Origin of the sequence: Pandoraea cepalis (genome assembly GCF_902459665.1) — a bacterium.
Lineage (GTDB): Bacteria > Pseudomonadota > Gammaproteobacteria > Burkholderiales > Burkholderiaceae > Pandoraea > Pandoraea cepalis.
The window spans coordinates 1-56,434 of sequence record NZ_CABPSL010000026.1 but is presented as its reverse complement, the minus strand read 5'-3'; the positions used below and the strand labels follow the sequence as shown (position 1 = coordinate 56,434).

General features: G+C 62.4%; 54 protein-coding genes. 36 read left to right on the top strand and 18 right to left on the bottom strand.

Annotated elements, in window-relative coordinates:
• The first annotated feature begins 300 nt into the window (after positions 1-300).
• The 6 genes from PCE31106_RS22325 to PCE31106_RS22300 all read left to right on the top strand — a co-directional run bounded on the left by PCE31106_RS22325 (position 301) and on the right by PCE31106_RS22300 (position 6,489).
• Positions 301-810, top strand: a complete 510-nt coding sequence (locus PCE31106_RS22325; protein ID WP_150564712.1) for a hypothetical protein — start codon at positions 301-303, stop codon at positions 808-810.
• A gap of 86 nt (positions 811-896) precedes the next feature.
• Positions 897-1,604 (top strand): ABC transporter ATP-binding protein, encoded by a 708-nt coding sequence (locus PCE31106_RS22320; protein WP_150564711.1) that lies wholly within the window; start codon positions 897-899, stop codon positions 1,602-1,604.
• Entirely contained in the window at positions 1,601-2,686 is a 1,086-nt protein-coding gene (locus tag PCE31106_RS22315) for an HlyD family secretion protein (RefSeq protein ID WP_150564710.1), read from the top strand. The genes PCE31106_RS22320 and PCE31106_RS22315 overlap by 4 nt, the downstream gene beginning before the upstream one ends.
• 31 nt (positions 2,687-2,717) lie before the next feature.
• Positions 2,718-3,860 carry an ABC transporter permease gene (locus PCE31106_RS22310; RefSeq protein WP_150564709.1) on the top strand — a complete coding sequence of 381 codons (1,143 nt, stop codon included), beginning with the start codon at positions 2,718-2,720 and terminating at the stop codon, positions 3,858-3,860.
• Between the two features lie 203 nt (positions 3,861-4,063).
• Positions 4,064-5,101, top strand: coding sequence for an Acg family FMN-binding oxidoreductase (locus PCE31106_RS22305; RefSeq protein WP_150564708.1), 1,038 nt, complete (start codon positions 4,064-4,066; stop codon positions 5,099-5,101).
• Between the two features lie 74 nt (positions 5,102-5,175).
• The gene (locus PCE31106_RS22300; RefSeq protein ID WP_437343843.1) at positions 5,176-6,489 is read left to right on the top strand and encodes an NRAMP family divalent metal transporter; all 1,314 of its coding nucleotides are present in this window, start codon (positions 5,176-5,178) and stop codon (positions 6,487-6,489) included.
• A 62-nt stretch (positions 6,490-6,551) separates the two neighbouring features.
• On the opposite strand, the gene PCE31106_RS22295 is transcribed toward PCE31106_RS22300, so the two are convergent.
• Positions 6,552-7,379: a universal stress protein gene (locus PCE31106_RS22295; RefSeq protein ID WP_150564707.1), complete on the bottom strand. Its 828-nt coding sequence runs from the start codon at positions 7,377-7,379 to the stop codon at positions 6,552-6,554.
• A gap of 314 nt (positions 7,380-7,693) precedes the next feature.
• Between PCE31106_RS22295 and PCE31106_RS22290 the strand changes: the two genes are divergently transcribed.
• The 3 genes from PCE31106_RS22290 to PCE31106_RS22280 all read left to right on the top strand — a co-directional run bounded on the left by PCE31106_RS22290 (position 7,694) and on the right by PCE31106_RS22280 (position 9,404).
• Positions 7,694-8,347, top strand: a complete 654-nt coding sequence (locus tag PCE31106_RS22290) for a BON domain-containing protein (RefSeq protein WP_174975381.1) — start codon at positions 7,694-7,696, stop codon at positions 8,345-8,347.
• Positions 8,348-8,413: 66 nt separating this feature from the next.
• Positions 8,414-8,887 (top strand): pyridoxamine 5'-phosphate oxidase family protein, encoded by a 474-nt coding sequence (locus tag PCE31106_RS22285; RefSeq protein ID WP_017234449.1) that lies wholly within the window; start codon positions 8,414-8,416, stop codon positions 8,885-8,887.
• 55 nt (positions 8,888-8,942) lie between these two features.
• The gene (locus PCE31106_RS22280; protein WP_150564704.1) at positions 8,943-9,404 is read left to right on the top strand and encodes a universal stress protein; all 462 of its coding nucleotides are present in this window, start codon (positions 8,943-8,945) and stop codon (positions 9,402-9,404) included.
• Positions 9,405-9,469: 65 nt separating this feature from the next.
• On the opposite strand, the gene PCE31106_RS22275 is transcribed toward PCE31106_RS22280, so the two are convergent.
• Positions 9,470-10,429 carry a universal stress protein gene (locus tag PCE31106_RS22275; protein WP_150564703.1) on the bottom strand — a complete coding sequence of 320 codons (960 nt, stop codon included), beginning with the start codon at positions 10,427-10,429 and terminating at the stop codon, positions 9,470-9,472.
• Positions 10,430-10,596: 167 nt separating this feature from the next.
• Here PCE31106_RS22275 and PCE31106_RS22270 point away from each other — a divergent pair, with 167 nt between their 5' ends.
• Positions 10,597-11,847 (top strand): MgtC/SapB family protein, encoded by a 1,251-nt coding sequence (locus PCE31106_RS22270; protein WP_174975379.1) that lies wholly within the window; start codon positions 10,597-10,599, stop codon positions 11,845-11,847.
• A 125-nt stretch (positions 11,848-11,972) separates the two neighbouring features.
• Positions 11,973-12,401: an Hsp20/alpha crystallin family protein gene (locus tag PCE31106_RS22265; RefSeq protein ID WP_150549867.1), complete on the top strand. Its 429-nt coding sequence runs from the start codon at positions 11,973-11,975 to the stop codon at positions 12,399-12,401.
• A gap of 51 nt (positions 12,402-12,452) precedes the next feature.
• On the opposite strand, the gene PCE31106_RS22260 is transcribed toward PCE31106_RS22265, so the two are convergent.
• The gene (locus PCE31106_RS22260) at positions 12,453-12,797 is read right to left on the bottom strand and encodes a hypothetical protein (protein WP_174975377.1); all 345 of its coding nucleotides are present in this window, start codon (positions 12,795-12,797) and stop codon (positions 12,453-12,455) included.
• Positions 12,798-13,416: 619 nt separating this feature from the next.
• Between PCE31106_RS22260 and PCE31106_RS22255 the strand changes: the two genes are divergently transcribed.
• Positions 13,417-14,064: a response regulator gene (locus PCE31106_RS22255; protein WP_150549865.1), complete on the top strand. Its 648-nt coding sequence runs from the start codon at positions 13,417-13,419 to the stop codon at positions 14,062-14,064.
• 65 nt (positions 14,065-14,129) lie between these two features.
• Here the strand turns inward: PCE31106_RS22255 and PCE31106_RS22250 are convergent, their stop codons facing one another.
• Positions 14,130-14,915, bottom strand: a complete 786-nt coding sequence (locus PCE31106_RS22250) for a helix-turn-helix domain-containing protein (RefSeq protein WP_150564720.1) — start codon at positions 14,913-14,915, stop codon at positions 14,130-14,132.
• A 366-nt stretch (positions 14,916-15,281) separates the two neighbouring features.
• Here PCE31106_RS22250 and PCE31106_RS22245 point away from each other — a divergent pair, with 366 nt between their 5' ends.
• The 10 genes from PCE31106_RS22245 (at position 15,282) to PCE31106_RS22200 (ending at position 24,513) form a co-directional block, all read left to right on the top strand.
• Positions 15,282-15,908, top strand: a complete 627-nt coding sequence (locus PCE31106_RS22245) for a phosphoribosyltransferase (protein WP_150564700.1) — start codon at positions 15,282-15,284, stop codon at positions 15,906-15,908.
• Between the two features lie 70 nt (positions 15,909-15,978).
• Positions 15,979-17,769 carry a DNA polymerase/3'-5' exonuclease PolX gene (polX, locus tag PCE31106_RS22240; protein WP_254441265.1) on the top strand — a complete coding sequence of 597 codons (1,791 nt, stop codon included), beginning with the start codon at positions 15,979-15,981 and terminating at the stop codon, positions 17,767-17,769.
• A 173-nt stretch (positions 17,770-17,942) separates the two neighbouring features.
• On the top strand, positions 17,943-18,293 hold the full coding sequence (locus PCE31106_RS22235; protein ID WP_254441264.1) for an ElaB/YgaM/YqjD family protein: 351 nt from the start codon (positions 17,943-17,945) through the stop codon (positions 18,291-18,293).
• 13 nt (positions 18,294-18,306) lie between these two features.
• Positions 18,307-18,684 (top strand): TraR/DksA family transcriptional regulator, encoded by a 378-nt coding sequence (locus PCE31106_RS22230; protein ID WP_150549863.1) that lies wholly within the window; start codon positions 18,307-18,309, stop codon positions 18,682-18,684.
• Complete coding sequence (locus PCE31106_RS22225; RefSeq protein WP_150564698.1) at positions 18,681-19,490, top strand: polysaccharide deacetylase family protein; 810 nt, start codon at positions 18,681-18,683, stop codon at positions 19,488-19,490. Before PCE31106_RS22230 ends, PCE31106_RS22225 begins: the two co-directional genes overlap by 4 nt.
• Complete coding sequence (locus PCE31106_RS22220) at positions 19,483-20,751, top strand: putative glycoside hydrolase (protein WP_174975375.1); 1,269 nt, start codon at positions 19,483-19,485, stop codon at positions 20,749-20,751. Before PCE31106_RS22225 ends, PCE31106_RS22220 begins: the two co-directional genes overlap by 8 nt.
• A gap of 255 nt (positions 20,752-21,006) precedes the next feature.
• Positions 21,007-21,510: a BCAM0308 family protein gene (locus tag PCE31106_RS22215; RefSeq protein WP_174975373.1), complete on the top strand. Its 504-nt coding sequence runs from the start codon at positions 21,007-21,009 to the stop codon at positions 21,508-21,510.
• 15 nt (positions 21,511-21,525) lie between these two features.
• Positions 21,526-23,331 carry an adenosylcobalamin-dependent ribonucleoside-diphosphate reductase gene (locus PCE31106_RS22210; RefSeq protein WP_150564696.1) on the top strand — a complete coding sequence of 602 codons (1,806 nt, stop codon included), beginning with the start codon at positions 21,526-21,528 and terminating at the stop codon, positions 23,329-23,331.
• Between the two features lie 155 nt (positions 23,332-23,486).
• Positions 23,487-24,140, top strand: a complete 654-nt coding sequence (locus tag PCE31106_RS22205; RefSeq protein WP_150564695.1) for a nitroreductase family protein — start codon at positions 23,487-23,489, stop codon at positions 24,138-24,140.
• A 166-nt stretch (positions 24,141-24,306) separates the two neighbouring features.
• Entirely contained in the window at positions 24,307-24,513 is a 207-nt protein-coding gene (locus PCE31106_RS22200; protein WP_150564694.1) for a dodecin family protein, read from the top strand.
• Between the two features lie 34 nt (positions 24,514-24,547).
• Here the strand turns inward: PCE31106_RS22200 and PCE31106_RS22195 are convergent, their stop codons facing one another.
• The 3 genes from PCE31106_RS22195 to ftsH all read right to left on the bottom strand — a co-directional run bounded on the left by PCE31106_RS22195 (position 24,548) and on the right by ftsH (position 29,193).
• On the bottom strand, positions 24,548-26,164 hold the full coding sequence (locus tag PCE31106_RS22195; protein ID WP_150564718.1) for a methyl-accepting chemotaxis protein: 1,617 nt from the start codon (positions 26,162-26,164) through the stop codon (positions 24,548-24,550).
• 304 nt (positions 26,165-26,468) lie between these two features.
• A complete protein-coding gene (gene ppk2 / locus PCE31106_RS22190) occupies positions 26,469-27,275 on the bottom strand; it encodes a polyphosphate kinase 2 (RefSeq protein WP_150564693.1) in 807 nt (268 codons plus the stop codon).
• A complete protein-coding gene (ftsH, locus tag PCE31106_RS22185; protein ID WP_150564692.1) occupies positions 27,247-29,193 on the bottom strand; it encodes an ATP-dependent zinc metalloprotease FtsH in 1,947 nt (648 codons plus the stop codon). Before ftsH ends, ppk2 begins: the two co-directional genes overlap by 29 nt.
• Positions 29,194-29,416: 223 nt before the next feature.
• Here ftsH and PCE31106_RS22180 point away from each other — a divergent pair, with 223 nt between their 5' ends.
• Both PCE31106_RS22180 and PCE31106_RS22175 read left to right on the top strand, forming a co-directional pair.
• Positions 29,417-30,262, top strand: coding sequence for a TPM domain-containing protein (locus tag PCE31106_RS22180; protein WP_150564691.1), 846 nt, complete (start codon positions 29,417-29,419; stop codon positions 30,260-30,262).
• Positions 30,256-30,762, top strand: a complete 507-nt coding sequence (locus tag PCE31106_RS22175; RefSeq protein ID WP_217425923.1) for a TPM domain-containing protein — start codon at positions 30,256-30,258, stop codon at positions 30,760-30,762. Before PCE31106_RS22180 ends, PCE31106_RS22175 begins: the two co-directional genes overlap by 7 nt.
• A gap of 18 nt (positions 30,763-30,780) precedes the next feature.
• Here the strand turns inward: PCE31106_RS22175 and PCE31106_RS22170 are convergent, their stop codons facing one another.
• The 8 genes from PCE31106_RS22170 to PCE31106_RS22135 all read right to left on the bottom strand — a co-directional run bounded on the left by PCE31106_RS22170 (position 30,781) and on the right by PCE31106_RS22135 (position 39,960).
• The gene (locus PCE31106_RS22170) at positions 30,781-32,175 is read right to left on the bottom strand and encodes a heavy metal sensor histidine kinase (protein ID WP_150564716.1); all 1,395 of its coding nucleotides are present in this window, start codon (positions 32,173-32,175) and stop codon (positions 30,781-30,783) included.
• A gap of 2 nt (positions 32,176-32,177) precedes the next feature.
• Positions 32,178-32,849, bottom strand: a complete 672-nt coding sequence (locus tag PCE31106_RS22165; RefSeq protein WP_150549854.1) for a heavy metal response regulator transcription factor — start codon at positions 32,847-32,849, stop codon at positions 32,178-32,180.
• 122 nt (positions 32,850-32,971) lie between these two features.
• Complete coding sequence (copD, locus tag PCE31106_RS22160) at positions 32,972-33,895, bottom strand: copper homeostasis membrane protein CopD (protein ID WP_150564690.1); 924 nt, start codon at positions 33,893-33,895, stop codon at positions 32,972-32,974.
• A 5-nt stretch (positions 33,896-33,900) separates the two neighbouring features.
• Complete coding sequence (gene copC / locus PCE31106_RS22155) at positions 33,901-34,287, bottom strand: copper homeostasis periplasmic binding protein CopC (RefSeq protein WP_150564689.1); 387 nt, start codon at positions 34,285-34,287, stop codon at positions 33,901-33,903.
• A gap of 73 nt (positions 34,288-34,360) precedes the next feature.
• The gene (locus tag PCE31106_RS22150) at positions 34,361-35,251 is read right to left on the bottom strand and encodes a copper resistance protein B (protein WP_254441261.1); all 891 of its coding nucleotides are present in this window, start codon (positions 35,249-35,251) and stop codon (positions 34,361-34,363) included.
• 17 nt (positions 35,252-35,268) lie between these two features.
• Positions 35,269-37,194 (bottom strand): copper resistance system multicopper oxidase, encoded by a 1,926-nt coding sequence (locus tag PCE31106_RS22145; protein ID WP_150564687.1) that lies wholly within the window; start codon positions 37,192-37,194, stop codon positions 35,269-35,271.
• Positions 37,195-37,439: 245 nt separating this feature from the next.
• Entirely contained in the window at positions 37,440-38,810 is a 1,371-nt protein-coding gene (locus PCE31106_RS22140) for an APC family permease (RefSeq protein ID WP_150564686.1), read from the bottom strand.
• Between the two features lie 229 nt (positions 38,811-39,039).
• On the bottom strand, positions 39,040-39,960 hold the full coding sequence (locus PCE31106_RS22135; protein ID WP_150564685.1) for a LysR substrate-binding domain-containing protein: 921 nt from the start codon (positions 39,958-39,960) through the stop codon (positions 39,040-39,042).
• Positions 39,961-40,152: 192 nt separating this feature from the next.
• Between PCE31106_RS22135 and PCE31106_RS22130 the strand changes: the two genes are divergently transcribed.
• From PCE31106_RS22130 to PCE31106_RS22100, 7 genes are all read left to right on the top strand, one after another.
• On the top strand, positions 40,153-41,613 hold the full coding sequence (locus PCE31106_RS22130) for an aldehyde dehydrogenase family protein (RefSeq protein ID WP_174975372.1): 1,461 nt from the start codon (positions 40,153-40,155) through the stop codon (positions 41,611-41,613).
• Positions 41,614-41,733: 120 nt separating this feature from the next.
• Positions 41,734-43,062 carry an NAD(P)/FAD-dependent oxidoreductase gene (locus tag PCE31106_RS22125; RefSeq protein ID WP_150564684.1) on the top strand — a complete coding sequence of 443 codons (1,329 nt, stop codon included), beginning with the start codon at positions 41,734-41,736 and terminating at the stop codon, positions 43,060-43,062.
• A gap of 176 nt (positions 43,063-43,238) precedes the next feature.
• On the top strand, positions 43,239-44,192 hold the full coding sequence (locus PCE31106_RS22120) for a LysR family transcriptional regulator (protein ID WP_150564683.1): 954 nt from the start codon (positions 43,239-43,241) through the stop codon (positions 44,190-44,192).
• Between the two features lie 63 nt (positions 44,193-44,255).
• Entirely contained in the window at positions 44,256-45,665 is a 1,410-nt protein-coding gene (gene tcuA / locus PCE31106_RS22115) for an FAD-dependent tricarballylate dehydrogenase TcuA (RefSeq protein ID WP_150564682.1), read from the top strand.
• Positions 45,652-46,875, top strand: coding sequence for a tricarballylate utilization 4Fe-4S protein TcuB (gene tcuB / locus PCE31106_RS22110; protein ID WP_150564681.1), 1,224 nt, complete (start codon positions 45,652-45,654; stop codon positions 46,873-46,875). Before tcuA ends, tcuB begins: the two co-directional genes overlap by 14 nt.
• 58 nt (positions 46,876-46,933) lie before the next feature.
• Positions 46,934-48,247: an MFS transporter gene (locus tag PCE31106_RS22105; RefSeq protein WP_150564680.1), complete on the top strand. Its 1,314-nt coding sequence runs from the start codon at positions 46,934-46,936 to the stop codon at positions 48,245-48,247.
• Positions 48,248-48,495: 248 nt separating this feature from the next.
• Positions 48,496-49,215 (top strand): SDR family oxidoreductase, encoded by a 720-nt coding sequence (locus PCE31106_RS22100; protein WP_150564679.1) that lies wholly within the window; start codon positions 48,496-48,498, stop codon positions 49,213-49,215.
• 31 nt (positions 49,216-49,246) lie between these two features.
• Here the strand turns inward: PCE31106_RS22100 and PCE31106_RS22095 are convergent, their stop codons facing one another.
• A complete protein-coding gene (locus tag PCE31106_RS22095) occupies positions 49,247-49,849 on the bottom strand; it encodes a TetR/AcrR family transcriptional regulator (RefSeq protein WP_150564678.1) in 603 nt (200 codons plus the stop codon).
• A gap of 269 nt (positions 49,850-50,118) precedes the next feature.
• Here PCE31106_RS22095 and PCE31106_RS22090 point away from each other — a divergent pair, with 269 nt between their 5' ends.
• From PCE31106_RS22090 to PCE31106_RS22075, 4 genes are all read left to right on the top strand, one after another.
• Positions 50,119-51,681 (top strand): DHA2 family efflux MFS transporter permease subunit, encoded by a 1,563-nt coding sequence (locus PCE31106_RS22090; RefSeq protein ID WP_150564677.1) that lies wholly within the window; start codon positions 50,119-50,121, stop codon positions 51,679-51,681.
• Positions 51,682-51,760: 79 nt separating this feature from the next.
• Positions 51,761-52,201: a MarR family winged helix-turn-helix transcriptional regulator gene (locus tag PCE31106_RS22085; RefSeq protein ID WP_150564676.1), complete on the top strand. Its 441-nt coding sequence runs from the start codon at positions 51,761-51,763 to the stop codon at positions 52,199-52,201.
• A gap of 53 nt (positions 52,202-52,254) precedes the next feature.
• Positions 52,255-53,745, top strand: coding sequence for an efflux transporter outer membrane subunit (locus tag PCE31106_RS22080; RefSeq protein WP_150564675.1), 1,491 nt, complete (start codon positions 52,255-52,257; stop codon positions 53,743-53,745).
• Positions 53,746-53,783: 38 nt separating this feature from the next.
• Entirely contained in the window at positions 53,784-55,046 is a 1,263-nt protein-coding gene (locus PCE31106_RS22075; protein ID WP_150564674.1) for an HlyD family secretion protein, read from the top strand.
• A gap of 96 nt (positions 55,047-55,142) precedes the next feature.
• Here PCE31106_RS22075 and PCE31106_RS24110 read toward each other — a convergent pair whose 3' ends face one another.
• Positions 55,143-55,292, bottom strand: coding sequence for a hypothetical protein (locus tag PCE31106_RS24110; RefSeq protein ID WP_174975370.1), 150 nt, complete (start codon positions 55,290-55,292; stop codon positions 55,143-55,145).
• Positions 55,293-55,436: 144 nt separating this feature from the next.
• On the opposite strand from PCE31106_RS24110, the gene PCE31106_RS22070 reads away from it, so the two are divergent.
• The gene (locus tag PCE31106_RS22070; RefSeq protein WP_150564673.1) at positions 55,437-55,853 is read left to right on the top strand and encodes a universal stress protein; all 417 of its coding nucleotides are present in this window, start codon (positions 55,437-55,439) and stop codon (positions 55,851-55,853) included.
• A 217-nt stretch (positions 55,854-56,070) separates the two neighbouring features.
• On the opposite strand, the gene PCE31106_RS22065 is transcribed toward PCE31106_RS22070, so the two are convergent.
• The coding region (locus PCE31106_RS22065; RefSeq protein WP_254441260.1) for an integrase core domain-containing protein at positions 56,071-56,434 on the bottom strand (364 nt) is incomplete at its 5' end.

The window sequence follows — 56,434 nt, the reverse complement described above, 5'->3', positions numbered from 1 at the left end:
TGAGACGTTGACGTGCATCAAATGGTGCATCTCCGCGTGTTTCTTGTGAACACCGCATCGGCCGACGTTGAGATATGTCAAGGCCTGGGCCGCTGCAACGGACTATCGTGGAGACATCGCCGGTTCCGACACAACCGACGCAAGCGACACCCGATCTTGCCGGACCTCCGGCACTTGCGTTCGGATACGGCCCCGTTCCGAACGCAGGCAAGTTGGGTTTCTGCCCGCTTCGGCGGGCGATTTTTTTTCGCGCGTTGCGGTCGCGTTGTGTGACCCGCAATCCATTCGGGAGACGCTACGATGTCCAAGGCACCGATTCCCCCCTTGAGTCTGTGCAAGGCGCAAGTGTTCGCGGCGCTCGATGCTCACAGGAATTGGGTCGAGAACGTGCAGTGTCTGCGGCAGATGCAGCTAAAGGCCGACGAAGGTCTGATCGAGGCCGACAATGCGTTCGCCAGTGCACTGGAAAGTGCGTCGGATTTCAGTGCGCTCTTCAATAGCCAGCTCGCCTTCATGAACCGTCAGTTGGCGATGCAGAACCTGATCTGGCAAGGGTTGGTGAAAATGAGTGCCCGAGGGCCGACGGTGTGGGCCGAACAGTACTCTGCCGCGCAGAAGGCATGGCAACAGGTGTTCTCCGAGACGGCGGGCGAAGCGATAGATACGCAAAGCCCCGCCAATTGGTGGACGGCGTGGGGTGAACTGACCAAAACGGCGATGAGCACGTTCGGCTCACTCTCGGATCCGGTCGATCAGAGCGCGCCGAGGGCAAGGCCGGCGGCGTCGGCGCATAACGCCGCGCGCGGCTGATCGGCGGCGGAGCGTCGTCGTTGATCGCGCGAGTCCCCCTGGCGTCCTGACGCTACGCTCGCTCGTCACCGTGGAAGCTCATCCATATGCCCGGCGCACCTGCCACCGAAGCCATCGTCGCCACCGGACTTACCAAAGGGTTCGGGGAAGGGGCGGCCCGCACGACGGCCGTCAATGCCGTCGACTTGGTCGCCCATTTTGGCGAGATGCTCTTCATCGTCGGACCGTCGGGAAGCGGGAAAACCACGCTTCTTAGCCTGCTCTCCGGCATCCTGCGTCCCGACGCCGGCCACGTGTGGGTGGGCGGCAGCGATATCTGGACGTTGTCGAAAGACGATCTGGCGGATTTTCGGCTGAACACGATCGGATTCGTGTTCCAGGACTATCACCTGTTCCCGAGGCTGACGAGCGCGGAAAATGTGGCGATACCGCTCATTCTCAAGCACAAGAACTGGAACGATGCGCTCGAGGCGGCCCGCCAGAGTCTTGCGATCGTCGGACTGAAAGACCGTACCGAGGTGGTGCCCGTCAAGCTCTCGGGCGGCGAGCAGCAACGCGTGGCGATTGCCCGGGCGATCATCGGCGCCCCTCAGATACTGGTGCTCGATGAGCCGACGGCGTCGCTGGACGGCGATACGGGCCGGATGATCATCGCTTTCGTCAAGCAGAAGATCCTGGACCGGAACCGATGCATCGTCATCGTGACGCACGACGCCCGCATCAACGAATACGCGGACCGGATCATTCATATGGAGGACGGACGCATCGTCTCGGCGACTGGGGGGCCTTCGTGAAAAACCCATGGCTCTTCATTGTCTCCGGCGCGGGCATTCTTGCCGCCGTGCTGGGCGCTTACGTTTTCTCGATCGAGCGTAAGCCGGAAGCGCCCGTCTTCACGCCGGTGAGCAATCCGTATCCGGCCGCGATCTACGCGACCGGTATTGTGGAAAGCGAGCAGGGCGGGGGCGCCAATATCAACCTGTACCCGGAGGTCTCGGGCGTCATCACGCAGGTGCTCGTGCACGAAGGCGACACGGTGCGCGCTGGCGCGACGTTGTTGCGGATCGACGATGCGGTTCAGCGAGCGACGACGGAGCAGTTGCACGCTCAAATGCTCGCGGCAGGTGTCGTACTCGACCAACTGAAGGCTGAGCCAAGGAAGGAAACCCTGGCCGTTGCCAAGGCGCAAGTCGACCAGGCGCGCGCGAATCTGACGGCAGCGCAGGATCAGTACGACAAGCGGCGAGCCTCTTATGAGATGGACAACCGGTCGATCAGCAAGGACGTGCTCGACACGGCCCGCGATGCGGTCGGTCAGGCGAGAGCAGCACTGGAAGTCGCACAAAGCCAATATGCGCTGACTCGCGCAGGCGCGTGGCGCTACGACGTGGACAATCAGGCGCACCAGTACGACGCGCTGTCCCAAGCCTATAGCGCGGCCAACGCCCTATTGCAGAAATATGCGATCACGGCCAAAGCGGACGGCGTGGTGCTGGCACTGAACGCCACCGTGGGCAGCTATGTCTCCTCGCAGGGCGTCTACGATACGTACACGGCCGGGTTCGATCCCCTGATTGTCATGGGCGGGCCCCAAGACTATCTGGCGGTACGTTGTTACATCGATGAAATCCTGGTGTCGCGGCTCCCGGCTGCCGGCCATATGCGTGCGCAACTCTCCGTGCGAGGCACCGATCTCAAGGTGCCGCTGGAGTTCGTTCGGGTACAGCCGCTCATATCGCCCAAAATCGAGTTGGCCAACCAGCGCCGGGAAAAGGTCGATCTGCGTGTCCTGCCCGTCATTTTCAGGTTCAAGACGGCAGACTTGCCGAGGATTTATCCGGGACTTCTCGTTGACGTCTTCATTGGGCAGCAATGATGGACGCCTCCGATACCCGGGGAGGGTGAACATGCAATCCACCGGCATTATGCGCATCGGCTTCCGGTTGCTCGTCAACGATAAGGCCAAGTTCTCGGCCTTGCTGGTCGGCATCGTGTTCGCGGTCTTCCTGATGACACAGATGACGGCGATGTTTGCGGGCATCCTGAACCGCGCCCATTCGATCATCACGAATATCGGCGCCGAGATGTGGGTCATCGATCCCGCGGTCAATACACCGAACGCCGCCTTTCCGCTGCCCAATTTCCTGCTGGACGCGGTACTGAGCATGGACGGTGTCCAGTATGCCGCGCCGTTGTATGTCGGCGGCGCGCAGGTCAGGCTGGCCAGCGGCGTCTACCAATCGGTGAGCGTGGTCGGCCTCGACGATGCGAGTCTGTTTGGCCGCCCGCATATGGAAAAGGGGGACATCCTCGACATCTATGCCGACAACGCGTTTCTGGTCGTCGACGATCCCGAAATCGCCAAGCTGGAGCATCCCACGATCGGAACCACGTTCGAAATCAACGACTTTCGCGGCGTTGTCGTGGGCTTGGCGAATGTGTCCGCGAACGGGTTAAACGGCGTGCCAACGCTCTATACCACCTACAGCAGGGCCGTCGAGTACATTCCGGGGACACGGTTCACCCTCTCTTACATTCTGGTGCGGCCGAAGTCGCCGGCGGCGATTCCGGCCATCAAGCGACAGGTGGCGCAGCTCGGTTACATCGCGCTCACCAAGAATGAGTTCAATCAGCGCGTTGCGAATTTCTATACCTACCAGACGGGCATCGGCACCAATATTCTGCTCATGACCATCATCAGTTTCATCGTTGGGGTCTCCATTTCGGGCCAGACGTTCTATTCGTTCGTGCTCGAAAACCTGGACAAATTCGGCGCGCTGAAAGCGATCGGCGCAAAAGGCAGCGAACTGGTGAAGATGATTCTGTTCATGGCCGCATTTACCGCGTTGACGGGTTATGGCATCGGCGTGGGCCTGGTCACGCTGGTGATTACCCTTGCCAAGCGCACGTTGCCAAACTACGCCGCCATCACCACGTTCTGGAATCTCGCGTTCTCCTTCACGATGGTGTTGCTGATCGCGGCGATTTCCAGCTATATCGGCATTCGCAAAGTATTGCGGATCGAACCGTTCGACATTTTCCGCGGATAAGCCCGCGGCCCCTCGCGGGCGGCGCAGCTGTCCATTGACGTTCGTCAATGCGCAAGCGCGCCCGTTGCATCAGACTTCAGGCAATACGATCAATACGCTTGAAACGCTCGACAAGCGCAATAATCTCGCTCACCAAGCGCCTGCCAGGCCGATGTCACGTCGCGGTACCCGTGTTGTCGCGCCCTAGACCGAAGGAGGTTTTCGTGCCCCGATCCAAGGACAACTTACTCCAGGCGTGGACCGTCGACGATCAGGCGTTCGCCAGGACTGCGACGGCCGCCGAGCGGCTGAGATTCTGCCTGCAATACGCCATCCTCGCGCCCTCCACGCATAACACGCAGCCGTGGCGCTTCGTGATCAGCGACGACACGGTCCTGTTGTGTGCCGACCGCACCCGGGCGTTGCCGGTCAGCGACACCTATGACCGCGAGTTGGCTATCAGTTGCGGGGCGGCCTTGTTCAATCTGCGCGTCGCCCTCAGCCACTTCCGCTGCCCGTATGTGATCCGCATCATGCCGTCGAGCGCCGAGCCGGACGTACTCGCCAGCGTGCAAATCTCGGACGAGGGCTTCGTGGACGGGCAGATCGCTACGCTGTTCGCCGCCATCCCGAATCGGGTGACCAATCGGCAAGCCTTCGACCCGGCGCCGGTGCCGCAAGCGACGATCGCGTCGCTACAGGCGGCGGCCGAGGCGGAAGGCGCCCAACTCGCCCCGACAGCGAACGACGCAGAGCGCTTGCGACTGGCCGACCTGATCGATCAGGCGGATCGAATCCAACTGGGAGATCCGCGCTTTCGCCGCGAACTGGCATTGTGGATCAATGCCGCGCGGCGCGATGACGGCATGGCAAGCTACTCGGCAAGTGCGGCAAGCCTGCTCGACTTCGCTTCTCCGATCCTGGCCACCGTCGTGCGTACATTTGACGTCGGCGGCGGTTTGGCGGCAAGCCACCGCCGTCTTGTGGAGGGTTCGCCCTTGCTCGTCTGCCTGGCAACGCGCTCGGACGGCCCTGAAAACTGGTTGTTGGCCGGGCAGGCCATGCAGCGGGTGTTACTGACGCTCACGGCCCAGGGGTTTGATGCGTCGTTCCTCAACCAGCCGATCGAAGTCGAGACATTGCGCTCGGCCATCGGTGCCATGACAGGCAGCGGGGACCATCCGCAGATCCTGCTGCGCGTGGGCCGAGGCCCCTCGCAAGCCCACGCGCCAAGGCGCGCCCTGGAATCGGTGGCTTCGTAAGTGTGACGTTGCCCGAAATCACGAGTGCGCGCCAAGGGCTGGCGCGCGAGACGTCTTGAGTCGCGAGGGCGGGAATGGGGCTGGAAACGCAGGGTGAGCGGTCATCGATGTGGCTTCAGGGGCTGCGCAAACGGCTGAGCGAGCATCCGCTCAGGCGCGTGGGCCCTGGGCTGATCACGGGCGTCGCGGACGACGATCCGAGCGGTGTCGTCACCTACACCCAGGCGGGCGCGCAGTATGGGCTTAACATGTTATGGACCATGCCGCTCGCGTTCCCCTTGATGGCGGCCATGCAGTTGATCTGCGCGCGCATCGGTCGCGTCACGGGCAAAGGGCTTGCCGCCAATATCGAGATGGCATTTCCGCCGATCGTCCTGCGCGGCGTGATCGTCCTGCTCCTCTTTGCCAATACGCTCAATATTGCGGCCGATCTGGCCGCGATGGGCGAAGTGGCGGAGCTGACCAGCGGCATCGATCGACATTGGATGACCATCGGCTTTGCGCTCGGCTCGCTGCTCCTGCAGGTCTTCGTGCCTTACCACCGCTACGTTGTCTTCCTGAAATGGCTGACCGTGTCGCTGCTCGCCTACGCCGCCGTCCTGCTGACGGTGCATGTGCCGTGGCGACAAGTGGCCATGCGTACGCTGTGGCCCGATCTCACCATCGACTCGGCCAGCGCGGCCGTCATTGTCGGGGTGTTCGGCACGACCATCAGCCCCTATCTCTTCTTCTGGCAGACCTCGGAGGAGGTGGAGGAGATGGAACGAGACCCCACGGCGTTGCCGCTGAAGGACGACAACGTGGCCGCCGTTGCTGCCAGCGGCGAGCTTCGGCGAATCGGATGGGACACCTGGACAGGAATGTTTTACTCGGACATCACCGCCTATTTCGTAATCCTGGCGACTGCCGTTACGCTCCACGCGAGCGGCATTCGGAGCGTCGACACCGCGGCGCAGGCAGCCAGTGCGTTGCGGCCGCTGGCCGGCGACCTGGCGTATGCGCTGTTCAGTGTCGGCATCGTGAGCGTGGGTCTGATCGGGGTGCCGGTGCTGGCAGGGTCCGGTGCCTATGCGATGGCGGAAGCCATGCACTGGAAGGAGGGGCTCGAGCGCAAGCCCAGTGCGGCGCACGGCTTCTACGGCATTATCGCGCTCAGCATGCTCGCTGCCACCGGCATCCAGTATTCGCCGATCAGCCCGATGAAGGCGTTGTTCTGGAGTGCCGTCATCAATGGTGTCGTGGCGGTGCCGCTGATGGTCGTTGTACTACTGCTCGCCTCGAGGAAATCGGTGATGGGCCAATTCACGGCGAGCTGGCCCATTCTTGCCTTGGGCTGGATGGCTACCGGAGTAATGGGCGCGGCGGCTGTGGCGATGCTGCTGATGTAGTCGGCGGGAGATCACCGCAGCCGACAGCGCTGGCGCGCCGACGACTGCAGTGCCGAATCACGTCAGTGGGACAGCAGCACCGGCGTGGACATGTGCTTGAGCACCGTGCGTGTTGCGCCACCGAACACGAGTTCACGCGTCGGACCGTGTCCGTAGGCGCCCATGACCAGCAAGTCCGCTTCGTATTCCTCGGTCACGGCCAACAACTGAACACCATCGCTGGCTTCGGTGTCCTGTCGGATCGACACCGGCTTCGCGCGCAATCCGTGTTTCTCCAGCAGGTGCACGATCTCGTTGAGTGACGGATCGTCGCCCGCCGGGGAGCGGTTGATCCCGACGACGAAGATGTCCTGCGCGCGCCCGAGCAGTTGCCAGGCGTCGCCGATCGCACGTCTGGCTTCACGCGAGCCATTCCAGGCGATCACGATGCGCCGGATTTCCTGCGGTAGGGTCACGTTGTGCGGGAGTCCCAGCACCGGTACGCCCGCCGAGACGACGACGTCGCCGATGCCGTCCACACCGAGGGCGGCGACCCCACCCGGCGCATCGGGTTGACCGACGATGCAAAGGTCGGTGCCTTTGGCAAAGTTCGACAGGATGGTCGTCGGCGCGCCGAACGGCGCATGCCAGTCTCCGGCGATATCGTGTTCGGCACAAACCTCCTGGAACAACTTTTCGGCCGCGTGCAACGCCGTCTGAGCACGCCCCTCCGTCCGGTAGTGGTCTCCAGACGATTCGCGTTGTCCTGAATGCACCGCGCCCGGGCGGTGGGGCACGTAGATTCCTGCGAGACTGGCGTCATGGTGACGGGCAAGCAGCCCGCTGAAGCGCAGCCGTGCCGCACTCGTCGCGGTGTCGTCTATATGGACACAAATTCTCCGTAAGCTCATTTCGCTCCTCCTCGCATGGGTGACCCGCGCATTCGCCTGCGACAAGTCGGATTACCACGCAGGCATGTTTTGTTATAGCGCGGACAGCCCGCTCGGCGGCGAGATTCCCGCCATCGGGTTGATGCGAATCAAGCTCGCGCGGCTTGCGTGCGGTGGGTGACGCCCTGCGTGACGTTGATGTCGGTCAAGCGCTGCCGAGAGAAGCCGGCAATGCGCCTGCTGAGGCGCTAAGGTGGAAGAACACGGCGCGATACCCGCAACTGTCAGCGACATTGGCGATGGCGCCATCCCTATTCTGTGGCACGGAGTACCCCATGAAGACAGATACTCAACTGCAACGCGACGTGATGGACGAGCTCGCGCGCGACACTAACGTTCACGCCAGCGAGATTGGCGTCGAGGTGCGCGACGGCATTGTCACGCTCTCGGGCGAGGTCGCGAGTTTCTTTGAAAAGTGCGAGGCCGAGCGCGTCGCGGCGAAGGTCGCGGGGGCGCGCGCGATTGTGATTGGACTGGAAGTCGTGCCCATGTCGAAGGATCGTCATACCGATGCCGATATCGCAAGAGCCGCGCTTGCCGTGCTGAAGTGGCACGCCGGCCTGCCGGACGATGGCATGCACGTCAAGGTCGAGAACGGCTGGGTGTCCCTGGCGGGCGACGTCGAAACCTACACGCAGCGCGTGTTGGCCGAGAGTGCCGTTCGTACGTTGCGAGGCGTGAAGGGCGTCATCAACGACATCAAGGTGCTCAGTGGGCCCCATCGGACGGAGATTGTCGGGCATATCGCCGCCGCGCTGGCACGTCAGGCGCAGCGCGAGGCGCGCCACCTAGACATATCCGTTCTGGGCAATGGCGAGGTGCTGCTGACCGGCACGGTCCATTCGCTGGCGGAAAAGGAAGCCATCCGGGGCGCGGCCATGACCACGCATGGCGTATGTGCCGTCGTGGATCGGCTAACGGTTGAGTAAGCGCGCCGGGTGATGCCCACGGGGCGGCACTCGCAACGCGGACGCGATAGACGCAGGAGAAGCCTCATGAACGCAGACCTGGAGGCCGTCATTCTGGACGTGCTGGATTCGTGCCGGGAGTTGTCGCTCGCGACGCTCATGGCGGACGGGAACACGCAGTCCGATGTCGTTTGTTTCGTCCATCACGGACTCGACATCTATTTCGCCACCGGACGCGATAGCCGCAAGATGGCGAATATCGAGCGCGCCGCGCAGGTCTCGTTCTGTCTTTACAAGCCCTATGTCGGATGGCCGGACATCAAGGCGCTATCGGGCCACGCCTTTGCCGAAATTTTGCCGGACGAATCGTCCGAGCGTGTACTGGCGATGCGACTGCTCGATGAGCGTTTTCCAGACGCGTGGACACGCGTTCCCGAACACGGTTCGAGCCGCTCCACCATTGTGAAGCTTGAATGCTGGGCGCTTCAGGTGCTCGACTACAGCCGCGGGTTTGGTCATGCCGATATCGTTACCGTTCCATCGAAACGTCGCTGCGAATAGCGCGAGTGGCCGTGGCGTCGGTGGTTGAGGGAATGCAAAACAAGGGGAAGAAATCATGTACCGCAACATACTGGTGGCTTTCGATGCCAGTCCGCCCTCGGAAACTGCGCTGATCCACGCCGCGAGGCTCGCCAAGGCGCTCGGGGCGAGCCTTCGCGTCGCTTACGTCGAAGTCGACCCGGCACTCTACTTCCCCTTGATGGCGGCAGCGTTGCCGTCGGTGGCCGACATGCAGAACGCGCTCAATGCCGAGACGCTGGCCGTTCGGGAAGCGGCATTGGACATTCTGGCGCGCGAGGGCGTTGCAGCCGATTTCGCGACGCTACCGTTGATGGACAGCCATATGCACATCGCCGATCGGTTGCTGACGGAGGTTCGGCGCGTGGGCGCCGATCTCGTGGTCACCGGCTCGCACGGCCGCCGCGGCCTCGCGCGCCTCACGCTCGGTAGCGAGGCCAACCGCATGCTGCAGCGTGCCGACCGGCCAGTGCTCATCATCAAGTCGCCCGCGCCATAGCGCGTCTGCGGCGTGCGGCGGTGCCATCAGGCCCCGGGGCGCACGCGGGTCTCGTCCCCGACGCGTCAGCCCGCCTGATTGACGACCAGCAACGGGCGATCGATCGCGCGGGCAACCCGCTCGTTCTCATGACCGTTGAACCATGAGCGCAACCCGTGACGATCCTGCGCGCCCACGACGACGAGGTCCGCGTCCCATTCCTGCGCTTCCCGGAGTAGGGCGGTGGCCACGTCTTCCGTCAGGCGCGTGTGCGACACGCGGCTCTCGATGTTGGCTTTGGCACCCAGTTCGGTCATGATCGCCGAGGCTTGTTTGAGCGCGTTTGCAGCGCGGGGAACGTTGGGCGCCGACGAGAGAAGGGATTCCTCCAATTCGGACACGTCGACCCCTCGGTCCTCGACATAAATAGCCAGCAGGCTCGAATGCGGCGGGGCCACCTGCATCCCCACGCGAACGGCATGCAGCGATGCCTCGCTACCGTCGACCGCAAACAGGATCCGGCGCGCGTGGTGCAGCGACGATTCGGTCGCTTTTTTGGGAATCATGAGAATGGCGCGGTGCGTGTGCTCGGCCAGTTCGGCAGAGACCCTGGTGCCCAGCAGGGCGGCAATACCGGCGGCGGGTTCGGCGCCGACGACGACCAGGTCGGCATTCCATTCATCGGCCACTCGGGCAATGCCCGCCGAGATTTCGCGATTGCCCAGCGCCGGCCCCAGCAGACGCTTGTGCACCTGTGCGCCAGTACGTTGCAATACCGCCTGTGCGCCCTCCAGGGCCACGAGTTCGTCGCGGCGGAGTTCGTCGAACGCGGCGCTGACATCGGCCGGCGTACGGGAGTGAGGCGTCAGGTACGCCTCGGGATCCTCGAAGAATCCCAAGACCAGCGCTTGCGTGTCCGGCGAACAGAAATGGGCGGCATACGGGATGGCGTTCAGCGACGCGCCGCTCGGATCGACGGCAACGAGGATCCGCCGGAACGGCTTGGGAAAGCCATGGGGCGACAGCAGTTGGGAGACAGGTTCCATGGTCGAAGTCGCCGGGCAGGGCGATCCTTATCGATGAATCGTTAATAGCATAGACGGTACACGGGCAGCGCCATTGCGTTCGATCAACATCGCACGCCACGACGCGGCGCCGACGCGCCCCATCGCTTATGCTATACCGTGCACAGAACGAAATATACGGGCGCGCGATGACCGAATCCATGCTCGAAATTCTGCCGTATGCAACCGCGCTGGCGATTGGCGTGCTCATCGGTGCCGAACGCGAGCGGCGCAAGGGTGCGACCCACGAGCGGTCGGCGGCAGGCATCCGGACGTTTGCGCTGACAGCCGTTCTGGGGGCAGCGGCCTTGGCACTGGGGGGCGTTTGGCTCCTGGCTGCGGTGGTGCTGGCGCTCAGCGCGGTGTTGATCGCCGCCTATCTACGTCCCCACGACGATCCAGGGATCACGACCGAGATCTCGCTGATCCTGACGTTGCTGCTCGGTGCGATGGCGCAACGCCACCCCGCCTTGACGATCGCCATCGCCGTGGCCGTCGCGAGCGTGATGCAGGTGCGCTTTCACTTGCATCGGCTCGTGACGCGCGTCGTGACGGAAGCCGAGTTGCAGGACGTGCTTCTGCTCGCGGTGGCTGCCCTCGTGATTCTGCCTATCCTGCCGAATCGGCCTATCGATGTCTTCGACTCGGTCAATCCGTCCACGATATGGCGCTTCACCGTCGTCATGCTCTCCATTGCCGTGATCGGTCATTTTGCCCAACGCGCGCTTGGGCCGAACGCGGGATTGCCGGTCACGGGGTTCGCTTCCGGGTTCGCGTCGAGCATCGCCACGATCAGCGCGATGGGCCTGCAGGCCAGGCAAAACCCGGCCTTGTTGCTGCCCGCCGTCGCGGGCGCCGCGCTCTCCAGCGTCTCGACCATGGTGCAGTTGGCCATTGTGATTGGCACGGTCTTCCCGACTGTGTTGCTCCATCTTGCGTTGCCGCTCGGCGCCGGCGCCGTTGCCGCGCTGTCGTACGGACTTTGGGCGCTTTGGCGCGCGAACCGGTGCGCCACGCCGCCAATGGTCCACATTGGAACCGCCATCGATTTGAAGTCCGCGTTGGTGCTGACCCTGAGTGTGTCCGTCGCCATGTTCGCTTCGGGGGCACTCTCGCATTGGTTCGGGAAATCGGGCTTGCTGGCGGTCGCCTTGGTGGGCGGCTTGGCGGACGCGCATTCCATCGCGGCCAGTGCGGCCGCGCTGGCCGAACAGGGCCGGCTCAGCGTCACGGACGTTGGCCTTCCGATACTGGCCGGGGCCTCGACAAACGCCATGGTCAAGGGGATTGCCGCGTTCGTATCCGGGGGGCCACGTTTCGCGAAGCTCGTCGTTCCCGGCATCGTGCTGGTGATTGCTGCCCTCTGGCTCGGTTATGCCTTCGTGCCGTCGATTTCATGATCGACGCCAAGGTTTCTCTTGATGTCAGTCAATTCGTCGGCGCGCTCGCGATCTAGATTAGACAACGTGCGACATGGATCGCAGCCCCCTGGGCGCACCGCGCCCCTTATCCCACGGAGTCAGTCATGGCAAACCTCACCCGATTCGATCCTCTGAGTCTCGACGAGCCGTTCGAGAACCTCATTCGTAACGCGTTCTGGCGTCCGCTTGCGCTGGAGAGTTCGAAGCGTATGCAAATCAAGCTCGATGTCGAAGAGGACGACAAGCAATTTACCGTACGCGCCGATATACCTGGTGTGAGCAAGGAAAACATCAAGGTCGCGCTCGACGGCAACCAGGTGTCCATCAGCGCGCACCTCAGCAACACCACGGAAACGAAGGACAAGGGCAACTTCGTGCATCGGGAACGGTATGAAGGCGATATGTATCGCAGCTTCTCGTTGTCACAGGCAGTGGACCGGGACAAGGCCGTCGCGAACTATCGCGACGGAGTGCTGGAACTGGTGCTGCCAAAGCGGGCCGATGCCGGCCAGCGGGAGTTGACCATTCAGTAAGCCGCACAGGCGGCATGTGAGGGTGCCGCTCAGGTACCCTCGCGAGGCGGACTAGTGCAGCGTTTGCGGAAGCGGGATGAACGCGACGCCGCGCGGCATATCTTCAAATTCGGGCGACCGCAGCCCGTCGATCACCTGACACGCATAATCGATCGCGCATCGGAGCGCGCGATAGGGGTCTGCGTCCAACCGCTCGTTCAATGTGATCTGTATCACAACGCCTTCGGTCGGCGCGTCATCCGACAGAGGGCCGTCGTGCTTTGCCGTTGCGCCGCGCACGATCGCCACAGGCAAATAGCGCCGGTCCTGGCTCGGTATGGCATATCCGCCGCAACCGACAAGCTGCGCGTGAGCCTCGATAAGGAATGCCTTGTAATGTTGTCGCTGCGTAGACATGAGTACCTCTTAAGCACTTGGGATCGCTGGCACGATCTGGAGGGATTGACGACCGTGTCTGTATTCGCCATTTATAAGCCTGTGCACGAGAGGCGCCATGACCCAAGTCAATTCGTCACGATGCAGCGTCTTGAATACGTTGCGCGGGACCGCATCGACGCCGCAAGCACCCCAAAAAACGGCATCCCGCTGCGATTCTCCCGCGTACCGGGACGAACTGCCCGATGGGGGTACTTACCCGATGCCATAACGCCGGATCGTGCCTCCCATTTTTTGTTTGGAGGGATTCCTCTCATCTTTTCGGCTGATACGTCGGTCGCACCTCGACGGTAATATCTCTTGAAAGCTGAGAGAAATGCGCTTTAGTTAATAGAAGAACAACTGCGGGACGGAAGTGCGCTCGCAAACCGTTGCAAAAGCGAATCCCGAGCGGTGGTTTGCGCTCGGTGATTGCCGCCCCATATTGGGGGGGTATAGGTCACTGAATAGCTCAAGATCGGACGGATGCGGTTTATCCGCAACGTGCCACCGCCTCGCCGGTGTCGCTGGGTACGCGAATCGAAGGCTCTGCCGGGCAGCCTCTCAGGCAAGCGGTTGCCACCAAATTCGGAGGCAAGGCATGACGCGTATCATGATCGCGGACGATCACGCCGTAGTGAGAGATGGACTCAAACATATCCTGGAGGGGGCGGGCATGTTTGACGTCGTCGGCGAAGCTGCGGACGGCGCTGCGATCCCCTTGATGGTCGATGATTGCTCTCCCAACGTGTTGCTGCTCGATCTGTCGATGCCGGGAAGAAGCGGATTGGAACTGATTCGGCTGTTACTGGATTCCCATCCGGCGTTGCGCATACTGGTGCTTACCATGCACTCGGAGGAGCAGTACATCGTGCGTGCTTTCCAGGCGGGGGCAGCGGGATACCTGACCAAGGAAAGCGCAGCAGACGAACTGGTCACGGCCATCAATCATGTGGCCGTGGGTGGCACCTATGTCAGCCAGTCGATCGCGGGCAAGTTGGCGTCGATCTTCCAGGGAAATGGCGACGACGTGCCGCATCGGCGCCTGTCCAATCGCGAACTGGAAGTCTATCGTCGCCTGGTGCGTGGCGAACCGCTCACCACCATCGCCAATGCGCTGTGTGTCAGCCCCAAGACCGTCAGCACCTACAAGATGCGTCTCATGGAGAAAATGCAGATGCTCAATGAGATGCAACTGGTGCGCTACGCGCTTCGCCATCATCTCTTCGACGAGGGCGATAACCTCTGACGATCTACGTGATCGGTCTCGCGTGGCGAGGCGTCGGACGTTCGGCGGCCGTCATGTCGGCGCCGTCAGCACGCGCCAAGCGCTTCGCGGTCCAGAAGCGTAATCCGCTTTCCCGCAACGAGAATCAACCCACCGCGCTGAAACCGCGATAGCGACCGGCTGACCGTCTCGAGCTTCATGCCGAGATGGCTTCCGATGTCTTCGCGCGTCATGCGCAGTGTGAACTCGCGCGGCGAGTACCCCCGCTGCTCGAAGCGGTTCGAAAGATTCAGAAGGAAGGTCGCGACCCGCTGATCGGCACTCATGCTGCCCAATAACACCATTTGTGCCGTCTCTCGGACGATCTCGGCGCTCATGAGCCGGTGAATATGCTGTTGGAGCGGCGTCAATGCGCGGCACAGCACCTCCAGGGGCTGGAATGGGATCACACAGACGGCGCTATCTTCCAGGGCGAAGGCATCGCAGGGGTGTGACTCGGCGACGATGCCGTCCAGGCCGAGCAGTTCGCCGGGAAGATGAAATCCCGACACGTATTGGCGCCCCAGCGAATGCTGCGCCACGGTCTTGAACGAACCCGAGCGGACCGCGTAGAGACTGTGGAACGAATCGCCGGTCCGGTAAAGCGCATGCCCCTGCCGGACCATCCGCCAGGTACGCACGACAGATTTCAGGCGTGCTGCATCGTGGTCGTTCAGCTTCGACGCAAAACAAAGGTGTCGCAATACGCACGTGCCGCATTGGGCGGGGGGATGCGAGATCAGCTCGCTCGACATGCCGTCACTAACCGTTGAAAACGCATCGACGGCACCGAAGCGACGCTCGGCGTCTGCCAAAAAATGTGATTCGTACATCGCCATCTCCCGGCCAGCCATTGGCCTGCATGCACCGATTGCGCGCGTTCATGCGCCCAATGTTCCGGTTGTCTTCCTGCATGTGCCTACCCGCGCTCGCGCACTGTCTGGCGTGGCCCTCAAGTGGCTTGTTTTGTCTTTGGGGTAGGGGCTTGAAACCAAGTATCGCGACGGCCGCGTCCGGGGGGAAGCAGGTGCGGCTGAGATCTCTGTAGGCAGACGCACGCCCCGTGTCAGGCAATCCTTACGCAGACCGTTTCGTGCGAACGCCTGACGGGAATGCTTGACCTTGGCTAAACCGGCGCCTCCCCCGATGACTAGGATGATCTTATGGGGGCGCTCAGCCGCCGTTCGAGGAGAACGTCAATGCCATTTATCGACAGGGCCGATGCCGCACGCCAGCTAGCCAAGGCCCTCAACGCGTACTCGGGCAAGCACCCGTTGATCCTGGCCGTGCCACGCGGTGGGGTTCCGATTGGGGCCATCGTGGCCGATGCCCTCGGCGGCGATCTGGACATTGTGCTGGTGAGGAAGTTGGGCGCCCCCGGCAATCCCGAACTGGCGGTCGGCGCCGTGGACGAGAGCGGCTGGACCTACCTGACGCCATACGCGAAGCTGGCGGGCGGCGAGAGTGCCTATGTCGAACACGAACGAATGGTGCAACTCGACACCCTCCGGCGTCGCCGGGCCCGCTTTACGCCGGGAAGACAGCGGACGAGCGCCGACGGCCGGTTGGCGATTGTCGTGGACGATGGCATCGCCACGGGGGCATCGATCATCGCGGCGTTGCATTCGGTACGACAGCTTGGGCCGGCACGACTGATATGCGCGGTGCCGGTGGCCCCGCCAGATGCCTTGCGCGACATCGCGCCCTATGCCGACGAAGTAATCTGTCTGGAGACACCGGCCGATTTCAGCGCGGTGGGTGCCTTCTACCGGAAATTTCCCCAAGTCAGCGATGACGAGGTCGTCGCCTGCTTGCGTTCGCGCTGATTGTCCACGCATCGCCTGCGCACTACCGGGTGTCCTGCGTGTCGCGTCGCATGTCTGCCGGAGTCAAGGCGTGAGAGAACCCTCCGAAAAGCCTGAAATCATCGCGAAGGAAGCTACCGCCACCGTAGTACCGCGCGCGGGCGTGACCAACGACCGGATCGTTGCGATCTTTGACGAAATCGCCGACCTCCTCGACGTCGAAAACGCGAATCCGTTCAGGGTTCGGGCCTACCGAAATGCGGCCAGGTCGATCGGCGCGCTGGCCGAAGACGTCGGTGTCCTGCTGGCGCGCGGCATCGACCTCACTACACTGCCGGGCATCGGCGCCGATCTCGCGGGAAAGATGCGCGAGATCGCCGAGACCGGCGCAAGCGAACTGCTGACGCGCCTGCGCCGCGAAACGCCTGGACAGATTCAATCGCTGCTCAGTCTGCCGGGCCTGGGGCCGCGTCGTGTACACAGGCTGGAGCACGACCTGGACGTGCATACGATGGAGGATCTGGCCGCCGCAGCCCGTGAACACCGCATTGGTACGCTGCCCGGATTCGGACCGCGCACGGAACAGCGCCTGCTTGACGCCGTGCAGGCGCGGCTCGACCGGCACCGCCGCTTCAGCCTCGATATCGCGATGCGCGCCGTCGATCCCCTCATGGCGTATCTCCGCGAGACCGGCACCGCGCAGGCGATGGCGGTCGCGGGCAGCTACCGGCGGGGCAGGGATACGGTGGGGGACCTCGACATCGCTGTGGCGTCTGGCCGGCCTCAAGCCGTGATTCACGCGTTCCTTGCCTACGATCAGACGCGATCGGTGATCTCCGCCGGAAGCACGCGGGCAAGCACGGTGCTGATGAACGACATGCAGGTCGACCTAAGGGTGGTGGCCGCGTCGAGTTATGGCGCGGCGCTCGTTTATCTGACCGGTTCGAAGGCGCACAACGTGGCGCTTCGCAAGATGGCGCAGGCACGCGGGCTGAAACTGAACGAATATGGTGTGTTCCGGCAAGGGCGAAAAATCGCTGGCCGCGACGAGGCGTCGATCTACGAAGCGCTCGATCTGCCATGGATTGCGCCGGAGTTGCGAGAGGACACAGGGGAACTGGAGGCGGCGCGCGATGGCACCTTGCCGCGCCTTGTCGAAGCCCGCGAGATCCGGGGCGATCTTCACGTCCACACGAACGAAAGCGACGGTGTCGACAGCCTCGAAGCCATGGCCGTAGCGGCCGGCCGTCAAGGGCTTCAGTACCTGGCCATCACGGATCACTCGCCGCGTCTGGGCATCACGCATGGGCTGAGCGCCAGCCGTCTCGCCGCGCAGTCGGACGCTATTGACGCGCTGAATGCAAAGGGCGGATTGCCGGGGATTCTCAAGGGCGTCGAGGTCGATATCCTGGAAGACGGATCGCTCGATCTTCCCGACGCTGTGCTGGGGCGGCTCGACCTGGTCGTTGGCGCGGTTCACAGCCATTTCGATTTACCCACTGACAAGCAGACGGCGCGGCTGTTGCGGGCGATCGACCACCCGCACTTCAGTATCCTCGCACATCCCTTTGCTCGTTTGATCGGCGAGCGCGACGCTTGCCGGTTCGACGCCGCACGCGTTTTCCAGGCGCTTGCCGAGCGCGGTGCTTTCGTGGAAGCCAACGCACAGCCGCGCCGGCTGGACCTGTGGGACGCCGGCTGCCGGCTGGCGAAGTCGAGCGGTGTGCGGGTGAGCATTGCCTCGGACGCGCACCGCACGGCCGACTTCAACCATCTGGCGTTGGGCCTCATGCAGGCCAGACGCGGCTGGCTCGAGGCGGCCGACGTCCTCAACACCCGCCCGCTGTCCCGGCTGCGCACCATGCTCAAAAAGACGATGTAGGCGTGGCCGGCGGTCGTCTCCCCTGAACCCCAGACACGAAGATCACGCCGATTTGCGCCATGTCATGGCACGCCGTGCGCAGATGTCTATAGTGAACCTGGCCCGCGCCGACAACGGCGGCGCATTGTCGAATTCGATGGGAGCGAGAAATGAACGACATTCGGACTGAATTCATGAATCACCGTCAGACCTTGGTCAACGACGCCGAGGCCCTCCTTGCCGATATCAAGGCGTTGCTGCGTGATATTGCCGACGAAGCCAATCCGGCGTCCGATGAAGCGCGTCCCGCACTCACTGCCAGGCTTCAGCAACTGAGCTCACAGCTCGATACGCTGCGCAAAACGAGCCAGCAGCGCGTGTCGGGATGGGCGCGAACCACTGACCATTACGTGCACGACCATCCCTGGCAGAGCGTAGCGGCCGCGGCATCCATCGCCGCGCTGGCGGCCGTCGCGGGCGCGGTGGTGGCCCCCATGATCGCTCGAGGCCGGCGTACGCCGTCGGATGCCGACCTGCGCCTTTGATGGGAGACCAACGATGGAAAGCCTCAAAAACCCGGGACTTGGCGCGTTGGAGACGCTGATGGATACGGAGGAAAAGCGCATTCAAAGCGTGATGGCCACCACCGAATCGCCGCTCGGCGAACGCTCGGCATCGGAGCCCCACGACGACGCCGACCTCGCGAACGAGGAAGCCGCCGAACGCGTGCAAGATGCCATGCTCGATCGCTTTCGCCAACAACTCTCGGATATTGAAGCGGCACGCGATCGCATACGCCGTGGCGAGTACGGCATCTGCATCGATTGCCGCCAGAGTATTCCGTATGCCCGGCTGAAGGCGTATCCGACGGCGAAGCGATGTGCCGCTTGTCAGCATCGCCACGAGCAACATTTCGCGATCGATCACGCGAGGTGACCGGCGTGCGCAGGGGCGCTCGCCGCCGCGCGCTTGCCCTTCTGGCCGGCGGGCTGATGGGCTTGACGTGTGCTGGCATCACGAATGCCGCCCCCGCGCAACATGACGTCCTGATTCTCGTCTATCACCGCTTCGCGGAGCGCGTCACCGATTCGACCACGGTGCGCACGGAGACCTTCGAGTCGCAACTGCGCTTTTTCGAGGAGAACGGCTATCGGGTGGTACCGCTGGCCGACGTCATCGCCTGGCATGCTGGCAGGCGGGACAACCTGCCGCCGCGCGCACTCGTCCTGAGCGTGGACGATGGCCACCGGTCCGTCTACGAGGTGCTGTGGCCGATGTTGAAGGGGCGCTCGGTGCCCGTCACACTATTCGTTTACCCGTCGGCCATCTCCAATGCGTCGTATGCCATGACGTGGGATCAGTTGCGCGCGCTTGCGCAATCGGGGACTTTCGACATCGAGTCTCACACCGAATGGCATCCCGATTTCAAGACGGAGCGCGCGCGGCTGGCGCCTGCGGCTTACCGGCGCTTCGTGCACGATCAGCTTCGCCGTTCCCGCGGTCGGATCGAGGGCGAACTGCATCGGTCCGTTCGTCTACTGGCGTGGCCGTTTGGCATTTACGATACTGAATTAGAGGCCATGGCTCGCGACGAGAGCTACACGAATGGGTTCTCTCTCGATGCCAAACCCGTCACGCCGCAGTCGAATGCCATGGCGTTGCCGCGATACCTCATGACGCAGCACTGCGACATGACGTGCCTGCGCGGCATGTTGCGCAATGCACAAACGCATCATGATTAGCCGATGGATCGTCTGGAGCCTTTCGCTCCTGTGCCTGCAACCCGTGGCGCCGGCCACGGCAGACACCGTGGCAGCGACCGTCGTCGATGTCGCGACCCGCGAGCCGATTGCGGGCGCGACGCTCGTGAGCGGGGGCCGCGCCTGGATAAGCAACCGCGATGGCGAGCTCGTGCTTCCCGACACGGCGGCGGGGGCGCCGATGGCCGTCTCGGTGCGCGCGCCGGGGTATGCGAGAGTACAAGCCTCGCTTCGCGGGGGAGGTCGCACGACCGTTCCCATGACGCGCATCCGGCCCAAAGCCGTGTATCTCTCCGTGTACGGCATCGCGAGCCGTGTATTGCTCGATGCCGTGCTGACGTTGCCCGAACGTACCGCCATTAACGCGCTTGTCATCGATGTCAAAGGCGATCGCGGCATGACGCCGTATCGCAGTCCTGCGCGGGAAGGCATCGGTGCGCAGGCGCATGTGCCCGCGAACGCGCCACGGGTAAAAGATCTGCCGGCACTGGTGAAATCGCTGCATGATCGCGGCTTGTACCTTATTGCCCGCATCGTGGTATTCAAGGACGATCCTTTGGCGCGGGCCCATCCGGAGTGGGCGGTGCGCGATGCCGAGGGTAACGTGTGGCGTGACCGCGAACAGCTCCGATGGATCGATCCGACGATTTCCGCCGCATGGACGCACAATCTTGACGTCGCCGAGGAGGCGGCGCGCATGGGGTTCGACGAGATCCAATTCGACTACCTGAGATTCCCGGACGCGCCAGGGCTGCAATTTCACGAGACCAACACCGCCGAACACCGGGTCGGCGCCATCACCGGATTCCTGAGCGCCGCGCGCGAGCGCCTGCTGCGCTACAACGTCTACCTGTCGGTCGATATCTTCGGCTACGTCTGCTGGAACCTCAACGACACGGCGATTGGGCAGCAGCTCGAAACCCTCGGCGAACAGGTCGATTACGTGTCCCCCATGCTCTACCCGTCGGGATTCACCCGGGGACTCCCGGGATCCGATCCACCGATCGACCATCCGGGCGAGATCGTGTCGCGCTCTCTCGCGCAGGCGATGCGCCGCACCGGATTGCCCGGCGTGCGTTTCCGCCCCTGGCTGCAAGCGTTTCGGGACTACGCTTTCGATCGTCGCAATTTCGGCGCCGCCGAGATTCGTGCCCAAATCGATGCGGCCGACGCCGCGGGGACCGACGGGTGGATGTTGTGGAATCCGCGCAATCGATACGAGCCGACGACCTTGCCGCATTGAGGGCGCGGATCTCGCCGCGCTCGCCGATGGTCCATGGGAGAGGGGCCTCGGCGCTCGCATGACGAGGCGTCGCGAGAGATGCTGCGCCATTTGATCCAGGCCAAGTTGTCGCGCGCGCAACCGCTTACTGTATCTATATCTGGCGGGCGAGCATGGCGTGTCGCGTTGATGTCGACCGCTTGGCATCTCCCGGTGGCGTCTGTGGCGGACGCGCATTCGGCACGAGCCTGCGCCAGCGTTTCAAGGAGTCACACCATGAAAGTCAGAGCTAGGTCTGCCATGGTCCGGCCCACGAGTTGGGATCACTTTCCGGACAAGCATGTACCCGACAGTTACAAGCAACCTTCGGCCGCTCCCGCACTCGCGGCTTGCCCGATGTGTCACGCCGTCTACCTCCGCGGTCATTGGCAATGGCGCGCCGTGCCGCCCGACGCGGCCACCGTCACTTGCTCGGCCTGTCATCGCAGCGCCGACGGCGTGCCCGCAGCCCGTCTGGTACTGGACGGCACCTTCGAGGCTGCACATCGACAGGAAATTCTCGGTCTGGTGAATCATCGCGCGCAGCGGCTGCATCGAGAACATCCGATGGAGCGCGTGATGGCGATCACGTCGGGCGACGACGGTACGGCGATCACGACGACCGGCATGCATATTGCACGCGATATCGGCAGTGCGATTCACCATGCCTATGGCGGAAGCCTGGATCTCGACTACCGGCACGCCGAATCGGAACTGCACGTACGCTGGCACCGATCCTGACGCAGGCGCATCCCCATGCCGGTCATTCACGATTCGGCGTCGACGGTCTGCGATGCGGTGCTGGCGGATCGCTATCTTGCGCCGGGGGAGGCGACGCGCGACGATGTCTTCCGACGGGTAGCGCGTGCGCTGGCCGAGGCCGAGCCACCGGATCGACGTCGCGATGCGGCACGGCAGTTCTACGGCAACATGCTGCGGGGCGCGATCGGCGCGGGCCGGATCATGGCCAACGCGGGCACCGGCAAACACGCCACGATGGTGAACTGCTTCGTGCACCCGATCGTCGGTCCGGACGTGCCCGTGGCGCGTCAGACCGACATCGCGCGTGCGCTCGCGCAGGCCACGACGACCCTGCGCATGGGCGGTGGTGTCGGGTACGACTTCTCGTCAGTGGCGCCGGCCGACGCACTGGTGTGCGCGTCGGATCATGGCACGGGCGATGTTTGCGACGTTATCGATCGGTTCGATCTGGCTTGCCAATCGTTGGCCTTGACCGATACGCGCGGCGGCGCGCAGATGGCGGTGTTGCGCTGCGATCACCCCGATCTGGACGAATTCATCAATGCCAAGCGCGGACGCCGGCGCTGGGCGACATTGAATGTGTCGGTGGCGGCGACTGCCGAGTTCATGCACGCCGTTGCCCACGATACCGAGTGGCGGCTTCAGCATCGTGCGGCCCCCAATCGGCAACGACTGGCGGCGGGCGCGCATTTGCTCGATAACGGCAACTGGTGCTACGCCAGGGTCCCCGCACGGCAATTGTGGGCGCGGATCGTCGACGCGGCGCACGGAAGCGCCGAGCCGGGCTTGCTGTTCATCGACACGATCCGCGAATCCAATGACCTTGCCGACATCGAATCGATTGCCGCGACGAATCCATGCGGTGAACAGCCGCTCCCGGCGTGGGGGAGTTGCGTGCTCGGTCCGATCGATCTGTCGCGGCGAGTCAGGCATCCGTTCGGCGTGGGGGGAATGCCGGCGTTCGACTTTGCGGGGCTGGCACGGCTCGTCCATGTCCAGGTCAGAATGCTCGATAACGCCATCGACGTCACGCGATGGCCGTTGCCGGAGCATGGACACGAAGCTCGAAGCAAGCGAAGGATCGGCGTGGGCGTCACGGGGCTGGCCGATGCGCTGACGATGATGCGTGTGCGTTACGACGCGCCGCAGGGCAGGGACCTTGCCAGCGCCATCGGGCGATGCCTGCGCGACAACGCTTATGCGGCGTCGGCGGCATTGGCGCGCGAGCGCGGGGCGTATCCGCTGTTCGGCGGCGAGCGCATCCTGTCGACGGGATGCTTTGCGTCGGCGTTGCCGGATGCCGTGCGCGCCGATATTGCGCGTTATGGGCTGCGCAATAGCCATCTGCTGTCGATAGCCCCCACAGGCAGCGTCAGTCTGGCGTTCGGCGGAAACTGCTCAAGCGGTATCGAGCCGGCCTTCGCCTTGGCGTATCAGCGTCAGTTGCGCTTACGGCATCAGGCACCGCGCGCGTACCGTATCGAGAATCACGCCTACCGACGCTTCCGTGCCTTGTGTGGCGAGCAGGCGGCATTGCCGGACTACTTCGTCACGGCCAGTCAGGTGAGCGGCGACGATCACCTGCGCATGGTCGCGGCAATACAACCGTTCATCGATGCCGGCATCTCGAAGACGGTGCTGGTCCCCAGCGGGGTGTCGCGCGAGCGGGTCGGAGATCTGCTCTATCGTGCGTGGCAATTCGGACTCAAAGGCGTGACGATTTTCCGGCCTGAGCCGGGTGCGGACGAGGTGCTTTCGGTGTTGCCGGCGTCGGCAGGGCGCCCGGCATGCTTTTGCTGATCGACACTGACCGCGCGAATGGTGCGATCCGTGGCCCGGAGCCTGCTGCGGCTTCGCCCCTCGTTGACCCGTATCAAGGCCGACCGAGATCGGCTGCCTATGCTCGAAGCAGCCGGGCATGACCGCCCGCCATCGGTCTTTCGAGGGTTCCCACGATGAATGAGGCCAAGCTTCCTGCGTACGCCGTCGTGCGCAATGCATCTCCTGTTCCGCTCGCCAGTGAGTCGCTGCCGCTCATATCGCTGCCGCCGCCGAGTCTCGAAGGCGGCGCCAGCTTGATGATGTCGCTGGCACGTCGCAAGAGCGTGCGAGACTTTGCGCCGACCGCGCTTTCCCGCCAGCAACTCGGCGATCTGCTGTGGGCGGCGGACGGCGTCAATCGCGCCGATACCGGCGGGCGCACTGCGCCGTCGGCGCGCGGCGTGAACGAGATCGACGTGTACGTCGCCCTGCCCGAGGGCGTATATCGCTATGACCCGGCGTCGCACCAACTGCGCCTCAAGCATGCCGTCGATGCGCGCAATCTCACCGGCTACCAGGACTTTGTCGGTCGGGCGCCGCTTGATCTGGTGTACGTGGTCAATCACGCGCGCGCCGACGCGTTTCCTCAGTCACAACGGGATTCGTTCGCCGGCATCGCCGTCGGCGCGATTGCGCAGAACGTGTCGCTGTACTGTGCGTCAGCCGGACTGGCGTGCGTCGTGCGTGGCTGGTTGAATCATCGAATGCTGGCCAACGCCATGTCGCTCAACGAAGATGAGATACCGGTGCTGGCCCAGACGGTGGGCCATCCGATGGTGACGGGATAACGCGCGTGCGTGTCGCTGGCGTTGCTGGGCGGGGAAGCGGCGAGCGGATGCGTTTGACATCGGTCAACACGGCAGATGCACCAGCGACCATGCTTGGCTCATGGCAGTCGCGCACCTTGGCCGGGAGACATCCCACGAGCTGCCATGCACCTTTGCGAGAGCCGTCATGTCAAAAAATATCGTCAAAGTTATCGAAGTGCTCGCCGAATCCCCCAAGAGTTGGGAGGATGCCGCGGTGAAAGCCGTCGCCGCGGCCCAAAAGTCCCTTCGCGATGTCAAATCCATCTACATCGAGGACTTTTCGGCCGAGGTGGCCGACGGCAAGATCGTCAACTATCGAATCACCGCAAAGCTGAGTTTCAAACTCGAGTAGTGGCAGGGCGAGCTTGCCTGGACGACCTCCGGCCTCACGCTGCCAGCCTTTTTTCGCCGACCAGATAGGGGCGCTCGGTGATTCGCTGCGCTGCGGGTGCGGGTGCAGCCGCGATCTGGAACTCGGTTACCGCCTCTTGCAGGCGCGTTGCTTGCTCCTCCATGGACGAGGCGGCGGCGGCAGCCTCTTCGACCAGGGCGGCATTCTGTTGCGTTACCTCATCCATCTGCGTAACGGCACGGTTGACCTGTTCGATGCCCCGGCTTTGCTCGCTGGAGGCGGCGGAGATCTCGCCCATGATGTCGGTGACTCGCTTCACCGCCTGGACGATGTCCGTCATGGTCTGGCCCGCTTGCCCGACCAGCACCGAGCCTTCGCGCACTTGCTGAGCGGAACTCTCGATCAACGCCTTGATTTCCTTGGCGGCGGCAGCGCTGCGTTGGGCCAGGGTTCGGACTTCGCCGGCCACTACGGCGAAGCCGCGGCCTTGCTCGCCGGCGCGCGCCGCTTCCACTGCGGCGTTCAGCGCGAGAATGTTCGTCTGGAACGCGATACCGTCGATCACGCTGATGATATCGACGACCTTGCCGGAACTGTCTGAGATGCCGTGCATCGTGCCGACGACCTGGCCGACGACATTTCCGCCGCGCTCTGCGATTTCCGAGGCATTCACCGCCAGCGCGCTGGCCTGCCGCGCATTGTCGGCATTCTGCTTGACCGTGGCGGTGAGTTGCTCCATGGACGATGCCGTTTCCTCCAACGACGCCGCCTGTTCTTCGGTGCGCGCCGACAGATCGGTGTTGCCGGCGGCGATCTGGCGTGCGGCCGACGTGATCGATTCGGTACCGCCGCGAATACGGTCGACCGTGGACGAGAGGCTTTCCTGCATGGCGCGCATGGCGGCAAGCAGGCTGGTGGTGTCGCCCGGTTGCGTCTCAATCGTCATGGCGAGATCGCCCTGGGCGATGCGCCCGGCAATCTCGACGGCGTAGTGCGGCTCGCCGCCCAGGCTCTTCTTGATGTTGCGAATGATCAACAACATCGCCGCCGAGACAATGGCGCCGAGCACTACCAGCAGTCCGGCCCATTCGGCGAGAGAGCGGTAAAACGCGTCGTTGATGTCGTCGGTGTAGACTCCGCCGGTAATACACCAGTCCCACGGCGCGAAGTATCCGACACGGCTGATCTTGCCAACCGGCTTATCGTGACCAGGCTTCGGCCATTGGTAAGTGAAGTACCCCCCTCCGGCCCGGCCGACGTTGGAGATCTCCCGGAACACGTATTGGCCCGACGAATCTTTGAAGTCGGAGAGGTTCTTGCCATCCAATTCCGGCTTGATGGGATGCATCACCACATTCGCGTGGGTGTCGGAAATGGAGAGATAGCCACTGTCGCCAAAGCGCATGGCGCGCACTTCGGCGATCGCATCGCGCTGCGCTTCGGCTTTGGTGAGCGTGCCTTTTTCGGCAGCATCTGCATATCTTTTAATCACGCTGGTCGCGGAATCCACGACGTTCTTGAGGCCGAGTTCGCGCTCCGCGAACATGGTCTGACGCGTATTGATCGAGCCCCAGGCGCAAATGACCAGCAGGCTGATCCACATCAGGCCCAAGGCCAACAACAGTTTGGTGTTCAGGGTAAAACGGTGCACGACTACCTCCAGGACTGGCAGTGGGGGACAAGAGGTTGACTTTGGGAGCGCGGCATCGCGATGGCGCGCCACGAACGGCGGACGCTTTGCAAGTCAGTTGGCCGACACTTTATCGACAGGTGACCCAAACGTCTGCGGGTGTTTTCGCTCATAGACTGAATTGCCGGGGGCGCGGACGCCCACGTCGATCAGAGCACGTTGCTATTCCGCCACGGCGAGCGTTTGGAGCGGGCGGAAGATGATCCACGCGGGTAATGCCGATCTTCACCGCATCGCATGGCGTGCGTTCGTCACTGGCGCCGCATTACTTCGCGATCGCGCCGCTCAGCAGATGCTCCTCGGCATAAGGAAACACGATGTCCGGATTCGGACGAATCAGCTTCGTGTCCTTGCCGGCGTAGTGCATGCGCGCGAGCAGGTCCTTGATGACATTGAGGCGCGCGAGCCGCTTGTCGTCGGCCCTGACCACATTCCACGGCACCCCGTCGTTCGTACGGGAAAACATCTCGTTTCTCGCCTTGCTGTACTTCTTCCACAGCGCTACCGCTTGTTCATCGATGGGACTGACCTTCCACTGCTTGAGGGGGTCCCGACGCCGCGACGCAATGCGCCGTTGCTGTTCGTCCTTGGTGATGTCGAGGTAATACTTGATAAGGCGTATTCCCGAGCGCACCAGCATGCCTTCAAAGGCCCCGACGCTCGACATGAATTCTTCATGCTCCGTCTTGGTGCAAAACCCCATGACGTGCTCGACGCCTGCGCGGTTGTACCAACTGCGATTGAACAGCGTGAATTCGCCAGGGGCGGGAAGTTCGGCAACGTACCGCTGGAAGTACCACGAGCCACGTTCGCGGTCGGAGGGCTTTCCAAGCGCGACCACGCTTGTCTCCCGAGGGCTCAGATGTTCGACGATCCGTTTGATGGTGCCGTCCTTCCCGGAGGCGTCCCGGCCTTCAAAGATCACCAGGATTCTTTCGTTTACATGACTGAGGAAGTGCCGCTGCAGCTTGACCAGTTCAATTTGCAGCAAACGCAGTTCCCGCTCGTAGTCGTCCGCCGTGACGGAACTGACTTCCGTCTCGTCAGGATGATCGTGTGTCTTCGTCTTCATGCGGTTGCCCTGATTCGCGCTGCACTGACACCACGGGCACTGTCGGCCTCGTGGGCGATAGCTGAGTCACCTTCTCGGACAGCAGGAGCTCAAGCTCGCTGCGGCCTACCACTTCCTGGACAAGGAGGCGTTTAGCCAACGCGTCGAGCTTGGGGCGACAGGCCTGAAGCGTTTGTCGCACCCGCGCGCTGGACTGCGCCAGAATCGTCCGAACCTCAGAGTCGATCAGTCGCGCGGTTTCCTCGCTGCACGACCTGCGCTCATGCGGCACCATGCCGATGCCGTTGAAGAGCGGATTCGGCATGTCCTCGTAAGTGGCCAGCCCAAGCGGCTCGCTCATGCCGAACTGCGTAATCATCTGGCGCGCAATATCCGTCGCGCGCTGCAGATCGTTCTGGGCCCCGGTGGACACGTCGCCGAAAACAATCTGTTCAGCCACGCGTCCGCCGAGCAGTACATCGAGCCGGTCGAGCAGTTCACTTTGCTTGAGCAGATAGCGATCCTCAGTCGGTGTCTGCTGGGTATAGCCGAGCGCCGACACGCCACGTGGAATGATGGACACCTTCGACACGCGGTCGGCATGGGGACGCATTTCCGCCACAATGGCGTGACCGGCTTCGTGGTAGGCGATGGTCTCCTTCTCCTGTGGATTCATCACGCGATTCTTCTTTTCCAGGCCACCGACGATGCGGTCCAGCGCATCGTCGAAGTCGACCATTTCCACGGCATCCTTGCCCTTGCGCGCGGCCAGCAGCGCGGCCTCGTTGACGAGGTTGGCGAGTTCGGCGCCAGCGAAGCCGGGCGTACGCGCCGCGAGCACGGTCAACTCGACGGTGGGGGCGAGGACGACGTGCCTGACGTGAACCTTGAGAATTTGCTCGCGGCCTTTGAGGTCGGGGCGGTCCAGCGCGACATGGCGGTCAAAGCGCCCGGGGCGCAACAGCGCCGGGTCCAGAATCTCAGGCCGGTTGGTTGCAGCCATGATGATGACGCCCTTGTTGGTATCGAAGCCATCCATCTCGACCAACAACTGGTTCAGCGTCTGCTCGCGTTCGTCGTTGCCGGTAAAGGTGCCCAGGGCACGGGTCTTGCCGAGCGCGTCGAGTTCATCGATGAAGATGATGCAGGGGGCCTTGGTCTCGGCCTGATTGAAGAGGTCACGAACGCGCGCCGCCCCGACGCCGACAAACATCTCCACGAACTCCGAGCCACTGATGCTGAAGAACGGGACAGCCGCCTCGCCCGCGACCGCCTTGGCCAGAAGTGTCTTGCCGGTGCCGGGGGCGCCAAGCAGCAACACCCCCTTGGGAATCTTGCCTCCCAGGCGCCGGTAGCGGTCGGGATCTTTCAGGAAGTTGACGATTTCGGCGAGTTCTTCCTTCGCTTCGTCGATGCCGGCGACATCGGCGAAAGTCACGCCCGTCTCCTGCTGCATGTAGACCTTGGCCTTGCTCTTTCCGATCTCCATCACGCCCCCCGCGGCGCCGCCGACGCGCTTGATGAGGAAGGTCCAGAAGGCAAAGAACAGCGCAGCGGGGACAATCCAGGACAGCACTGCGCCGATCCACTTGTTGTCGGCCTGCCCGACGAAGCGCACCTTTGCCGCTTCGAGTTCCTGGACCAAGGCGGGGTCATTGACGCGGATCGTCGAAAAGGCATGCTCGCCCTTTCCCTGACGCTGCATCGCGTCAGCCTGGGGTTTGGGGAGAAGATTCTCGATGCCATCGGCATTTAGCGTCCCCGTGATGGCGCCTTCGCCGAGCGTAATGTTATTGAGCTTGCCCGCCTTCAATAGCACCTTGAAATCGCTGTACGGCAGCGTCTCGACGTCCGAAGGGGTAATGACGCTCTGAAGGATCAGCATCGCCGTGACGGCCGCGAGCACGTACCAAAGGGAAAACTGTTGGCGTGTTTCCATGGGATCCTTCTATCTTGCGGTCACATTCATCATAGGCAGTGCGCCAAGCGCACCGCTTGACGGAGGTCAAGCCCCGATCTCGCCTGTCGCGGCGCATGTCGCATGGGGTGGCTCGCCCGAGGCGCTCGCCATCTCCGTCATGGCGATGCCGACGTTTGACACGCGTCAATGTGAGAGGGTGGGGAGCGGCGATAGTGAATAGGTTCGTCCCCGGGAGGTCAACGTGAAATGGCTTCTGGCCGTCAAAGGCTTGTTTCCGGCGCTGCTGCTTTGCCTGTTCCTTGGGGCAAGCGCCGAGGTTGCCATTCCCCCATTGACCGCCCGAGTCACCGACCTGACCGGCACATTGACCCGCGAACAGACGGCCGCCCTGGAGGAAAAGCTGCAAGCTTTCGAGGCCGCAAAGGGCAGTCAGATCGGGGTGTTGATGGTACCGACCACGCAATCCGAAGACATTGCGCAGTACTCCATCCGCGTCGTCGAACAATGGAAGCTCGGGCGCAACGGCACGGATGACGGTGTACTGCTGATTGTCGCCAAGGATGACCGGCGAGTGCGCATCGAGGTCGGCTACGGTCTCGAGGGCGTGCTCACCGACGCCATCAGCAACCGGATCATCAACGAGGACATCGTTCCACGTTTCGAGCAAGCTGACTTCTATGGCGGCGTGAGTGCTGGCGTCGAACGGATCATGAGTGTTGTCATCGGCGAGCCGCTACCGCCGCCGAAGCGCGCCAGCGATGAGGGAAGCGGCTCGGCGCGCTCCCTCCTGCCTGTAATGCTTGTGCTGACGCTCGTCCTGGGTGGCGTGCTTCGGTCGATCCTCGGTCGGGGTCCCGGCGCCGTCGCCACGGGGGGTATTGTCGGCGTCATCGGCTGGATTCTGTCCGGCACCGTCGTCCTGGGTGTGCTCGCTGGCGCGATCGCACTTCTCTTTACGATGTTTGGCGGCTCCCATCTCGGTTTCAGGGGGATCGGCGGCATGGGCGGCTTCGGCGGGTCAGGGCGAGGCGGCTTCGGTGGCGGCGGCGGTGGATTCGGCGGCGGCGGCGCCTCGGGGAAATGGTGATGCCAAACTTTCGGCGCATGGGGCGACACCTGCTGATGACGCACTGGAAAGTCGGACAAACCTTCCCGCGCAAGGCGCTGCAGGAGATCGAGCGGGCCATCTCGGCGGGCGAAGCCAGCCATATCGGTCAACTCTGCTTCGTCGTGGAGGGGGCGCTGAGCTGGGCCGGATTGCTCAAGGGGCTCACCGCCCGCGAACGTGCCATCGAAGTGTTCTCCCAGCAGCGCCTATGGGATACCGAACACAACACTGGCGTTCTGATTTACCTGCTACTGGCGGACCGCAGCGTGGAGATCGTGGCGGATCGCGGCATCCATCAAAAAGTCGGGGCGCGAGAATGGAGCGCCGTGTGCCGGCAGATGGAAGCCGCTTTTCGGAAAGGCGAATACGAAGCCGGTGTCATCGCCGGCGTCGAGTCCATTGATCAGCATCTGCGGCAACACTTCCCGGCACAAGGCGTCGGCAAGAACGAGCTGAGCGACAAGCCCGTGGTCTTGTAACAGGGTGAGGGAGCGGCGCTATGCGCTCGGTTGGCGCGGAAATAGCAAGATGAAGGTGGTTTTGCCCTCCGAGCTCACGACATCGACCTTGCCGCGGTGAAGTTCCACGATGGATTTGACGATCGCCAGGCCGAGCCCCGTGTTTTTCGCAGATCCGTGGCGAGACGGATCGACGCGATAGAAGCGCTCGAAGATTTTCTCGATATGCTCGGGGGCAATACACTCCCCGTGGTTCGTCACGCTGACGATGGTCTGGCGCGTGGATTCACGTGCACAAAGCGTAATCGCGGTGCCGGCAGCGGCATGCGTCAGCGCGTTTGACACAAGGTTGCTCACGGCACGGCGAAACATGCCCGCGTCCGCCCAGATGCGGGCGTCTGCCTCGACCGCGATGTCCACGCCAGCCTCCTCCGCCAACCCCTGAAAGTAAGACGCGAGCCTGCGCAGTTCGCTTTGCGCATCGAGCATGCCGAGCGCCAAGTGCTGTGTGGCATTGTCGGTGCGAGCGAGGAACAGCATATTCTCGGTCATGCGTTGGAGCCGCTCGCATTCTTCGATGTTGGAGTCGATCAGCGCCTCATATTCTTCGATCGTGCGCGTGCGCGATAACGTGATTTGCGACGAGCTGATGACGTTGGCAAGTGGCGTGCGCATGTCGTGCGCGAGATCGGACGAGAATTGCGAAAGTCTCACAAACGCACGTTCCAGCCGGTCCAGCATCCGATTGACGGAAAGTGCGATGTCCTGAAGTTCCAGCGGTGCGCCCCGAATGTCGAGTCGCTCGCCAAGGTTATGCGCTTCGATACGAGAGGTCTGGCGACCGATGCTCCTGATCGGCCGGAACCCGCGTCTGGTAACGGCATACCCCAATATGCCGACCAGCACCGCCCCTGCGGCCATCGCGAGAAGTACGTCAATGCGGTATCTGTCGAGGAGCGATCGGCGATCGGACGCGGTGCGCACGAGCGAGACGCGAACCGTGTCGCCCCCTGGCAACACCTCCTGCCCGGAGATACATCGCGACAGGCCGATCCCGGCGGGCTCGCACGTATAGGCCACGCCAAACGCGTGGTGCGACGTCGCAATCGGCAACAGGTCCACCGCCTCCGCGTCCGAGTGTTCCACCAGCGGCATGTTCGTCTCGTCAAAGATGCCGAGATAAACCCCGGGGTGGGACAGCAGCACCTCGTGGAAGAGCGTGGGATTAGACCGTATCGCCGCCGTCGAACCCTGATCGCGAATGAGCTGGAGGAACTGGTTCAGCTTGCCGGTAATTTCGATGTCGTCGCGCCGCTGCAGCTCCGTTGCCAACGAATCATAGAGGAACGTGCCCACCAGGGCGAATACGGTAATGGCGACCGTCGAAAACGCCACCGTGAGACGACGCAGCAGGGAGTAGGGCCTGCCGTCCACGCTCACGAACGATCCTCGAGTACGTAGCCCATACCACGAACCGTGTGCAGCAGCTTGTTCTCGAATGTGCTGTCGATCTTGGCTCGCAGCCGCTTGACGGCGACATCAACGACGTTCGTGTCGCTGTCGAAGTTCATGTCCCATATCTGCGAGGTGATGAACGTTCGCGTCAGAACCTCGCCCTGGCGCTCAGCGAGCAACTGGAGCAGAGAGAATTCCTGCGCCGTGAGCTCGACCCGCAACTGCCCCCTGCGGACACGGCGCTTGATAAGGTCGATCTCCAGATCTGCAATGAGCAGTGTGTCTCGCACGCTACGCGGAGCACGTCTCAGGAGCGATCGGATCCGCGCCAGGAATTCGGCATAGGCGAACGGCTTCGATAGGTAGTCGTCGGCGCCCAGCTCCAGACCGGTCACCTTGTCATCCACGGTGTCTCGCGCGGTCAGCAGAAGCACTGGCGTGGGCTTTTGCATCCGCAGGCGCTTGAGCACTTCGAAGCCATCCAGTTCGGGGAGCATGACGTCAAGGACGATCAGATCGAAATCTTCGTGCAGCGCAAGGAACAGGGCGTCTTTGCCGTTGTTCGCTGTGTCGACCGTATAGCTTGCCTCCGTCAGGCCTTTCCTGAGGTAGGTGGCCATTTTGGGCTCGTCTTCGACTATAAGTATGCGCATATAAGAAATGGGCGGACACGCGGCCGATCCCGCACGGGCAGTGGGTGCGCGTCAGCCGCAAGCGAGGCATTATCCCATGTCGGGCTTGGGCATCGGGCGCCCATGCCTGACCTTCGTCCCGTTCATTCGGGGCTCAACGTGCCGAGCGCCGCGACCACGGCGAGAATTGCTGTGGCCGCGTTGGCTTCGATAAAGAGACTTCGGCGCAGAGCGTATATCGCCCCCTGGTAATCCCCGCTTTGTACCCGGATCTCGAGCAAAGGCGCCAGATGGTAGCGATTCGCGGCCGCGAGGCCAAGCATCAGGCCAAAGAGCGCCAGCTTCACGACGAGCAACTGTCCATAGGAGGTGGTGAACAGACCACTCAACGTGGGACCGACGATCATGCCGTAGTTGACCAGTCCGGTGGCGACGAGCGTCACGACGATCATGGCGCCGACGACCGCAAAACTATTCAGCGTTCGGCTCAACAGCGCGATGCGCGCTTTCGGCGTGGCATGATTGACGCGCAGTAGCAGCCCAAAGGCCGTCAATGCGCCTACCCATCCGGCGGCGGCAACGAGGTGGAAAACGTCGGACGTGAGGTGGAGGACGCCTTTGTCTCCCTCGTCCATCACCCCGTGGCCACCCCAGGCAAGCGTAATCAGCGCAATCCCACCCGAGACAGTCGCCACAGCAAGCGCGGTCGTAGGGCGGCGTGCCAGGGCGAGCAAGGCAGCAAGACATGCCCCCAGGGCGGCGACGCGAACCAGCCACGCCGCCCCGAAGGCCGTACCGGAAATCAGCATCGACATCGCGTGCGCCCCGATCGAGGTGTAATCGGACGCCCCGGTCATGGCTTTGCCCATCACGATCATGCCGCCAACAGACAACGCAACGCCGATGGCAACCAGCGTCGCGAGCAGCGCGCGCAGCGGCCTCACGAAATACGGGGAATGTCGTTCATGGCGCCGCAATGCGTAAAGGCCGAAGAGCGGCAATCCAAAAAGCAGCATGAGATCCAGGTAGAGCGCGAACCGGACCGCGATGTTGACCCAACCATCCATGCCAATCACTTCACCGTGAACATGAGCTTCCCGGTCACCGGATGCGTGTCGGAAGAAATGGCGCGCCAATCGACGCGATAGGTGCCGGCCGGCAGGGGTTGCGACGGCGCGATGACCATGACCTTGGGATCGTCGCTGCCCGACACCTTCGCGGCAACGCGCATCGGCGCATGGCTGGACATGCCAGGCATGCCCGTCATGACGAGCGCCGCGCCGGAAAATTGAGTCATCAGGTTCTCGGAAAAATGCAGCTCGATCTTTTCGGGGGAAGCGCCTTCGGCGTTGTCGTGCGGCGTCGAGGACAACAGCTTGGGATGCGCATAGGCGACCGAGGCAAGGGCCGCCGTGGTGGCGATCACCACGAGACGAGAGGCAACGTGTCGAAGATTCATCGGTAACTCCGCGGGTAATTGGGGGGACAAAAAGGGGAACGAACGTCGTGCGTCGAGTGCACGAACATCGACATCAGAACCAGGCGCGAACGCCAGCGACAAAGGACACTTCGCTGCGTCGCTGGCCCTCTTGTTCTGCGAAACGCGCCGTATTTCCGTAGCTTCGGTCCCAGTTCACGCCGATATAAGGGGCGAACTGGCGATCGAGTTCATATCGCAGGCGCAAGCCGAGCGAGGTGGACGACAGGCCCGCACCGATGCCCCGGCTCGCATCGTTCCTGCCGTAGATATTGATTTCCGCAGTCGGCTGAAGCACCAGGCGGTTGGTAATCAGCAACTCGTACTTGCCCTCCAGCCTGGCGGCGGTCTGTCCGGCCTGCCCGACATAGGCGGTTGCCTCCACGTCGAAGTTGTACAGCGCGAGTCCCTGCAGGCCTAACGCGGCCCACGTCTGGGACCGTCCCGGCTTGAAGTCGTGGCGAACGCCACCGACCACATCCCACCATGGACTGATCGCATGGCCCCAAAGCGCCTGAACCTCCGCGTCCTCCAATCCGTGTTCCGTCCGCTTGCCTTCGGAACGGATCCATAAGCGGTCGATATCGCCGCCCACCCAGGCTGTCCCTTCCCAATTCAACGCGTTGCCGCCGCCGGCGTGTTGCCACTCCAGTTTGTCGAACAGCACCAGGTAGTTGATCTGCGCGTCGCCCATATCGTGCATGTGCCCGCCATGGAATACGGCGTTGCGATCCGCGTCCGTGAGCGGCGGCACCGGAGATGCCGTTGAGGTCGGTGCGACGGGTTGCATGGGTTGCATCTCCACGTCGCCCGATGCGGCCTGATCGTGCATGTGCGCCTGGGAGACCGCCGTCTGCGCAAGGGCAGGAACGGCATGTCCGAAGGCGGTTGCGACGCCTATGGCGAAAGCCGTTCGCTTGAGCGTCAGCGGGATCGTCGATGACATTCGTCTATTCGCTCGCATCATTCTTCCACGCGCACTTCGCGAAACATTCCCGTCTCCATATGGAAAAGCAGGTGGCAGTGGTAAGCCCACCGGCCAAGAGCGTCGGCCGTGACGCGATAGCTTCGCTTCGACCCGGGAGCGATGTCGATCGTATGCTTGCGCACCATGAACTTTCCGTCCTCGTCCTCCAGATCGCTCCACATGCCATGGAGATGGATCGGGTGCGACATCATGGTGTCGTTGACCAGCACCAACCTGACCCGCTCGCCGTACTTGAGGTGAATCGGCTTCGCGTCCGAAAACTTCACGCCATCGAACGACCAGGCGAACTTTTCCATGTGGCCGGTCAGGTGCAGTTCGATCGTGCGCGTCGGCTCGCGTCCGTCGGGATCGGGAAATGCGCTCTTGAGGTCGGCATAGGTCAGCACGCGGCGTCCGTTGTTGCGCAGCCCGATCCCCGGATCCGAGAGTCGCGGCGCGGGGCTCATGGCTTGCGCATCGACGAGTGGATTCCCGTTTTCCGTTGCGGGATGCGATTGCATCGCCCCCATCGCGCCCATTCCCGACATGGCGCCGTGATCCATGGCAGACATGCCCGCCGCTGTGCTGGTGGCCGACCCCGACATGCTGTCCATGCCCGGCATTGCCCCTGGATCGGTGGCAGGCGTGTCATTCATGGTCTGCAGGGTTTCACCGCTCATGCTCGACATCTCCATGCCCGGCATTGCGCTGTGATCCGCGGCAGGCGTGCCATCCATGGTCTGTATCGCCCCGTCGCCCGTGCTCGACATCTCCATGCCGGGCATTGCGCCGTGATCCATGCCACCCATGCCCATGTCGTCCATCGTGAGCAGCGGGCGCGGGTCAGGGGAGGGTACCTCGGCCGCCATGCCTTCGCGCACGGCCAGCGTGCCTCGGGCAAAGCCGGTTCGATCCATCGACTGGGCAAAAATCGTATAAGCCGATGTATTTGCCGGTTCGACGATCACATCGTACGTTTCGGCGACCGCGATCCGGAACTCATCCACGCTGACCGGATTGACGTATTGACCATCGGCAGCCACGACCGTCATCTTCAGACCGGGAATGCGCACGTCGAAATAGGTCATGGCCGACCCATTGATAAAGCGCAGGCGAATGCGCTCGCCCGGGCGAAAGAGTCCCGTCCAGTTGCCGTTGGGCGCCTGGCCATTCATCAAATAGGTGTACGTGTAGGCGCTGACGTCCGCCAGGTCGGTCGGGCTCATGCGCATCTCGGCCCACATCTTTCGATCGGCGATCGTCGCGCGCCACCCTTGGGTTTTGACGTCGCGAAAGAAATCGGTGATCGTGCGCTGGTGAAAGTTGTAGTAATTGGACTGCTTCTTGAGCTTTGCCTTGACTCGCTGCGGGTCCTCATCCGTCCAGTCGGAGAGCATGACCACGTAATCCCGGTCGTATTTGAACGGCTCGGGGTCCTTCGCGTCGATGATCAAGGGGCCGTACACGCCCGTCTGCTCCTGCATGGCCGAATGGCTGTGGTACCAATAGGTGCCGTGTTGCTTCACCTTGAAGCGATAGGTGAACGTTTCGCCCGGGTCGATGCCGTTGAAGCTCAGCCCCGGCACCCCATCCATATTGCTTGGCAGCAGGATGCCGTGCCAGTGAATGGAGGTCTGCGCGTGAAGCTTGTTCGCAACGCGCAGGGTGACGTCATCGCCTTCACGCCAGCGCAGGATCGGGCCGGGCAGGGTGCCGTTGATCAGCGTGGCGGTTCGTGTCCGGCCGGTCACGTTGATGGGGGTCTGACCAATATCGAGATCGAACTGGGTGCCCGCGAGCACATGGGGCTGCCCCGGGCTCGAAATCGCCCAGACGGGTGGGCGCCACAGTCCAAGCCCGCCAGCAAGACCGGCGGCCCCCAATCCCTTCACGAAGGTTCGTCTGCCGAAATGGGTTTGCATGTATCCGTATCCGAATGTCTCGACAACGCCATACGGCGCAATGTCCCTCAGTCGGTACCGCGGTCTTGGCCCGGTCGGTACCTTGCGGTATGAGGCAAGATTATCTGGATGTCGCCATCGATCCCATGACGGCAAAATGACGAATTTGTCATGATGGAGGGCTCCGCGCGGAGGGGACGCGCAAATTCCACCGCCCGCACGGAAAGCCTGAGCCCCGTGCTGCCAATGTCAGGGCGTCAGTCGGCTCAGCCTTGCCGGGCCACCCAGATTTTTTTGCGGTTCAGCAGCAGCGGAACGATACCGATGAGAATGCCGCCCATGCCGACGACATTGGTGGCCCAATCGAAGGTCGGAATGCTGTAGACCGCGATGAAGAACAAGAAAAGCCCGCTTGCCACCGGCCAGATGACATGTGTCACGGCGGCCCACGGCCCCTGCGTCAACACCTTGCGGTAGTACCAGCCGCAGGCGAGTCCGGTCAGCCCAAGGTAGAAGCAGATCTGGAAGCCGATCGCGGTAATCGAATCCTGCAGAATGACGTTGATGGTCGGCAGATAAGACGACATGAACAGCAGCGCCAGCCCGATGATCCAGATGAAGAAGATCGCAACATGGGGCGTTTGCCAACGCGGATGCAGTCGCGCATAGCGATGGTGGAGGGCCCCGTCGCGGCTCTTGGCGAAGAGGGTGCGCGTGAACTGCAACATCTGCGTCTCGACCGTTCCCACCGTGCTCAGCAAGACCGCGATGATCGCGACGTAGCCCCAGGTCGGCCCGAACAGCTTCTCGGCGATGGCAAAGATGATATTGGTGTTGTAGTGCTGGATCTCGGCGTCCGACAGCCCCAGCAGGGCGATGACGATGAAGACGAGGAAGAACACCATCAGGAACACCATCGACCAGAACGCCGCCCGGCCGGGAATGCGGTTCGAGTCGCGCGTCTCCTCGCTGAGGTTCATGGTCACGTCCCAGCCGTAGAAGAAGAAGATCGCCACCAGGGCACCGCTGGCGAACTGCGCGGGCGTGAACGCGAGGGGCGAAAACCAATGCCACGAGAACGCGTGCTGCTGCGCGTGAGGGAACACGAAGAAGCTCGCGACGATGATCACCAGCAGGATGATGCCCTCGATGATGGTCATCACCACCTGCACGTAGCTGGTCAGCTTGACGCCCTTGACGACGATTGCACTGACGACCGTGAGCCACGCGGCTGCGATCAGCGTCACGTAGTGCACGTTATTCATCATGGGCCGATCAAAGATGAGCAGGGTGGCATTGGCCGCCGGGATCATGGCCGACACCATGAACACGCAGCACAGCACCAGCAGCGCCCAGCCGGCAAAGAAGCCCAGCGTGCGCCCGAAGACCATGCTCACCCAGGAATAGGAGGTCCCGGCACTGGCCAGGGCACGGTTCATGTTGATGAACGCGTAAGCGATGCCAAACATGATCAACCCGCACACCAGAATGCTCGCCGGCGAAAGCGTGCCGGCCGTCCCGATGATGGTCGACGTCGTAATTTCGACGCTGTAGGCCGGCGCAGTGCCGGCGATGCCCATGATCACCGATTCGACGATGCCCAGCGAATCGGCGTTGAGCTTGGCGGGTTGGTCCATAGGTGTGGGTGTTCTAGGCTAGGTTGACATGGATGGATCGACGTTTTACTCCATGCCGGATGTCCAGGCAAGAGGGGGATGTCATTCTTGCGATAGTCGTTGATTTTCCAGTCCCGGCGGGTCGCAATTCGCTGTCGTGCCGGACTTGCCTGGCCTTCCCCGGGGCACCCGTGGTCCACTTTGGTGCAAGGTGCGCTGAACCACGGGATGTATGGTCGCTGTCAGCACGTCACCGACGCCACGGCGGTGGGTCGAAGGCGCGCTTCGCCGTTTCGAGAAACACCCGCTGACGGCTCGAAAGTCCGTGACGCGTTGGCACAAGCGCCATGATGGGGGCGGGCGCCAAGCGCCATTCCGGCAGTAGGCGAACCAGTTTTCCAGCGGCAATCAGTCGTGCGGCATCCCACTCGGACCGCTCCATCATGCCAAGTCCGGCGACCGCCCAATCGCTGATGACCGTGCCGTCGTTTGACGACAATGCGCCGGTCATTCGAATGGTGGCGGCCTTGCTTGCACCCGTTCCGGGATTGTTGTTACGCATGAATCGCAAATGCGTGGCGTCTTCGTCGTTCTCGCGCAAACATAGACATTCATACCGATCGAGCTCGGACGGATGCACGACGGCCGGCAGGCGGCGCGCAAACGCGGGAGACGCGCAGAGATATCGTTCATTGGGCGCCAGGTAATGCCCCACCCAGGAAGACGCTTTGACGTTGCCAATGGAAATGACGACATCCGCGCCCGACGCTGCGGTGAGCGGACTGTCGGCGAGCACCAGTGAAATCGAAAGGCCTGGGTGTGCCCGATGAAGCTCGCGTACCAAGGGCGCAATGTGCGCGCGACCAAAGCCAAGCGGCGCAACGATGCGCAGATTGCCGGTGAGGCTGCCGGGTTCGCCCGACACTCGGGACGGAATTGCGTCTATACGTTCAAGGAGTTCAGACGCCTCATGCAAGAAACGCTGACCTTCATCGGTCAGCGAGATACCTTTCGCGCCACGTACCGCAAGGCGCACACCCAGCCGCTCCTCCACGCGCTGTAGGCGGACGGTGACTGCGGGGGGCGTCAGGTTCAGCAGCCGCGCCGCGGCGGCAAGCGATCGCGAAGCGCCCAAGGCGCGGAACAGGCGCAGATCGTCCAGATCGATCATTAAGCCACCATTAATGTCATGTTCCCTCGATATTACACAGGACAAAATCCTGACGGTGCGCGATCCTGGCTGGATGGTGCGTCCATTAATAAGGATTTAATGTCGAATTTACCGCGTGTTACACACCGCACCCGTTTGCTTCTTTATCTTGAGCCCATCTGGATCACTTTCCGCTTTTGAGAGATCGGAATCATGACTCGCACAGCTACCACGATGGACAACGTTGCAATGGACAGCACGCGCACGCTGTACATCAATGGCGAGTGGTTGGCGCCGGCGAATCCTCGGACAGTGCCCGTCGTCAACCCGGCGACTGGCCTCGCGATTCGCCAGCTGGCGGTCGGGTCGGGGGAAGATGTCGACAAGGCGGTCGTCGCGGCCCGAAGGGCGTTCGTCCCATGGTCCGATACGCCGGTGGCGGATCGCGTCGAGATCCTGAACCGAATGCATCGCCTCGTTCTCGACCGAAAGGAACTGCTCGCACAGACGATCATGTCGGAAATGGGGGCGGCGATATCGTTCGCCCGTGCCTCGCACGTCCCGTTTGCCGCGGAGCATATTCGTGTGGCAAGCGAAATCGCGGCCGGTTACCCTTTTCTCAAGATTGACGGGCACACGGCTGTTGCACGTGAGCCCATCGGGGTCTGTGCGTTGATCACCCCCTGGAACTGGCCGCTGTATCAAATTACGGCAAAGGTGGGGCCCGCGCTTGCCGCAGGATGTACGGTGATTCTCAAGCCCAGCGAGTTATCGCCCCTGAACGCCGAGATGTTCGCGCAGATCGCTCACGATGCCGGGGTGCCGGCGGGGGTATTCAACCTTGTGCAAGGCAGTGGCCCGGAAGTGGGCGAAGCCCTCGCGGCGCATGAGCAGGTCGACATGATCTCGATCACCGGCTCCAACCGGGCCGGCGCGCTCGTGGCGAAGGCGGCGGCAGACTCGGTCAAGCGGGTCACACTGGAGCTGGGAGGGAAGTCACCGAACATTCTTCTACCGGATGCCGATTTTGGGCGGGTAGTGGCCTTAGGCGTCATGGCCGCGTTTCGCAACGTAGGGCAGTCGTGCAGTGCGCCCACGCGAATGATTGTCCCTCGCGATCGTCTCGCCGACGTCGAACGCATGGCTTGCGCCACCGTTGAGTCGATGGTCGTGGGGGATCCTGGTTCGGCGCAGACAACGCTCGGGCCGATTGCAAACGAAGCACAGTTTCACCGCGTACGGGCCATGATCGATGTGGGTATCGCGCAGGGTGCAAGGCTCATCTGCGGTGGTCCCGGATTCCCGCCAGGTTTGAGCCACGGTTACTTTGTTCGGCCGACGATTTTCTCCGACGTGACGGCCGACATGCGCATCGCACAGGAGGAGATTTTCGGGCCGGTCCTGAGCCTCATGGCGTACGACACCGTCGATGAGGCGATTGCGATCGCGAACGATACGAAGTACGGCCTGGGTGCGCACGTCCAGAGCGAGGATCTGATGCAGGCGCGCGCGGTTGCCGCGCGTATCCGGTCGGGGCAAGTGCATATCAACCATCCTGCGTGGGACGCCCATGCCCCGTTTGGCGGCTACAAGCGCTCGGGGAACGGTCGCGAATACGGCATCCATGGGTTCGAGGAGTACCTCGAGACGAAAGCGATCCTGGGTTACGCCTGATGGCGATCGCCGAGCGCGCCGCATGCCATTCCGAATCGCGCAACGTAGGGAAGGGAATGCGGCACACGGGTCGCCCTGAGGCAAAGGGCGGCGGACAACGGAACTTCAAACACGATATCCATGTTGCAAATCGACAGAGTCAGCGATAGTCCCGTGATGCCCACCGATGTGGACGTTGTCATCGTCGGCGGCGGCATCATTGGAACCACTGCCGCGTACGAGTTGGCGCGTCAGGGGGTGTCGGTCGCGCTGGTGGAAAAGGGCTTCATCGGCGCCGAGCAGTCTGGGCGCAACTGGGGATGGGTGCGTCAGCAAAATCGCAGGCATGACGAATTGGTCATGGCAATGCGCAGCTTGACGCGGTGGTCGGAGATCGGAAACGAGATCGGTCGCGACCTCGGTTTCCGCCGTCAGGGCAGTCTGTATGGAACGACGGCGGAGGCAGACATTGCGAAATGGGAAAAGTGGGCGGTCGGCGCAAAGGCGATTGGCTATTCGTTCGATCTTCTCTCGGCAGCGGAGCTTAAATCCCGCATTCCGACGGGGACGGCGCGGTGGGTGGGCGGCCTCTGGTCGCCGACGGACGGGTTGGCCGAACCGAGCAAGGCCGCGCCAGCCATCGCCGAGGGGGCAAAACGACTGGGCGCCTATGTGTTGCAGACATGTGCCGCGCGAGGATTCGACATCAGCGCTGGCCGTATCGCCGGCGTGTGGACGGAACGCGGTCTCGTTCGCGCGACGACGGTCGTGTGTGCCGGAGGCGCGTGGAGTTCGCGCTTGTTGAAACGCCATGGCGTTGAGTTGCCGGTCGCCAATGTGGTGGGCACCGCGATGCGCACGTCGCAAGTCCCGGCGTTGCCCGGCGGCACATTCAACGGTCCCGGGTTTGCGTTGCGTCGTCGTCTCGATGGGGGCTACACGCTTGCCGTACCCGGCTATGGTCGTGTCGAGCTGGCCCCGCAAGGGATTCGGTACGCCTTGAAGTTCTATCAGACGTATCGCTCCGAGCTGACGAAGAAATTGAAGATTCGCATAGGGAAGAGTTTCTTTAATGGACCCGAGGCGTCGGCAAGCTGGGCGTTTGACGACATCTCGCCGTTCGAGCGTATTCGCGTGCTGGAGCCGGCCATTGATGAAGAATGGTTGGCGCAGGCGGTCAACAATCTGACGACCTGCTTTCCTGAAATGAAAGGGGTGCGGATATTGCAGGCGTGGGCGGGCCTCATCGATACGACGCCGGATCTCGTGCCGGTGATTTCGACCGTCGATGAAATCCCGGGCCTGATCGTCGCGTCAGGGTTCAGCGGACACGGGTTTGGCCTGGGCCCGGGGGCCGGGTTGCTCGTGTCTGAAATGGCGCAGAATAAAACGCCTTACGCCGATATCACCCCTTTCAGTCTGAATCGATTCAAGAAAGGAGGGCAGTTGCTTCGTCCTGAGATGATGTAGGGCGGCCCGGGACGCCATTCAAGCCATTCTGCGGAACCGAGTTCAATGACGCCGAGGTTGTGCCGTCAATTTGCCAACGGGCGGGCGAGGATGGTCACTGCCGACGGCGGCGTTGGGGCTTGCCAATACCGTCGCCTTCGACGCATGCTAGCCAAAACTTCTCGGTCGATCGCGAAATGGAATTGAGACAACTCCGGTATTTTGTCAGTGTGGTGGAACACGGAAGCATGGGGCGGGCCGCCTTGGACCTCGGTGTGGTCACCTCCGCGTTGAGCCAGCAGATCAGCCGTCTCGAAGGGGAACTCTCGACCCGCCTTTTGCAGCGCACGTCCGCCGGCGTGGTGCCGACCGACGCCGGCATCGCGTTTTGGCGCCAGGCACAACTCGCGCTGCGCCATATCGACGACGCCGCGGTTGCCGCGCGCTCCGCCCGTCTATCAGGACATGTGAGCGTCGGGATGGCGCCAAGCACGGCGAGCGTGCTCGGCGTCGCGTTCGCGCAAGCCATGCGTGCGCGTTACCCCGATGTTCGGCTGCGCATCGTCGAAAGCCTTTCAGGCTATCTCGCCCCGATGCTTAGCGCGCGTCAGATCGATCTCGCGGTGCTCTTTCGAGAGGAACCCGCGCAGCGGTGGAGCGTGATGCCACTGCTCGACGAGCAACTGTTCCTGATCGGCGCCGAGGGTCTCGATGGCATGCCGACAGGCACATCCGTGCGCCTAAAGCACCTCGGCAGGCTTGCACTCATCCTTCCCAGCGGCACGCATGGGCTGCGCTCGCTGCTGTCGTCGGCGTTTCGACGCGCCGCTTACGAACCCAACGTGGTCGCCGAAGTGGACGGTCTTGCGCTGCTCATGGATCTGGTCCAAACGGGCATGGGCGCGACGATACAGCCCGGCGCCGCACTCGCCAGATCCGCGAACGGTCTGCTGGCGAGCGTGCCCGTCGCAGAACGCTACGCCACGCGGCCCAACATGATCGCCAGTGTCTCCGACGACGAACTGTCGCCCGCGGGTCTTGCCGCGCGCGTCGTCCTCGCCGATGTCGCGCGGCAACTTGTGCACGAAAGCCGCTGGCCCGGCGCACGTCTGCGCGCGCCGCAGTCTTCACAAACAGTGAAGGCCCCTTGAGGGGACACGACTGGCAGAACAGACTTGGCATCCCTATGATGCGTCCGAAAGGAGCCAAGTCAAATGGTCGATGTATTGGTAATTGGAGGAGGCAATGCGGCGTTATGCGCTGCATTGATGGCGCGTGAGGCCGGCGCGTCGGTCCTGCTTCTCGAATCGGCACCGCGCGAATGGCGCGGCGGCAACTCGCAACACACGCGGAATCTGCGGTGTATGCACGACGCGCCGCAAGACGTGCTCGTGGATGCCTATACGGAAGAAGAATTCTGGCAGGACCTGCTCAAGGTCACGGGCGGCATCACCAACGAGGCACTTGCACGCCTGACGATCCGCGCATCGTCGTCGTGCCGACCGTGGATGCAGCGGCACGGTGTGCGCTTCCAGCCACCGCTCTCCGGCGCGCTACACGTGGCCCGCACGAACGCGTTCTTCATGGGGGGCGGCAAAGCGCTTGTCAACGCGTATTACCGAAGCGCGGAAGCGCTCGGCGTGGACATCCGCTACAACACCCCCGTTGAATCACTTGAACTCGATGGCGCTCGCTTCGTCGCGGCACACAGCGGTGCCGAGCGGTTCGAGGCCCGCGCCTGCGTTCTCGCGGCGGGGGGCTTCGAATCGAATCGCGCCTGGCTGCGCGATGCTTGGGGGCAGAACGAGCGCGGCGAATGGCCTGCCGACAACTTCCTGATTCGCGGTACGCGCTTTAACACGGGCGTGCTGATCAAACACATGACGCAAGCCGGCGCCGATTTGATCGGCGATCCGTCGCAATCGCATTGCGTTGCCATCGATGCGCGTGCGCCGCTTTACGACGGCGGCATCTGCACGCGTATTGACTGTGTGTCGCTGGGTGTCGTGGTGAATCGCGATGGCGAGCGATTTTACGACGAGGGCGAGGATTTCTGGCCCAAGCGCTATGCGATATGGGGACGGCTCGTCGCTCATCAGCCGGGACAGATCGGCTATTCGATCATCGACTCGAAGGCGATCGGCCGATTCATGCCGCCGGTGTTTCCGGGCGTGAAGGCCGACACGCTGCCGGAACTTGCGCGTCAGTTGGGGCTGCCGGAGACGCAGTTCATGGAAACGATCACCCGCTACAACGATGCCTGTCGCATCGGCACCTTCGACCACACCGCGCTCGACGACTGCCACACCGAAGGCCTCACGCCAGCCAAGACGCACTGGGCACGCCGGATCGACACGCCGCCGTTTTACGGCTATGCGTTGCGCCCAGGCATCACGTTTACGTACCTCGGTCTGAAAACCAACGACCGGGCGCAGGTTCACTTCGGCGGCGAGGCGAGCGAGAACCTGTTCGTCGCGGGGGAAATGATGGCCGGCAACGTGCTTGGTCAGGGCTATACGGCCGGCGTTGGCATGTCGATCGGCACTGCGTTCGGACGCATTGCCGGCACGCAGGCCGCGCGCGCCGCACACAAGACAACGGAGGCTCACAGTGCAGCAGTCTGACGTGCTCACGCCCGAACGCACGCGGACCGCGTCGCCGTTCGATACCAAGGCAACCCAACACGGCGCATCGGGCAGCGCGGCGCGCGTGATTCCCATTGTGCCGTTGAGCAACAGCGAAGCCGAAGTGGCGAGGCAGATGCAGATTTGCAACGCGTGCCGCTATTGCGAGGGATTTTGCGCCGTATTTCCGGCAATGACGCGCCGTCTCGAATTCGGCAAGGCGGACGTCAACTATCTGGCGAACCTTTGCCACAACTGTGGCGCGTGTTATCACGCGTGCCAGTACGCGCCACCGCACGAATTCGCGGTTAGCGTGCCCAAATCGATGGCGCAAGTCCGCCTCGAAACGTACACCGAATATGCGTTTCCCGCGGCGTTCGGTGCGCTGTACAAGCGTAACGGCGTGACCTTGTCGGTCTCGCTGGCGGCAGGTCTCGCGCTCTTTCTGATGCTCGGGATCGCATTGCGCGGTGGACTTTCCGCAGACGCCACACCGGCAAACTTCTACGCGATCTTCCCGCACAACCTGCTCGCGGCAATGTTCGGCACGGTCTTTCTGTTCGCGATGCTGGCGTTGGGCGTGGGCGTTACGCGCTTCTGGCGCGACGTCTCGGCGGGAACCGCGAGCGCGAGCATGCCTGCCGCCGTCGAAGCCGCAAAGCACGCGCTGACGCTCAAGTATCTCGATGGTGGACACGGCGACGGCTGCAACGAATCGGACGATGCATTCACGCTCGCGCGACGCCGCTTCCATCACTTCACGTTCTACGGGTTCATGTTGTGTTTCGCGGCAACCGCGGTTGCAACGCTGTATCACTATGCGTTCAGTCTGGAGGCGCCATATCCCTACCTGAGCATCCCGGTGTTGCTGGGCACGGTGGGTGGCATTGGACTGTTCGTCGGGCCGGCGGGGTTGTGGTGGCTGAACCTCAGACGCAATCCCGAACGCTCTGATGTCCGTCAACGTCCGATGGACCGCGGCTTCATCGCGCTTCTGATGTTGACGAGCGTATCCGGGCTCGCGTTGCTCGGGTTCCGTGCAACCCCCGCGATGCCGCCGCTGCTCGCCATCCACCTGGGCATTGTCATGGCGCTGTTCGCGACGCTGCCTTACGGAAAGTTCGCGCACGGCATTTTTCGCTCGGCGGCGTTACTTAAATCATCGATCGAGAAGCGCCAAGGTAACGCGTTAAGCCTGGGCGCGGATTGAATCCCGCAGGGTGCCGACGGTACCCGTTACGTACATAAACCAATAATCAGGAGACACCATGACCCCCACAGAACCCATCTCCGCCAGTGGCGGCAGCTCGCGCGCGAACCGGGCCGCTGCCGTGCTACGGGTCACAAGCGGCAACTTTATCGAGCAGTTCGATTTTTTTCTGTTCGGCTTCTACGCGACATCGATCTCGAAGATTTTCTTCCCGTCGACCAGCGACTTCGCGTCGTTGATGCTCACCTTCGCGGTATTTGGCGCGGGCTTTCTGATGCGTCCGCTGGGCGCGATTTTTCTCGGCGCATACATCGACAGGGTGGGGCGGCGCACCGGACTGATCGTCACGCTGTCGATCATGGCGAGCGGCACCATCCTGATCGCGTGCGTGCCAGGGTATGCGACCATCGGGCTGCTCGCACCCGCACTTGTGCTGCTGGGACGCCTGTTACAGGGTTTTTCGGCGGGCGCGGAACTGGGGGGCGTATCCGTCTATTTGGCGGAAATGGCTACGCCCGGCAACAAGGGCTTCTACACGAGTTGGCAGTCGGCCAGTCAGCAAGTCGCGATCGTGATGGCGGCGGCGATCGGCTACGGCCTGAATCATTGGCTTACCGAGCATCAGATTGTCGCGTGGGGTTGGCGCGTGCCGTTCTTCATCGGCTGCGCAATCGTGCCGTTCCTCTTCGTGCTGCGCCGTTCGCTGCAGGAAACCGCGGCATTCGAAGCGCGGCGGCATCGTCCGCAGGTGCGTGAAATCTTTGCGATGCTGTGTGTCAACTGGCGTATCGTCATTGGCGGCATGCTGCTCACGGCGATGACGACCACCACGTTCTATCTCATCACGGTGTACACGCCGACGTTTGGCAAGTCTGTGCTCAAACTCTCGACGTCAGACAGTTTGATGGTGACGTTGCTCGCGGCCACGTCGAATTTCATCTGGCTGCCGATCGGCGGCGCGATTTCCGACCGTGTGGGGCGCAAGCCGGTTTTGCTTGCCATCTCCGTGTTGGCGATCTTCACGGCCTATCCTGCGCTTTCGTGGCTCGCCGGCGCGCCGAGCTTTGCACGCATGCTGACCGTGCTGCTGTGGTTCTCGTTCTTCTTCGGGATGTACAACGGCGCGATGGTGGCCGCACTGACGGAAGTGATGCCCGTGGAAGTGCGGGTGGCGGGCTTCTCGCTGGCGTTCAGTCTCGCGACCGCGGTGTTCGGTGGCTTTACTCCCGCCATCTCGACGTACCTGATCCAGGTCACGCACGACAAGGCTTCACCCGGGTACTGGTTGAGTTTCGCCGCGCTCTGCGGGCTGGTTGCCACGCTCGGGCTTTACCGGCGCGGGCACGCGGCGGCGGTAGTCTCGTCGGCCTGACGCATCCACGTGATGCCTTCGGCGGACCGGGCACCTCGCCGTCGAAAAATTCAGGGGGCAGCGCGTTTTGTATCGAATGATATATAATGGTGTCGCGTCGTGCTGCAGCGCGGTGTTTGAACGCGCAACGCCATTGCCCGTGAATGGACTCATGGTCGTTCACGGGCCGGCGCGATACGCGTCATAGGACGGACGAGTCGATGCCGCAGCAGTTTCGCCATCCATATATCCATCAAGGTACCCCTGAAATGAAACGAACTTTCCTGATCACTGGCGCTAGCAAAGGCATTGGCCGCGCCCTCAGCGAGCGCCTGGCCGCAGCGGGCCATCATGTTGTCGGTCTCTCGCGCAGTGCAAACGACGCCAGCTTCCCCGGCACGCTAGTCTCCGTCGACTTGACGGATCGGCAAGCCACAACGGATGTCCTCAACGACTTGGCAAAGCGCTTCGCCTTCGACGGCGTGGTGAACAACGTCGGGTTCATTGAGCTCTCACCGCTCGGCTCGATTGACCTCGATGGTCTCGATAACACCCTGCGGGAGAACCTCGTGCCCGCCGTGCAGACGGTCCAGGCGCTGCTGCCCGGGATGACGGCGAGGGGGTGGGGGCGCATCGTCAATCTGTCCAGTCTCGTGGTCCTGGGCGTTGCCAAGCGATCGACCTATGCGGCCGCGAAAGCCGCGATGATCAGCTTTACGCGAACCTGGGCCCTGGAGTTGGCCGAGACGGGGATCACCGTAAACGCTGTCGCCCCCGGGCCGACCGAAACCGAAATGTTTCGTGCCAACACGCCGCCGGGGAGCGAGGCCGAGCAGCGCTTTCTCTCGCTCGTTCCGATGAAGCGGTTCGGACGCCCCGATGAGTTGGCCGCCGCCGTAGCGTTCCTGCTGGGCGAAGACGCCGGTTTCATCACGGGACAAACACTGTTTGTCGACGGTGGGGCATCGATCGGACGCGCAATGATCTGACCGCGTTCTTCAGCGCCCTCGATGGCGCGGTTCAATCGAGGCTCAGGGGGCGCAATCCAAGGTGCGACAGGGCGGGAGATACCGCCCCGACCAGCCAATCACGTACAGGGTGCACGCGCGCGATCACGCGAAGGCCGAGCAAAAGGGCAAGCAAATGATCGGCAGCCTGCCCGGCGTCAATGTCGGCGCGCATTTCACCGGTGCGCTGGCCGGCATCAATACTGCGCAGAAAGAAGTCGCGAATGCGGGTGAGCTCCTCGGTAATGGCATCGCGCAATGCCGAATCGCCCGGCGCAGCCTCAAGCACCGAGTTCACCATCAGACAACCACGTTGTGCCTTGTCGTCGAGCGATCGCTGGACAACGTCGGCGAAAAATTCCGTCAGCGCCGCGCCCGGCGTCGCCGCCGACTCGTGCTGGGCAATACGCTCGCGCAGCGTCTGGTTCAAATAGTGGTCCAGTACACGAAGGAACAGGGTGCGTTTGTCGCCGAACGCGTTATAGAGACTCGGCTGTGTGAGCCCCGTCGCCTTCACCAGATCACGCGTCGATGTCGCTTCGTAACCGCGCGCCCAAAAAGCATCGCGGGCGGCGTTGAGGACATCCGTCGAATCGAATCCGCGTGGACGACCCATGAGCGGCTCCTGAATCAAGGGAAAAGCCGATTTTATATCAATCGATACGAAATGGCGATCCGCCAGGCAAACAAATTAAGAAAGACTTTGAATTTATCTGCTAAGTCAATTATAGTTTAGGTCAGAAAAGTAGAGACCGCTCCCGAGAGCTGTTCGCCGCGCAGGCATGTCGGGCGTCACCGGATGTTGATTCACGAGGACGCCCGAATTTTCGATCATTTATCTGACAAATCAAATAGTGATTTATCAACTATAACCTGAGGCTTACCATGACCCCGTCCAGCGCTACCGGCGCGCCTGCGCCTCTCACCGGCGCGCGCTTTGCGATCGGCACGTTCGCCGTCGCGCTCGCTACTTTCATGAATGTGCTCGACTCGTCCATCGCAAACGTTGCGATTCCGACGCTCTCGGGCAATTTGGGAGTGTCGGTAGACGAGGGGACATGGGTGATCACGCTCTTTGCCGCGGCGAACGCAGTCTCGATTCCACTGACGGGTTGGTTGACGCAGCGCGTTGGACAAGTGAGGTTGTTTGTCTGGGCGATTCTGCTGTTCGTTCTGTCCTCTGCGGCATGCGGGCTTGCGCCGAATTTGATGACCCTGCTTGTCGCGCGCGTGGTGCAAGGCGCGGTGGCGGGTCCGCTCGTGCCATTGTCTCAGGCCTTGCTGCTGGCGTCGTTCCCAAAGGACAAGAGCGCCAGCGCGCTCTCGCTTTGGGCGATGACCGCTACGGTCGGGCCGATCGCGGGCCCGGCGCTTGGCGGGTGGATTACCGATAGCTACAGTTGGTCGTGGATCTTCTATATCAATATCCCGGTGGGTCTTTTCGCGGCGGCCGCGATCTGGGCTATCTACCGCGAACACGAAACGCCTTCCCGAAAGTTGCCCATCGACAAAGTGGGTCTCGTCTCGCTGATTGCGTGGGTCGGATCGCTGCAGATCATGTTGGACAAGGGAAAAGATCTTGACTGGTTCGACTCGCCAATCATCTGGGCGCTTGGGGTGGTTGCGCTGGTCTCGTTCGCGTTCTTCCTGATATGGGAGCTGACCGAGGAACGACCTGTTGTCGATCTACGACTGTTTCAACGCCGCAATTTCCTGGGTGGGACGGTGGCGATCTCGGTCGCCTACGCGGTGTTCTTCGCAAATCTCGTCATCCTGCCGCAGTGGATACAAGGATCCCTTGGCTACCCCGCGATCGATGCGGGACTGGTCACCGCGCCGTTGGGCATCTTCGCCGTCATACTGGCGCCGATCATGGGGCGCATCATGCCTCGCTCCGATATGCGGGTTCTCGCGACGCTCGCCTTCATCGGCTTCGCAGGCGTGTTTTTTATGCGCTCGCACTACACGTCCGATATCGACCGTTTCAGTCTCGTACTTCCGACGCTGTTGCAGGGCATCCCGACAGCGTTGTTCTTCACGCCGCTGACGGCCATCATCCTGTCCGGCTTACCCCCGGAAAAGATCCCCGCGGCCGCAGGCTTGTCGAACTTCGCCAGGATATTCACGGGTGCCGTGGGAACGTCGCTGGTCGCGACCGGCTGGAACAACCGGACGGTTCTGCATCACGCGCGTCTGGCAGAGCAAACGAGCATCCATCATCCCGCGTTCGTTGACACGCTGGACAAATTGCAGCTCGCCGCGGGCGCGGGCACACCGAAAGCGCTCGCGCTGCTCGAACGCGCCCTGAATGCGCAGGCGACGATTCTGGGACTGAACGACATTTTCTGGCTGTCGTCGGTCATCTTTATCGTCATCATTCCGTTGATCTGGGTCACCCGGCCAGTGAAGGGGGCAGGGGCCGGCGGGGCGGGCGCCGCAGGGCACTGATCGCCTTGCGGACAGCGTTTCGCACTTGACATTATCTGACTTTGCACCTATTGTGTAAATCAGACAAAAGGAGCCTGCCATGGATCACTATAGCGCGATGAATTTCAGCCTGACGCAAAGCATTGGATTCTTGCTGACCAAGGCGCGCAACCTCTTGTCCGCCGAAGTGGATGCCAAGCTCAAGGAACTCGATATTTCCAGCCAACAAATGGGCATTCTGCTGTCGTTGCAGCGCGGCGTTGCCACGACGCCGTTCGAACTGTCGCGCCTGCTCGGTATCGATACCGGACTCATGACTCGTATGCTCGATAAGCTTGAGGCGAAGGGCCTGCTGAGTCGATCACGCAGCGTCGAAGATCGCCGTGTCGTCAACCTAAGTTTGACCACAGCCGGCGAAACGGCGGCAGGCCGAATTCCCGCGATCGTACCGCCGGTGCTCAACGCTAGACTACGGAACTTCAGCGCGTCGGAATTTGAAGAGCTGAAGCGGCTTTTGACAAAGTTTGTGGGGGATGAATAAAGGGCGAGACCGTGTTTCGTCTTTTTTTCCCCAATTATCTGACAGGTCAGAAAATGAAAACGCAGAATTTAACCGTCAAAGCCGTTTCGCGAGGGCTCACGCTGGCCCTGTCGACGATGTGTATTGCCATTACGTCCGCCTGTGCGAACTTCTCAGGCATTCATGACGACCGGCAAATGTCGACGCCGGAGCACTACGCTTCATCGCAAAGCCTTCCTGCCGAACGAGGTCACTGGCCGTCTTCGGACTGGGCGGACCAGTTTGGCGACAGCCAACTGAGCGCACTGATCGCCGAGGCGCTTGGCGGGAGTCCGACACTCGAGCAGGCACGCGCTCGCGTGGCCGCCGCCGAAGCCTTCAGCGAAACCGCGAGCGCCAAGACGCTGCCGCATATCGATGCGGATAACGCGCTCACGCGCACCCAATACAGCGCCAATGCATTGGTTCCGCCGCCTTATGCCGGTTCCTGGCAAACGGAGAATCGGGGGCTTTTGTCCGCGTCCTTCGACCTTGATCTATGGGGCAAAAATCGCGAGGCGCTCAAAGCGAGCGTGTCGCAAGCCGAGGCCGCGCGTGCCGATGCGGAAATGGTGCGGCTCACCTTGACCGAGGCAATTGCCCGCACGTACAACCGGCTCGCGCTTCAGTTCGTGTTGCACGACATGGCTGAGCGCGAGGTGCGCAACCGCGAAAAGATCAACGCCATCGAAAGCCGCCGCGTTGCGACCGGGCTCGATACGGAAGTCCAACACAAGTTGGCGCAAACCCGCCTCTCGGCGAGCAAAAGCAAGCTTGTGGGTCTGGACGGCAGCATTCTCGCCACCCGCTATCAACTTGCCTCGCTGATGGGGGAGGGGCCCGACCGTGGGCTGTCGATCGCTCGACCGGCCCTGAGCATGGGTAACGACATTCGCCTGCCTGACAATCTGCCCGCGGACCTCGTGAGTCGGCGCCCCGATATCGTGGCCGCGCGCTGGCGCGTTGTTTCGCTCACCCATGAAGTGCAAGTGGCCAAAGCCGAGTTTTATCCGGACATCAACTTGAGCGCGGCTGTCGGCCTCGACGTGCTCGGCTTGGGTCGATTGCTCACCGCCGCGAGCCGCACGGCGTCCATGGGGGCGGCCATTCATCTCCCAATCTTCGATGCAGGCGCATTGCGTGCCCAGCTCAAGGGACGCTATGCGGAATATGACGGTGCCGTCGCCCGTTACAACCAAACGCTTTTGACGGCGTTAGGTCAAGTCGCCACACAAATTGCCGAACTCCGCACAACGGATGGACAGCTCAACGATGCGCGCGATGCCCAGAACGCCGCACGCCAGGCCAACCACCTCGCGAGTCTGCAATTCCAGACCGGCATCGCCAACCAGCTCACGGCCCTCGACGCCGACTTGAACACACTCGCCGCAGAAGCATCCGTAGCCGATCTGCAAATGCGTCGTCGCGATCGACAGATTCAATTGGCTGCGGCGCTGGGGGGCGGCTTTGTGGATGCGTCCGTGGCGCATCCGCGTAATACGCCGGCCGCGGTGGCGGCGCGTTGAACGTAACGACTCGAACACCGAATGACAGGAGCAAGATCATGACCGACACCAACAACATCGAAGGCGCCGCGGGAGACCGTCAGCCAGCGCACACGAAGGATAGCGGGGTAGGGCGCACCGAACCGGCGTCGGCGCCGACCACGTCGGCGACCACGGGGCGTTTATCGCGACGCAATCGCCTGCTGGCGTTCCTCGCCGTTACGACGGTGGCCGCCGGCGCGGCATGGGCGACTTACTACTACGGATACGCACGCTTTCACCAGACGACCGACGATGCCTACGTGAGTGGCAACCTCGTGCAATTGACGCCCCAGGTTGCGGGCACGGTGATTGCCGTCAATGCCGACGATACCCAAATCGTGAAGTCCGGCGATCCCGTCGTAAAGCTCGACGCGGCCGATGCCGCAGTCACACTACAGAATGCCGAGGCAGCGCTTGGCCAGGCCGTGCGGCAGGTGAGTGGCCTCTATGCCAACAACAACTTCTACAGTGCGGCACTGACACAACGGCAGGCGGATCTGACGCGTGCCATCGCCGATCTGAAGCGCCGCGAGGCGTTGGCGGGCACCGGGGCGGTTTCCGGAGAGGACATTGCGCATGCTCGCGATGCGGTCGACGCTGCGCGCGCCGCGGTTGACGCCGCCCGCCAGCAGGGGAATGCGAATCGCGCGTTGACGGCACGAACGAGCATTGCGCAACATCCGACGGTGCAGGCCGCGGCGGCCAATGTTCGGGCGGCATATCTCGCGTTCGCGCGGAACACGTTGCCGGCGCCGGTGACGGGCTATGTCGCCCGACGTGCCGTTCAGGTCGGACAGCATGTGTCCTCGGGGGCGCCGCTGATGGCGATAGTGCCTCTTAATGGCGTGTGGGTCGAGGCGAACTTCAAGGAAGTCCAGCTCAGGCACATGCGCATTGGACAGCCGGTCACGCTGAGCGCGGACGTCTATGGATCGAGCGTGACGTACCACGGACATGTCGTCGGTTTTTCCGCCGGTACGGGCAGCGCTTTTGCGGTACTCCCCGCACAGAACGCCACGGGAAACTGGATCAAGGTCGTGCAGCGCCTTCCCGTGCGCATTCAACTTGATCCTCGCGAACTCGCGGCACATCCGCTGCGCCTCGGACTCTCGATGCAAGTGGATGTCAGCACGCGCGACGACTCGGGATCACAACTTGCAGCGGCGACAACAACGAGCTATCGCACCGACGTGTTCGATCACTATGGCGCGCAGGCGGATGCCGAAATCGCGGCGATCATCGCGCGCAACGCAACCCCGCCCAACGGCGTGAGCGATTGAGCTTTCGTCTGGGCTGGTCGGCGCGTTCCATTCCCCATGTGTTCTCGCGGGTGTTGGTCGACGCGTTGGTCGCACCGGCCGGCGCGCCCGAACAAGTCAGCGAGACGGCACGCGGCGCAGATCCTGACGCGCCGACCAAAGCCGCCACAGCGTCAACAGCAACGTGATCATGGCAAACAACATCACGCCGATAATCGCCGCGTAGGCGGGTGGCAGGGTTTTCGACGCGACGGATATTCCCGTCATCGCGTTTTCGCGCCAGGCACACCTAGCCGAAAATTTTGATCGGATTTTTACGGCGCAATTCCGAGCGTTTACGTCGTCGTTGCATTTGCTGTGCTTGAATGGAATGGACGAAGAAGCAGCGTGTCAACGGAGCGGAGGTTCATTGTGCTTAAAGTACTCATTCCCGTGCTCGGAACCCAAGGCGCCATCGAGGCGGCACGTCACGGCGCACTCATGTTCGCCGAGCGATGTGTGTCCAACGTCGAGATCATCGAAGTGCTTGACGATGCGGCCGGAAGTCGCGCCGTTGCGTTCCATTCCCTGAGCGCATTGCATAGACGCGAAAAGCAGGCCGCGCGCGATGCGCTCATGCAGACTCGGGCGATTCTTGAAGACGCCGGTGTCCCATATACGTGGAAGCGGGTGTTCGGGCCGGCGGAACGAACCATCGCGCAATATGCCGCACAAAGCCATGCGGATATTGTGATCCTTGATGCGAGCCACCTAGGCTTCTTTCACAGATGGGCCGTGCTCGCCCGACTGTGGCACTTTGGCTCCACGCCAGTGACGATGCTCCACTGAAAGTGGTCCATATCAGGACAGGCCCGTCAACACTTCGATCACCCGTTTGCAAATGAAAATGCGATCCGGCTTCTTCATGTGTTTCGATAGTTGCGTCCCGAACGCTAGTTGGCGGACACAAAGTAGGGCGCTCGCCACCGTCTGGAAAAATTAATAAAATCAATGTCTTAAAAATTTGATGAGGGTGACCTGACTGGTTTTTTCGTACCACTGGTGTCTAGAGACTCACGGCCCCGCATTCGCTAGCCCGGCGAAATTCTGCCGGTGTTAGGTACTGCAAACTCGAATGCGGACGCACTTCGTTGTAGTGAGTCCGCCAATCTTCGATCACGATCCTCGCTTCGATCCGGTTCCGAAACCACTCCATCGCCAAACACTCATCACGGAATTTTCCGTTGAAGCTTTCGTTGGTGCCGTTCTGCCAAGGCTTGCCCGGATCAATCAACGCTGTCTCGATCTGCTCCTGGACCGCCCATTTCAACAGCGCCGTGCTGACAAATTCCGGTAAGCGGCTGGCGAACCCATCTTGCGGGTCTCGTTGTGCCGACAGATAGTGTCCGCTTAAATTTAAGCGGACGCGA

What these genes read in the sequence shown, in the direction of transcription:
- PCE31106_RS22325 (WP_150564712.1), top strand. Translation starts at nt 301, where the DNA reads ATGTCCAAGGCACCGATTCCCCCCTTGAGTCTGTGCAAGGCGCAAGTG.
- PCE31106_RS22320 (WP_150564711.1), top strand. Translation starts at nt 897, where the DNA reads ATGCCCGGCGCACCTGCCACCGAAGCCATCGTCGCCACCGGACTTACC.
- PCE31106_RS22310 (WP_150564709.1), top strand. Translation starts at nt 2,718, where the DNA reads ATGCAATCCACCGGCATTATGCGCATCGGCTTCCGGTTGCTCGTCAAC.
- PCE31106_RS22300 (WP_437343843.1), top strand. Translation starts at nt 5,176, where the DNA reads ATGGGGCTGGAAACGCAGGGTGAGCGGTCATCGATGTGGCTTCAGGGG.
- PCE31106_RS22295 (WP_150564707.1), bottom strand. Translation starts at nt 7,379, where the DNA reads ATGAGCTTACGGAGAATTTGTGTCCATATAGACGACACCGCGACGAGT.
- PCE31106_RS22290 (WP_174975381.1), top strand. Translation starts at nt 7,694, where the DNA reads ATGAAGACAGATACTCAACTGCAACGCGACGTGATGGACGAGCTCGCG.
- PCE31106_RS22285 (WP_017234449.1), top strand. Translation starts at nt 8,414, where the DNA reads ATGAACGCAGACCTGGAGGCCGTCATTCTGGACGTGCTGGATTCGTGC.
- PCE31106_RS22280 (WP_150564704.1), top strand. Translation starts at nt 8,943, where the DNA reads ATGTACCGCAACATACTGGTGGCTTTCGATGCCAGTCCGCCCTCGGAA.
- PCE31106_RS22275 (WP_150564703.1), bottom strand. Translation starts at nt 10,429, where the DNA reads ATGGAACCTGTCTCCCAACTGCTGTCGCCCCATGGCTTTCCCAAGCCG.
- PCE31106_RS22270 (WP_174975379.1), top strand. Translation starts at nt 10,597, where the DNA reads ATGACCGAATCCATGCTCGAAATTCTGCCGTATGCAACCGCGCTGGCG.
- PCE31106_RS22265 (WP_150549867.1), top strand. Translation starts at nt 11,973, where the DNA reads ATGGCAAACCTCACCCGATTCGATCCTCTGAGTCTCGACGAGCCGTTC.
- PCE31106_RS22260 (WP_174975377.1), bottom strand. Translation starts at nt 12,797, where the DNA reads ATGTCTACGCAGCGACAACATTACAAGGCATTCCTTATCGAGGCTCAC.
- PCE31106_RS22255 (WP_150549865.1), top strand. Translation starts at nt 13,417, where the DNA reads ATGACGCGTATCATGATCGCGGACGATCACGCCGTAGTGAGAGATGGA.
- PCE31106_RS22250 (WP_150564720.1), bottom strand. Translation starts at nt 14,915, where the DNA reads ATGTACGAATCACATTTTTTGGCAGACGCCGAGCGTCGCTTCGGTGCC.
- PCE31106_RS22245 (WP_150564700.1), top strand. Translation starts at nt 15,282, where the DNA reads ATGCCATTTATCGACAGGGCCGATGCCGCACGCCAGCTAGCCAAGGCC.
- PCE31106_RS22235 (WP_254441264.1), top strand. Translation starts at nt 17,943, where the DNA reads ATGAATCACCGTCAGACCTTGGTCAACGACGCCGAGGCCCTCCTTGCC.
- PCE31106_RS22230 (WP_150549863.1), top strand. Translation starts at nt 18,307, where the DNA reads ATGGAAAGCCTCAAAAACCCGGGACTTGGCGCGTTGGAGACGCTGATG.
- PCE31106_RS22220 (WP_174975375.1), top strand. Translation starts at nt 19,483, where the DNA reads ATGATTAGCCGATGGATCGTCTGGAGCCTTTCGCTCCTGTGCCTGCAA.
- PCE31106_RS22215 (WP_174975373.1), top strand. Translation starts at nt 21,007, where the DNA reads ATGAAAGTCAGAGCTAGGTCTGCCATGGTCCGGCCCACGAGTTGGGAT.
- PCE31106_RS22210 (WP_150564696.1), top strand. Translation starts at nt 21,526, where the DNA reads ATGCCGGTCATTCACGATTCGGCGTCGACGGTCTGCGATGCGGTGCTG.
- PCE31106_RS22205 (WP_150564695.1), top strand. Translation starts at nt 23,487, where the DNA reads ATGAATGAGGCCAAGCTTCCTGCGTACGCCGTCGTGCGCAATGCATCT.
- PCE31106_RS22200 (WP_150564694.1), top strand. Translation starts at nt 24,307, where the DNA reads ATGTCAAAAAATATCGTCAAAGTTATCGAAGTGCTCGCCGAATCCCCC.
- ppk2 (WP_150564693.1), bottom strand. Translation starts at nt 27,275, where the DNA reads ATGAAGACGAAGACACACGATCATCCTGACGAGACGGAAGTCAGTTCC.
- ftsH (WP_150564692.1), bottom strand. Translation starts at nt 29,193, where the DNA reads ATGGAAACACGCCAACAGTTTTCCCTTTGGTACGTGCTCGCGGCCGTC.
- PCE31106_RS22175 (WP_217425923.1), top strand. Translation starts at nt 30,256, where the DNA reads ATGGTGATGCCAAACTTTCGGCGCATGGGGCGACACCTGCTGATGACG.
- PCE31106_RS22165 (WP_150549854.1), bottom strand. Translation starts at nt 32,849, where the DNA reads ATGCGCATACTTATAGTCGAAGACGAGCCCAAAATGGCCACCTACCTC.
- copD (WP_150564690.1), bottom strand. Translation starts at nt 33,895, where the DNA reads ATGGATGGTTGGGTCAACATCGCGGTCCGGTTCGCGCTCTACCTGGAT.
- copC (WP_150564689.1), bottom strand. Translation starts at nt 34,287, where the DNA reads ATGAATCTTCGACACGTTGCCTCTCGTCTCGTGGTGATCGCCACCACG.
- PCE31106_RS22150 (WP_254441261.1), bottom strand. Translation starts at nt 35,251, where the DNA reads ATGTCATCGACGATCCCGCTGACGCTCAAGCGAACGGCTTTCGCCATA.
- PCE31106_RS22145 (WP_150564687.1), bottom strand. Translation starts at nt 37,194, where the DNA reads ATGCAAACCCATTTCGGCAGACGAACCTTCGTGAAGGGATTGGGGGCC.
- PCE31106_RS22140 (WP_150564686.1), bottom strand. Translation starts at nt 38,810, where the DNA reads ATGGACCAACCCGCCAAGCTCAACGCCGATTCGCTGGGCATCGTCGAA.
- PCE31106_RS22135 (WP_150564685.1), bottom strand. Translation starts at nt 39,960, where the DNA reads ATGATCGATCTGGACGATCTGCGCCTGTTCCGCGCCTTGGGCGCTTCG.
- PCE31106_RS22130 (WP_174975372.1), top strand. Translation starts at nt 40,153, where the DNA reads ATGACTCGCACAGCTACCACGATGGACAACGTTGCAATGGACAGCACG.
- PCE31106_RS22125 (WP_150564684.1), top strand. Translation starts at nt 41,734, where the DNA reads ATGTTGCAAATCGACAGAGTCAGCGATAGTCCCGTGATGCCCACCGAT.
- PCE31106_RS22120 (WP_150564683.1), top strand. Translation starts at nt 43,239, where the DNA reads ATGGAATTGAGACAACTCCGGTATTTTGTCAGTGTGGTGGAACACGGA.
- tcuA (WP_150564682.1), top strand. Translation starts at nt 44,256, where the DNA reads ATGGTCGATGTATTGGTAATTGGAGGAGGCAATGCGGCGTTATGCGCT.
- PCE31106_RS22105 (WP_150564680.1), top strand. Translation starts at nt 46,934, where the DNA reads ATGACCCCCACAGAACCCATCTCCGCCAGTGGCGGCAGCTCGCGCGCG.
- PCE31106_RS22100 (WP_150564679.1), top strand. Translation starts at nt 48,496, where the DNA reads ATGAAACGAACTTTCCTGATCACTGGCGCTAGCAAAGGCATTGGCCGC.
- PCE31106_RS22095 (WP_150564678.1), bottom strand. Translation starts at nt 49,849, where the DNA reads ATGGGTCGTCCACGCGGATTCGATTCGACGGATGTCCTCAACGCCGCC.
- PCE31106_RS22090 (WP_150564677.1), top strand. Translation starts at nt 50,119, where the DNA reads ATGACCCCGTCCAGCGCTACCGGCGCGCCTGCGCCTCTCACCGGCGCG.
- PCE31106_RS22085 (WP_150564676.1), top strand. Translation starts at nt 51,761, where the DNA reads ATGGATCACTATAGCGCGATGAATTTCAGCCTGACGCAAAGCATTGGA.
- PCE31106_RS22080 (WP_150564675.1), top strand. Translation starts at nt 52,255, where the DNA reads ATGAAAACGCAGAATTTAACCGTCAAAGCCGTTTCGCGAGGGCTCACG.
- PCE31106_RS22075 (WP_150564674.1), top strand. Translation starts at nt 53,784, where the DNA reads ATGACCGACACCAACAACATCGAAGGCGCCGCGGGAGACCGTCAGCCA.
- PCE31106_RS24110 (WP_174975370.1), bottom strand. Translation starts at nt 55,292, where the DNA reads ATGACGGGAATATCCGTCGCGTCGAAAACCCTGCCACCCGCCTACGCG.